Origin of the sequence: Mycobacterium innocens (genome assembly GCF_900566055.1) — a bacterium.
Taxonomy (GTDB): Bacteria; Actinomycetota; Actinomycetes; order Mycobacteriales; family Mycobacteriaceae; genus Mycobacterium; species Mycobacterium innocens.
Map to the genome: position 1 here is coordinate 1 of NZ_UPHQ01000171.1, position 52,243 is coordinate 52,243.

Annotated in this window: 44 protein-coding genes and 5 pseudogenes; 28 read left to right on the forward strand and 21 right to left on the reverse strand. The window is 65.7% G+C overall.

From position 1 onward, the window contains the following. Nucleotides 1-345 carry a hypothetical protein gene (locus EET03_RS16815; RefSeq protein WP_122508796.1) on the reverse strand — a complete coding sequence of 115 codons (345 nt, stop codon included), beginning with the start codon at nucleotides 343-345 and terminating at the stop codon, nucleotides 1-3. Nucleotides 346-425: 80 nt separating this feature from the next. Here EET03_RS16815 and EET03_RS16820 point away from each other — a divergent pair. From EET03_RS16820 to EET03_RS33050, 4 genes and pseudogenes are all read left to right on the forward strand, one after another. Next, nucleotides 426-1,382, forward strand: a pseudogene (locus EET03_RS16820) (pyridoxal-phosphate dependent enzyme); the annotation flags it as partial. A gap of 172 nt (nucleotides 1,383-1,554) precedes the next feature. After that, on the forward strand, nucleotides 1,555-3,393 hold the full coding sequence (locus EET03_RS16825; protein ID WP_075540700.1) for an AMP-dependent synthetase/ligase: 1,839 nt from the start codon (nucleotides 1,555-1,557) through the stop codon (nucleotides 3,391-3,393). Nucleotides 3,394-3,554: 161 nt separating this feature from the next. Next, a pseudogene (locus tag EET03_RS16830) lies at nucleotides 3,555-4,422 on the forward strand (1-acyl-sn-glycerol-3-phosphate acyltransferase). Nucleotides 4,423-5,001: 579 nt separating this feature from the next. Next, complete coding sequence (locus EET03_RS33050) at nucleotides 5,002-5,106, forward strand: excalibur calcium-binding domain-containing protein (RefSeq protein WP_225722907.1); 105 nt, start codon at nucleotides 5,002-5,004, stop codon at nucleotides 5,104-5,106. A gap of 55 nt (nucleotides 5,107-5,161) precedes the next feature. Here the strand turns inward: EET03_RS33050 and EET03_RS16840 are convergent, their stop codons facing one another. Then, the gene (locus EET03_RS16840) at nucleotides 5,162-6,211 is read right to left on the reverse strand and encodes an NAD-dependent epimerase/dehydratase family protein (RefSeq protein WP_082274376.1); all 1,050 of its coding nucleotides are present in this window, start codon (nucleotides 6,209-6,211) and stop codon (nucleotides 5,162-5,164) included. Nucleotides 6,212-6,430: 219 nt separating this feature from the next. Between EET03_RS16840 and EET03_RS16845 the strand changes: the two genes are divergently transcribed. The 5 genes from EET03_RS16845 (at nucleotide 6,431) to EET03_RS16865 (ending at nucleotide 15,278) form a co-directional block, all read left to right on the forward strand. Next, entirely contained in the window at nucleotides 6,431-7,261 is an 831-nt protein-coding gene (locus EET03_RS16845) for an SDR family NAD(P)-dependent oxidoreductase (protein ID WP_075540697.1), read from the forward strand. Between the two features lie 5 nt (nucleotides 7,262-7,266). Then, nucleotides 7,267-7,986 carry a hypothetical protein gene (locus EET03_RS16850; RefSeq protein WP_075540696.1) on the forward strand — a complete coding sequence of 240 codons (720 nt, stop codon included), beginning with the start codon at nucleotides 7,267-7,269 and terminating at the stop codon, nucleotides 7,984-7,986. Between the two features lie 106 nt (nucleotides 7,987-8,092). Further along, on the forward strand, nucleotides 8,093-11,950 hold the full coding sequence (locus EET03_RS16855) for an NAD(P)-dependent oxidoreductase (protein ID WP_167470652.1): 3,858 nt from the start codon (nucleotides 8,093-8,095) through the stop codon (nucleotides 11,948-11,950). 188 nt (nucleotides 11,951-12,138) lie between these two features. Further along, nucleotides 12,139-13,860 (forward strand): aldehyde dehydrogenase family protein, encoded by a 1,722-nt coding sequence (locus tag EET03_RS16860; RefSeq protein ID WP_075540694.1) that lies wholly within the window; start codon nucleotides 12,139-12,141, stop codon nucleotides 13,858-13,860. A gap of 728 nt (nucleotides 13,861-14,588) precedes the next feature. Continuing rightward, the gene (locus EET03_RS16865; RefSeq protein WP_075540693.1) at nucleotides 14,589-15,278 is read left to right on the forward strand and encodes an NAD-dependent epimerase/dehydratase family protein; all 690 of its coding nucleotides are present in this window, start codon (nucleotides 14,589-14,591) and stop codon (nucleotides 15,276-15,278) included. Between the two features lie 26 nt (nucleotides 15,279-15,304). On the opposite strand, the gene EET03_RS16870 is transcribed toward EET03_RS16865, so the two are convergent. The 5 genes and pseudogenes from EET03_RS16870 to EET03_RS33060 form a co-directional block, all read right to left on the reverse strand. Further along, a complete protein-coding gene (locus EET03_RS16870; RefSeq protein ID WP_075540692.1) occupies nucleotides 15,305-16,912 on the reverse strand; it encodes a WS/DGAT domain-containing protein in 1,608 nt (535 codons plus the stop codon). Nucleotides 16,913-18,008: 1,096 nt separating this feature from the next. Continuing rightward, entirely contained in the window at nucleotides 18,009-18,434 is a 426-nt protein-coding gene (locus EET03_RS16880) for a type II toxin-antitoxin system VapC family toxin (protein WP_244232404.1), read from the reverse strand. Further along, nucleotides 18,403-18,777 (reverse strand): FitA-like ribbon-helix-helix domain-containing protein, encoded by a 375-nt coding sequence (locus tag EET03_RS33055; protein ID WP_425271532.1) that lies wholly within the window; start codon nucleotides 18,775-18,777, stop codon nucleotides 18,403-18,405. Before EET03_RS33055 ends, EET03_RS16880 begins: the two co-directional genes overlap by 32 nt. After that, nucleotides 18,686-19,323: pseudogene (locus tag EET03_RS16890) on the reverse strand (TIGR03085 family metal-binding protein). Before EET03_RS16890 ends, EET03_RS33055 begins: the two are co-directional and overlap by 92 nt. Nucleotides 19,324-19,368: 45 nt before the next feature. Beyond that, nucleotides 19,369-20,353: pseudogene (locus EET03_RS33060) on the reverse strand (SCO6745 family protein). A gap of 458 nt (nucleotides 20,354-20,811) precedes the next feature. On the opposite strand from EET03_RS33060, the gene EET03_RS16905 reads away from it, so the two are divergent. Genes EET03_RS16905 through EET03_RS16915 form a run of 3 tightly spaced genes read left to right on the forward strand, consistent with a single transcriptional unit; the run spans nucleotide 20,812 to nucleotide 23,954 of the window. Beyond that, nucleotides 20,812-22,482, forward strand: coding sequence for a nitrite/sulfite reductase (locus tag EET03_RS16905; RefSeq protein WP_075543977.1), 1,671 nt, complete (start codon nucleotides 20,812-20,814; stop codon nucleotides 22,480-22,482). 30 nt (nucleotides 22,483-22,512) lie between these two features. Next, nucleotides 22,513-23,241 carry a phosphoadenylyl-sulfate reductase gene (locus EET03_RS16910; protein WP_075543954.1) on the forward strand — a complete coding sequence of 243 codons (729 nt, stop codon included), beginning with the start codon at nucleotides 22,513-22,515 and terminating at the stop codon, nucleotides 23,239-23,241. Next, entirely contained in the window at nucleotides 23,238-23,954 is a 717-nt protein-coding gene (locus EET03_RS16915; RefSeq protein ID WP_075543955.1) for a sirohydrochlorin chelatase, read from the forward strand. The genes EET03_RS16910 and EET03_RS16915 overlap by 4 nt, the downstream gene beginning before the upstream one ends. Here the strand turns inward: EET03_RS16915 and EET03_RS16920 are convergent. Next, nucleotides 23,951-24,889 carry a LysR family transcriptional regulator gene (locus tag EET03_RS16920; protein ID WP_075543956.1) on the reverse strand — a complete coding sequence of 313 codons (939 nt, stop codon included), beginning with the start codon at nucleotides 24,887-24,889 and terminating at the stop codon, nucleotides 23,951-23,953. The two genes, EET03_RS16915 and EET03_RS16920, sit on opposite strands and share 4 nt — an antisense overlap. Nucleotides 24,890-24,989: 100 nt before the next feature. Here EET03_RS16920 and EET03_RS16925 point away from each other — a divergent pair, with 100 nt between their 5' ends. The 3 genes from EET03_RS16925 to EET03_RS16935 all read left to right on the forward strand — a co-directional run bounded on the left by EET03_RS16925 (nucleotide 24,990) and on the right by EET03_RS16935 (nucleotide 28,026). After that, nucleotides 24,990-26,366 (forward strand): FAD-dependent oxidoreductase, encoded by a 1,377-nt coding sequence (locus EET03_RS16925; protein ID WP_244232405.1) that lies wholly within the window; start codon nucleotides 24,990-24,992, stop codon nucleotides 26,364-26,366. 2 nt (nucleotides 26,367-26,368) lie between these two features. Continuing rightward, nucleotides 26,369-26,695: a ferredoxin gene (fdxA, locus tag EET03_RS16930; RefSeq protein WP_063470448.1), complete on the forward strand. Its 327-nt coding sequence runs from the start codon at nucleotides 26,369-26,371 to the stop codon at nucleotides 26,693-26,695. Nucleotides 26,696-26,805: 110 nt separating this feature from the next. Next, nucleotides 26,806-28,026: an alpha/beta hydrolase family protein gene (locus EET03_RS16935; protein WP_075543958.1), complete on the forward strand. Its 1,221-nt coding sequence runs from the start codon at nucleotides 26,806-26,808 to the stop codon at nucleotides 28,024-28,026. A gap of 50 nt (nucleotides 28,027-28,076) precedes the next feature. Here the strand turns inward: EET03_RS16935 and EET03_RS16940 are convergent, their stop codons facing one another. Next, entirely contained in the window at nucleotides 28,077-28,895 is an 819-nt protein-coding gene (locus EET03_RS16940) for a 1-acyl-sn-glycerol-3-phosphate acyltransferase (RefSeq protein ID WP_063470426.1), read from the reverse strand. A gap of 164 nt (nucleotides 28,896-29,059) precedes the next feature. On the opposite strand from EET03_RS16940, the gene EET03_RS16945 reads away from it, so the two are divergent. The 3 genes from EET03_RS16945 to EET03_RS16955 are packed head-to-tail and all read left to right on the forward strand — an operon-like array spanning nucleotide 29,060 to nucleotide 31,826. Continuing rightward, nucleotides 29,060-30,322: an alpha/beta hydrolase gene (locus EET03_RS16945; protein WP_075543959.1), complete on the forward strand. Its 1,263-nt coding sequence runs from the start codon at nucleotides 29,060-29,062 to the stop codon at nucleotides 30,320-30,322. Then, complete coding sequence (locus EET03_RS16950) at nucleotides 30,319-31,323, forward strand: tocopherol cyclase family protein (protein WP_075543960.1); 1,005 nt, start codon at nucleotides 30,319-30,321, stop codon at nucleotides 31,321-31,323. The genes EET03_RS16945 and EET03_RS16950 overlap by 4 nt, the downstream gene beginning before the upstream one ends. A gap of 53 nt (nucleotides 31,324-31,376) precedes the next feature. Continuing rightward, nucleotides 31,377-31,826, forward strand: coding sequence for an acyl-CoA dehydrogenase family protein (locus EET03_RS16955; RefSeq protein WP_075543961.1), 450 nt, complete (start codon nucleotides 31,377-31,379; stop codon nucleotides 31,824-31,826). 9 nt (nucleotides 31,827-31,835) lie between these two features. Here EET03_RS16955 and EET03_RS16960 read toward each other — a convergent pair whose 3' ends face one another. Next, nucleotides 31,836-32,528 carry a mycothiol-dependent nitroreductase Rv2466c family protein gene (locus tag EET03_RS16960; RefSeq protein ID WP_075543962.1) on the reverse strand — a complete coding sequence of 231 codons (693 nt, stop codon included), beginning with the start codon at nucleotides 32,526-32,528 and terminating at the stop codon, nucleotides 31,836-31,838. A 176-nt stretch (nucleotides 32,529-32,704) separates the two neighbouring features. Here EET03_RS16960 and EET03_RS30875 point away from each other — a divergent pair, with 176 nt between their 5' ends. After that, nucleotides 32,705-34,003 carry a hypothetical protein gene (locus EET03_RS30875; protein ID WP_208649075.1) on the forward strand — a complete coding sequence of 433 codons (1,299 nt, stop codon included), beginning with the start codon at nucleotides 32,705-32,707 and terminating at the stop codon, nucleotides 34,001-34,003. Between the two features lie 105 nt (nucleotides 34,004-34,108). Here EET03_RS30875 and EET03_RS16970 read toward each other — a convergent pair whose 3' ends face one another. Then, the gene (locus EET03_RS16970) at nucleotides 34,109-34,552 is read right to left on the reverse strand and encodes a protease inhibitor I42 family protein (RefSeq protein ID WP_075543964.1); all 444 of its coding nucleotides are present in this window, start codon (nucleotides 34,550-34,552) and stop codon (nucleotides 34,109-34,111) included. 195 nt (nucleotides 34,553-34,747) lie between these two features. Here EET03_RS16970 and EET03_RS16975 point away from each other — a divergent pair, with 195 nt between their 5' ends. Together EET03_RS16975 and EET03_RS16980 are read left to right on the forward strand one after the other, a co-directional pair. Further along, a complete protein-coding gene (locus EET03_RS16975) occupies nucleotides 34,748-35,839 on the forward strand; it encodes a DUF5685 family protein (protein ID WP_099193612.1) in 1,092 nt (363 codons plus the stop codon). A 51-nt stretch (nucleotides 35,840-35,890) separates the two neighbouring features. After that, nucleotides 35,891-37,483: a Na+/H+ antiporter gene (locus tag EET03_RS16980; RefSeq protein WP_075543966.1), complete on the forward strand. Its 1,593-nt coding sequence runs from the start codon at nucleotides 35,891-35,893 to the stop codon at nucleotides 37,481-37,483. Nucleotides 37,484-37,534: 51 nt separating this feature from the next. Here the strand turns inward: EET03_RS16980 and EET03_RS16985 are convergent, their stop codons facing one another. Both EET03_RS16985 and EET03_RS16990 read right to left on the reverse strand, forming a co-directional pair. Then, nucleotides 37,535-38,797: a cytochrome P450 gene (locus EET03_RS16985; RefSeq protein ID WP_075543967.1), complete on the reverse strand. Its 1,263-nt coding sequence runs from the start codon at nucleotides 38,795-38,797 to the stop codon at nucleotides 37,535-37,537. Continuing rightward, complete coding sequence (locus EET03_RS16990; RefSeq protein ID WP_075543968.1) at nucleotides 38,794-39,342, reverse strand: TetR/AcrR family transcriptional regulator; 549 nt, start codon at nucleotides 39,340-39,342, stop codon at nucleotides 38,794-38,796. Before EET03_RS16990 ends, EET03_RS16985 begins: the two co-directional genes overlap by 4 nt. Before the next feature lie 59 nt (nucleotides 39,343-39,401). On the opposite strand from EET03_RS16990, the gene EET03_RS16995 reads away from it, so the two are divergent. Both EET03_RS16995 and EET03_RS17000 read left to right on the forward strand, forming a co-directional pair. Further along, nucleotides 39,402-40,268 carry a TIGR03619 family F420-dependent LLM class oxidoreductase gene (locus tag EET03_RS16995; RefSeq protein WP_075543969.1) on the forward strand — a complete coding sequence of 289 codons (867 nt, stop codon included), beginning with the start codon at nucleotides 39,402-39,404 and terminating at the stop codon, nucleotides 40,266-40,268. Next, nucleotides 40,265-40,993, forward strand: coding sequence for a hypothetical protein (locus EET03_RS17000; protein ID WP_075543970.1), 729 nt, complete (start codon nucleotides 40,265-40,267; stop codon nucleotides 40,991-40,993). The genes EET03_RS16995 and EET03_RS17000 overlap by 4 nt, the downstream gene beginning before the upstream one ends. 38 nt (nucleotides 40,994-41,031) lie before the next feature. On the opposite strand, the gene EET03_RS17005 is transcribed toward EET03_RS17000, so the two are convergent. The 4 genes from EET03_RS17005 to EET03_RS17020 all read right to left on the reverse strand — a co-directional run bounded on the left by EET03_RS17005 (nucleotide 41,032) and on the right by EET03_RS17020 (nucleotide 44,913). Beyond that, complete coding sequence (locus tag EET03_RS17005; protein WP_075543971.1) at nucleotides 41,032-42,981, reverse strand: M48 family metallopeptidase; 1,950 nt, start codon at nucleotides 42,979-42,981, stop codon at nucleotides 41,032-41,034. A 13-nt stretch (nucleotides 42,982-42,994) separates the two neighbouring features. Continuing rightward, nucleotides 42,995-43,600 (reverse strand): LemA family protein, encoded by a 606-nt coding sequence (locus tag EET03_RS17010; protein ID WP_036402506.1) that lies wholly within the window; start codon nucleotides 43,598-43,600, stop codon nucleotides 42,995-42,997. Between the two features lie 166 nt (nucleotides 43,601-43,766). Further along, nucleotides 43,767-44,243, reverse strand: coding sequence for a hypothetical protein (locus EET03_RS17015; protein WP_244232406.1), 477 nt, complete (start codon nucleotides 44,241-44,243; stop codon nucleotides 43,767-43,769). A gap of 28 nt (nucleotides 44,244-44,271) precedes the next feature. After that, nucleotides 44,272-44,913, reverse strand: coding sequence for a TetR/AcrR family transcriptional regulator (locus tag EET03_RS17020; RefSeq protein WP_075543972.1), 642 nt, complete (start codon nucleotides 44,911-44,913; stop codon nucleotides 44,272-44,274). 122 nt (nucleotides 44,914-45,035) lie between these two features. On the opposite strand from EET03_RS17020, the gene EET03_RS17025 reads away from it, so the two are divergent. Beyond that, on the forward strand, nucleotides 45,036-45,890 hold the full coding sequence (locus EET03_RS17025; RefSeq protein WP_075543979.1) for a sulfurtransferase: 855 nt from the start codon (nucleotides 45,036-45,038) through the stop codon (nucleotides 45,888-45,890). 9 nt (nucleotides 45,891-45,899) lie between these two features. On the opposite strand, the gene EET03_RS32455 is transcribed toward EET03_RS17025, so the two are convergent. The 4 genes from EET03_RS32455 to EET03_RS17040 all read right to left on the reverse strand — a co-directional run bounded on the left by EET03_RS32455 (nucleotide 45,900) and on the right by EET03_RS17040 (nucleotide 47,532). Further along, nucleotides 45,900-46,031 carry a hypothetical protein gene (locus EET03_RS32455; protein ID WP_279637708.1) on the reverse strand — a complete coding sequence of 44 codons (132 nt, stop codon included), beginning with the start codon at nucleotides 46,029-46,031 and terminating at the stop codon, nucleotides 45,900-45,902. Between the two features lie 60 nt (nucleotides 46,032-46,091). After that, nucleotides 46,092-46,472: a hypothetical protein gene (locus EET03_RS31650; protein ID WP_244232407.1), complete on the reverse strand. Its 381-nt coding sequence runs from the start codon at nucleotides 46,470-46,472 to the stop codon at nucleotides 46,092-46,094. A 62-nt stretch (nucleotides 46,473-46,534) separates the two neighbouring features. Further along, nucleotides 46,535-47,068: a hypothetical protein gene (locus EET03_RS17035; RefSeq protein WP_244232408.1), complete on the reverse strand. Its 534-nt coding sequence runs from the start codon at nucleotides 47,066-47,068 to the stop codon at nucleotides 46,535-46,537. A 56-nt stretch (nucleotides 47,069-47,124) separates the two neighbouring features. Then, entirely contained in the window at nucleotides 47,125-47,532 is a 408-nt protein-coding gene (locus tag EET03_RS17040) for a hypothetical protein (protein ID WP_244232409.1), read from the reverse strand. A gap of 99 nt (nucleotides 47,533-47,631) precedes the next feature. On the opposite strand from EET03_RS17040, the gene EET03_RS17045 reads away from it, so the two are divergent. From EET03_RS17045 to EET03_RS17060, 4 genes and pseudogenes are all read left to right on the forward strand, one after another. Continuing rightward, the gene (locus EET03_RS17045; RefSeq protein ID WP_075543975.1) at nucleotides 47,632-48,954 is read left to right on the forward strand and encodes a M23 family metallopeptidase; all 1,323 of its coding nucleotides are present in this window, start codon (nucleotides 47,632-47,634) and stop codon (nucleotides 48,952-48,954) included. A 42-nt stretch (nucleotides 48,955-48,996) separates the two neighbouring features. Then, on the forward strand, nucleotides 48,997-49,983 hold the full coding sequence (locus EET03_RS17050; protein ID WP_099193613.1) for an alpha/beta fold hydrolase: 987 nt from the start codon (nucleotides 48,997-48,999) through the stop codon (nucleotides 49,981-49,983). Between the two features lie 312 nt (nucleotides 49,984-50,295). Further along, nucleotides 50,296-50,827, forward strand: a pseudogene (locus EET03_RS32740) (dihydrodipicolinate reductase); the annotation flags it as partial. Between the two features lie 84 nt (nucleotides 50,828-50,911). Next, nucleotides 50,912-52,054: a MalY/PatB family protein gene (locus EET03_RS17060; protein ID WP_075543980.1), complete on the forward strand. Its 1,143-nt coding sequence runs from the start codon at nucleotides 50,912-50,914 to the stop codon at nucleotides 52,052-52,054. Nucleotides 52,055-52,243: the final 189 nt, after the last annotated feature.

Here is a 52,243-nt window from a genome sequence, read left to right on the forward strand (position 1 = left end):
CTAGCCCCAACGCCCTTTTCCCTCGACCAGCGTCAGCCGCACCGCCATCTCTTTGAGCGCCTCGCACAGCCGGGCGTTCTCGGCCTTGGCGGCCTCCAACTCGTAGTCGCGCTGCCGGGCCGCCGTGCCCGGCTTGGAGGCCGCCAGCGCCGCCAGCGCACCCTCCTTGGCGACCGTGCGGATGCGCAAGACCGTCGTACGGTCCACCTGATGCTCGGCAGCGGCCTCGGCGATGGTCACCTCCTGACGCACCAGCTGCAGCCAGATCTCGTACTTCTGCGACGGGGACAAAAACCGCTTCGGGCGGCGGGCAGACCGGCCGCCACCAGAGTTTGCTTCGGACATGATCAGATCCTCCGTAAAAGCTGGGAGAACCCGTCGGATGCCGTCTGATCGACACGCCGATCTCTATCGCGAAGTCAGACGCAAACCAACTCGGGATCGCGTCGACGGTGTTCATGCCGGTCACCGTCGCGCTCCCGAAGCTGGCGGCCACCAAGGCCTACGGCGCGCACGTTCACCTGGTCGGCGACACGGTCGACGACGCGCTGGTGGCGGCGTGCGAATACGCGGAGCAGCACGACGCGGTGTTGATCCACCCGTTCGACCACCCCGACGTCATCGCCGGCCAGGCCACCGTCGGGCTCGAGATCCTGCAGCAGATCCCCGATGTCGCCACCATCATGGTGCCCACCGGCGGCGGCGGCCTGGTGGCCGGAATTGCCACGGCGGCACACTTTCTGGCGCCGCAGGCCCGGGTCATCGGCGTGCAGGCCGCGAATGCGGCAGCGTGGCCGGCTTCGCTGGCCGCCGGGCATCCGGTGCGCTTGGAGTCGATGTCGACGATGGCCGACGGCATCGCCGTCGCCCTACCCGGGGCAATTCCTTTCGCCCATGTCCGGGCATTCGTCAACTCGATTCAGACGGTCAGCGAAGAGGCACTGTCGCGGGCGCTGTTGCTGTGCATAGAGCGGGTGAAACTCATCGTCGAACCGGCCGGGGCGGCAGCCGTGGCAGCTGTGATGACATCGGCACCCGAACCCGACGCGCGCGGTCCCGTTTGTGCGGTTTTGTCCGGAGGCAACATCGACCCGCTGGTGTTGACGCACGTGGTCACCCACGGCCTGCGCGCGGCCGGCCGCTACCTCGCGATCAAAGTGACCATCCCGGACCGCCCCGGTGGGCTCAGCAGGCTGCTCGCCGTGGTCAGCGCGACCGGCGCCAGCGTGCTTGACGTGGTGCACGTCCGTACCGCACGCAAACTGGCGCTGGATGAGGTCGAGGTGCGGCTAACCCTCGAGACCCGCGGTGCAGCACACCGCGAGGAGGTCTTGGAGGCCCTGATCGGAGCCGGATTCATTGTCTGCGTCGAGGACGCCTAGCCAGCGCGGCTCCACCGTGGCGCCCGCGATGAGGACGAACGACCCTACTCCCGGCGCGAGAAACGAGAAAGACTCCGTGGTAACCGACGTAAGCGGAGATTCGCCGGTGGGTATACCGAAGCGATAGGCGACTCCCGTGTGTGAGTCTCGTGATCGAAGGAGCAGACAGGAAATGACCGACGGCGATCCAACGGTGGTGCGGCACCCGAGCGGAGCATTGGTATCCACGCTGCCACAGGCCTTTCAGCAGACCGCGGCCCTCAAGCCGGACGCGGTGGCCATCCGCACAACCGGCGACGCCGTGGTCTTGACCTGGCGCCAGTACGCCGATCGGGTACGGAAGATCGCCGCCGGACTGGCCGCACTCGGCGTCCAACACGGGCGCACGGTCGGTCTCATGCTGCGCAACCGCCCGGAGTTTCATTTGGCCGACACTGCCGCTATGCACCTGGGCGCGATCCCGTTCTCGATCTACAACACCTCGGCGCCGGACCAGATCCGGTACTTGTTCACCAATGCCGAGAACGCGGTCGTCTTCACCGAAAAAGACTTCCTACCCGCTATCAGGGCGGCCGGCGCCGACCTCACGCACCTGGTGGTCGTCGACGCCGATATCGACGGCTGCCACACCCTCGCAGATATCGAATCGTTAGGAAACAAAGCCGATTTCGATTTCGATTCGGCGTGGCGGTCGGTACGGCCGGACGATGTCGCAACACTGATCTACACATCGGGGACCACCGGCCCGCCCAAGGGGGTCGAGCTTACCCACGCCAATGTGATGGCCGAGTTCGCGGCCATCGTCGACCTCCTTGACCTGCGGCCAGACGATCGGATCACCTCATACCTGCCGCATGCACACATCGCCGACCGGGTGACCGGGCACTACGCCAACATGGTCCTGGGGGTGCCGATGACCGACGTCGCCGACCCCAGGGCGATCGCGCAGGCCCTGCCGGATGCTCGTCCCACGGTGTGGCTCGGGGTGCCGCGGGTGTGGCACAAGATTAAGGTCGGGATCGAGACGAAGCTCGACACGGAGGCGACCGGGCTCAAGCGGCGGTTGGCGCTGTGGGCCGTCGACACCGGCGTGCGCGCCGCCAGCCAGATGCTGGCCGGCAACTCTGTGTCCCCGTCACTTGCCCTGCGCCACCGGATCGCCGACCGCCTGGTGCTGGCCAAGGTGCGCGCCGCGCTCGGCCTGGACCACCTGCGCTGGGGAGTGACCGGGGCCGCCGCCATCCCGGTCGAGACGATCGAATTCTTCTGGGGCCTGGGCATTCCCGTCTACGAAGTGTGGGGGGAGTCGGAGTGTGTGGGCGGCGCAACCTCCAACCGGCCCGACGCGAACAAGGTCGGCTCGGTTGGAAAGGCATTGCGCAATGTCGAAATCTCGCTGGCCGACGACAACGAACTGCTCATCCGTGGACCGATTGTGATGCGCGGCTACCGAAAGCAGCCCGAGAAGACCGCCGAAGCGATCGACGCCGACGGCTGGTTGCATACCGGCGACATCGGCACCATCGACGAACAGGGCTTCGTCACGATCGTCGACCGCAAGAAAGAGCTGATCGTCAACGAATCCGGGAAGAACCTCTCCCCCACCAACATCGAGATGGCCATCCAGGAGACCTCTCCGTTGATCGACCAGGTGGTAGCCATCGGTGATGCCCGGCCTTACGTGACAGCGCTGATTGTCCTCGAGAGCGAGGCTGCCGCCGCCCAGGCCGCCGCGCTCGGCATGGCCGACCACTCGGCCGCCGCCTTCGCGCAACGCCCCGAGGCCAGCGAGATGCTTGCCGCCGCCGTCCGCGAGGGGAACTCCAAGCTTTCCCGCGTCGAGCAGATCAAGCGGTTCGTCATCGTCGGCACCCCGTGGGAACCGGGCGGGGACGAACTGACCCCGACGATGAAGCTCAAGCGCAGGCCGATCGCCGAGAAGTATTCCGCCGAGATCGACAAGCTGTATGCGAAGACGCCCGGACCGGACATTGTCAACTTGGCTGACTAGCCGCTACCGAGCCGTTCGTCGTGGCCCCGCACCATGGCAACCGTATGCGCCGCAGCGAAAGGGCCTGCTGATGCCGAGCCGTTGGCTGTTGGGGCCGCAACAGTAGTCAGCCGGTCTCGGTCACATCAGTCACTCGCGTCACCCCGGGCGGGGTGCGCGCTATGCCCACCTGTCAGCGACAAATTCGTTGCGCTCCTTGCCTTGTCGCTAAGAGGTGGGCAACTTGCGTACCGGCTGGGCCAGAGACCCGTGTGAACGACGTGACTGCCGCAGCCCCGGGCTCCGCTCAGCGCGGCAACCAGATCAGCAACCGATCGGAAGTGCACGGTCTCGAGTTGTTACCGCCCGGAGGGGTGCTGGTGATGTCGAATCATTCCGGCGGCTTTCTGCCGATGGACGAGGTGGTGTTCGCGGTCGACTATTACGGAGGGTTCGGCTAACGGGTTCGGCTACACCCGGCCCATCTACACCCTGACCCATGACATCATGTTGGTCGGCCCGACCGCCGATTCGTTGCGGCGCATGGGTTATGTCCGCGCCACCCGCGCCAACGCCGCCGAAGCGCTGCGGGCCGGAGCCGTGGTCATCGACTTCCCGGGTGGCGACTACGACGCGTACCGGCCCACCTGGTCCCGCAACACCATCGACTTCGGCGGCCGCATCGGCTACACCCGCACGGCCATCGACGCCGCAGTTCCGATCGTCCCGATGGTTTCCATTGGCGTGCAAGAGAACCAGCTGTTTCTGTCGCGCGGCGCCCGGCTGGCGCGCGCCCTTCGGCTGGACCAGCTGCTGCATTCCAAGGTCCTGCCCATCACGTTCGGCTTCCCGTTCGGGCTCAGCATTGTGGCGCCGGTCAACATGCCGTTGCCCACCAAGATCGTCATCCAAGTGCTGGCGCCGATCGACATCGCCGCGCAATTCGGCGCGCATCCCGACGCCGCGGAGCTCGACGCGTACGTACAGCAGGTAATGCAAACGGGGCTCGACGAGTTGGCCGCCAAGCGCCGTTTTCCGATCATCGGTTGACGCCGGTCGACCAGAACGCGACGATGCGCTGCTCGCAGATTCGCCACCACCTACAGCGGCCTCGCAGATCCCGAAGTGACGGATCGGGCCTGGGGAATGACCGCGCAAGCGTGGCTTATCTAAATCAGCGCCTCGCACTCCGCGACCGACAGTGTCCCTGAGCCGCAGCGCGCCGCGTCAGCATTGGGATCAAGCGCTTGAAAATCCAGGGAACGGCACGTTGATCAGTTCCCCGTCGAACTTGAAATCGCACGCTAAGCTAAGACACTTGTTTACGGGTACAGGCCAACATATTTGTGAAACAAGCCGACACCAATTTTGCGGCCCGACGAAATCTCTCACAGGCCGAAAACCCGGACGTTGCGAACTGCTAACAAACCCGCCCCCACTCGTTGCCTTCAGCGGAACAAAATCGCTCGCGATCGCGTTATAAAGAAATCAAGTTCGACTCATTCAACGTTAGGACGACCTATGATCCGGACACTTCTGGTCGGCGCGGCTATCACGGCAGCCGCGATCGGTGCAGCTCCGTTGGCTAATGCAGGGTCTGACTCGTCACAGTGCGTGGCCAGCCAGGGTATGGTCAATATCCCGCGGAGCGACCCGCACTACCGCGCCGATCTCGACCTCAACCACAATGGCATCGCGTGTGAATTCGTAGCCGACTGGCCTTCGACGTCATAAGCCGGCAGGCCACCGACGCCTGCGGTTGTCACGGTACGGCCGCAGGCGATTTACTTCATCTCTCTTCTTGGGCGCGCCGCCACAGAACATATTGTCGGGTGCCTTCCTGCAGTGACGTGATGGGCTGCCATCCGAGTTCTTTCCTGGCCTTGGTGCCGTCAAGAAAATTCTCGGTGTGCAGGTTGCGCAGAGTTGCCAGTGTCAGGTACGGCATTTCCTCGGAGCGCCGCAACTTAGCGATGGCTTCCATTGAACAACACCACAGCCAGGCCACGGCATAGGGCATGGTAATCCAATACCGCTGTATTCCGCGCGCTTCGATCATGGCCTCGGTGAACTGCTTTAACCTTACCGGCTGCGGCCCGGCGACGTTGTACACCTGTCCGACCGCCTTGTCGTTTGTCGCCGCCAAGATAGCCAATTCAGCGATGTCGTATACATAAACAATCGAGTATCGCGGATTCGCCCGGCCCGGCCAGATCATGACGGGAAAAGAGGTCTGGTTGTAGACCCGATCACAGAAAAGTTTGTCACGCGGGCCATACGCAGTGCCTATCCTGATCATCGAGACCTGGATTTCGTCCTGCCGATGGCATCTCCAACAGCCCTGCTCCGCGAGCAGCTTTGCGTAGTCGTAATAGGTCAATGGCGTCTTCTGCACTATTGTCGGGGCTGATTCGTCGACCGGAATATCACCTTCTTGGCAGGCATCGCCGTATACCGCGCACGAACTGACATGAAGAAAACGTCGGACCCCGGCCGCAGCGCTGGCTCTCAACATATTCTCCGTACCGTGCACCGTCGTTTTCTCGAACTCTTCCCATCTCCCCCAGCCCGGAGTGACTTTTGCCGCCGTGTGAAAAACCGTTTCGATGTCGCGAACGATCGGCGGCAAGGTTTTGTAGTCGGTAATGTCGCCGATGACGACCTCCGCCTGAGTGGTCCTGAGATGAGTGAGATCGGATGTATTTCGCACTAGCGCACGAACCTCGTGGCCCTTGGCCAGGAGACATTCGACGAGTGCGCTTCCGACCAGCCCGGTGCTTCCCGTAACGAGTGTCTTCATGATGCCTGCCCAGAAATATTGTTGGTTTGTTGCCGACATTTGCGGCGTGGTATACAGAGACTCGACTCCAGCCCGGTCGTTAGCGTATTGCCGGGAGATGCGAAATGTCAAGTACAATTTCAATTCATTCGGGGAGTAACAAGGAGCAGATGACGCGTATTTACTTCGAGGCGGCGCGCCCGGGAAAAAGACCGTCCTTGACCATTATGCGCAATCGCAACTAGGATTCAGAACCAAAACCCCGTCGAGGGAGCGGTGATGGGCAGTGAATCGGATGGCTTCAAAAGACGATATGGGCCCTGGGCGCTCATTGCCGGCGCGTCGGTAGGGCTGGGTGCGGCTTTTGCCGCCGAGCTGGCACAAAGAGGCTTGAACCTGGTGTTGATTGCACGCAGGTCCGGTCCGCTGGAGTCACGGTCCACCGAACTCGAAGACAAATACGGCGTATCGGTGAAGACCATTTCGATGGATCTGGCCGCCCCGGACATGATGGAAACGATTATCAGCGAGACAAACCAGCTCGACATCGGATTACTGGTATACGACACCGCCTACATGCTGATCGGTCCTTTCCTCGGGCATTCTGTCGAGAGTCATCTGCGGGCTATTGACGTGAATTGCCGCGGTCCGCTGATGCTGGCACATCACTTCGGACAGCAGATGAGCGCGCGGAAGCGGGGCGGGATCATATTGATGACGTCGCTTTCCGGCATGCAGGGCGCTCCCTGGCTGGCGAGTTACGGTGCCACCAAGGCCTTCAACATTGTTCTGGCCGAGGGATTGTGGTACGAACTGAAGCCGCACGGGGTCGACGTCATGGCCTGTTGCGCGGGCGCCATCGCGACACCTAACTACACCTCGAGCAACCCGGCAAGTCTGGGATTTTTCGCCCCCAAGCCGTTGACGGTGGACAAGGTCGCCCACGACGCCATCGCTGCTCTGGGCAGCAATCCGCTGCTCATTCCCGGAGGCGCCTACCGCGCCTCGCAGACGTTGTTGGAGCGGTTCGCATCGCGGAAACGACGGATAAAGATCATGGGGAATTCCACCGAGAAGATGTATGGCGACAGGCGGGTGACGCTGAACTAACGGCTATGGACAAATTGGTGTACATACTCTGGGACTCGGACCTCCAGCGTGGAAGTCAGCGCCAGCAAACTTTGCTGACTGCCGTCGCGCCCAAACTGCTGCAGACCGGAGCTCTCAAGCTCAGCATGTATATCGTTGACCAGGATGCGGACACACGATCACCCGCACCGTTTTATGCCGGGGAGCGGATGTGCGCTGAGGTTGCTATCTGGCTAGACGATGCCAGCGAACATGCATCGTTCGATGACGTCTTCCGAAAAGCAGGCTTCCGGTTTGCCGGTTATCTGGTTGACGAGTCGATCTACACCGAATACGGCGGCAATCGCCATTCTGGTCCGAGAAATTGGCCGGACGGCCAACGTTCCCCCGGCATTGTCGCGGTGACTTTGATGGAACGGCCCAAGCGACTTTCCCGCGCGGAATGGATTCGGCGCTGGCACGGAACGCAGTCGCCGGTCTCCGAAGCCATGCAGCCCAGAGCCCGCTATGTGCGCAACCTGGTGATCAGGGCGGTTACGCCGGATGCGCCGAGCTACGAGGGCATTGTTGAGGAAGCATGGCCGTCAACCAGGCACGTCACCAACTACTTCCTCTTCTACGGAGCCGGCAGGAACCCGTTCAAACTGGTGTTGAACATCATCAAGATGCTGCGCAGCGTGACTTCATTCCTGGATTTGCACCGCATCCGCACCACGATGACAAGTGAGTACATAGTGAAGAGCTGAGCCGCGTCGCCGGCCCCCTTCGACGCAAGGACTTCGGACTCTACTGGGGATCGAGGGCGCGGTGGTCGAATCGAGCAGATGACGCCCGAAATCCCGTGAGGCCATGATGAACCCCAGCTATCTGATGGCGCTCGATGCCGGCGGCAGCGGCGGGCATTGCCTGCTCGTTGACGTCGCAGGCGGCGCGTTTACCCGCGTCTTCCGGCCATGGACCCACCCGGCGGCGCCCGAAACCGGCGGACTGGGAACCGATCTCGACTTAGAACTGATCTGGGCAATCCTCGCCGAAGCCGCCCGCGCGGCGCTGGCCAAGGCGGGCGCAACACCGGATCAGGTGTTGGGCGTGGCGGCGACGAGCATGCGGCACACCACGGTGGTGCTCGACGAAGCCGGCAACGCCTTGTTGGCCACGCCCAACCGCGACGCCCGCGCTGCCGGCGAGGCCTTTCAGCTCGCAAGCGAGCACGGCAGCGCCCTCTATGCCCGCACCGGGCAATGGCCGAGTCCGCTTGCCACCGCGGCGCGACTGCGCTGGTTGGCAAAGACGAATCCGGACGCGTGGGCTCGCGCCACGATGGTGCTCACGCTCAGCGATTGGATCGCCTACCGGCTGTGCGGCGAATCCGGTAGCGAGCCGTCGCAAGCCGCCCCTACCCTGTTATTCGATGTGGCGCAACGTGCTTGGTTGGATAGCCTTGCCGACGAATTGAGCATTCCGCGTCGCCTGCTGCCGCCGTTGCGCCCCGCGGGTACCCGGCTGGGCACGATCACGCCCGCGGCGGCGGAGTTGTTCGGGCTGCGCGCCGGGACTCCGGTTGCGGTCGCGGGCGCCGATACTCAGTGCGCCATGCTGGGCGCCGGCGCGGTAGCGCCGGGACAGGTGGGGGCGATTGGCGGCACCACGGTGCCCGTCCAGCTGGTCGTCGGCCGACCTGTTGTCGATCCCGACGAGCGGCTGTGGACCGGTTGCCACGTGCTGGCGGACCGCTGGGTATTGGAGAGCAACGCCGGAGCGATGGGTGAAGCGCTCGACTGGTTCGCGCGCATCCTGCATCCGGACGCCGCGCATCCGGTTGCCCACTTCCTGGCCGAAGCGGGATTGTCGGAGCCGGGTGCGGCCGGCATTCTGTCCACCCTTGGCATCGGCGTGATGAACGCGCGGGAGTTGCGGCTGCCCACCGGCACTATCACACTGTCGCACCTGAGCACGGTCCACGATCCGCAACGGCGGCGCCACCTGGAGCGTGCCGTGGTCGACGGCATGGCGTATGCGGTGCGCGCCAACCTCGAGCAGTTGCGTGACGTCGCGGCAACACAAACCAGCGCCGCCGCGTTCAGCCTCGCCGGCGGCATGTCGCGCAGTGCGGTGTTCGCGCAGGTGCTCAGCGACGTCCTCGGCATGCCCATCGAAGTCGGCGCCACACCGGAAGCCACCGCGCTCGGCGCGGCGCTGTGCGCCGGCGTCGCCGTCGGCGTCTTCGCCGATCTGGCCGAAGGCGCCCAGCGATTCCACGGCCAGGCCCGCACGATGCTGCCGGACGGCGAGCGGACACGCGCCTACGACCAGCTCTACGGCGGCTGGCAACAGCTGCGGGCCGCGGCAGCTGACGCTGAAACGCTTGCGTCACAACTGATCCTGCCGTCAGCGCTCAAGGCGATGAGCGCTACGGCCGCGCGGTCGCGACCGGCGCTGCGTCCGCGCATCCTGGTCACCGCGGACATGGACGACGACGGACTGGCGGCGCTGCGCGCGCTCGGCGACGCCGAATACGCGAGCTTTCGCACCGCGATGCGGCTGCTGACCGGGCCGAGCCTGGTCGAGGCGTTGGCCGGGGTGCAGGTGCTCATCACCGAAGTTGACGTGGTGGACGCCGACGCAATCCGGCAGCTGCCTGAGTTGAGGGTCGTGGCCGCGTGCCGGGGCAACGCGGTCAACGTCGACCTCGCGGCATGCACCGCGTTCGGGATTCCGGTCCTCTACGCCCCGGGACGCAACGCCGACGCCGTCGCCGACCTCACCGTCGCGTTCCTGCTGATGCTGGCCCGCCGGCTGCCCACGGCGTCGGCGTTCCTGCATCAGCCGGGGATCGCCGCCGGCGACATGGGTCGGATGGGTCAGGCGTTCACCAGCCTGCAAGGTCGTGAACTGTGGCACAAGGCAATCGGGCTCGTCGGCTTCGGCGCGGTGGGGCGCGCCGTCACCCGACGCCTGTGCGCCTTCGGCGCCCGCGTCCTGGTGTTCGACCCGTATGTCGATGCCGAGCAGATCGTGCTGGCCGATGCCGAGCCGGCGTCGCTCGACGAGCTGCTGGAAAACAGCGAGTTCGTCAGCCTGCACGCCGCGGTGAGCGAACAGTCCCGCGGAATGATCGGCGCCGCAGCATTGGCCCGCATGCGGCCGGGTACCTGCCTGATCAACACGGCGCGCGCGGCGCTTGTAGACGAGGCCGCCCTGGCCGACGCGTTGCGCAGCGGACACCTCGGCGGCGCCGCGCTCGACGTCTTCAGCGTCGAGCCCCCTGGGTCGGATCACCCGCTGCTGGCCCTCGACAATGTGATCGCGACGCCGCACGTCGGCGGCAACACCATCGACGTAGCGGCGCACCAAGGGCGCATCATCGCCGCAGACCTGCGCCGACTGCTCGTCGGCGAGGCGCCGCTGCACGTCCTCAATCCCGAAACCTTGCGCACCTTCGACTGGAGCGCGCCGCGCCCGACACCGGAACCCGGAGTCCTCGAACAGTTGGCCCGCCAACCCGGGCCCGCGGTGTCGGACCTGCAACTCGACCGCGGCGCGGCCCCTGCGCAGCCCGAACCAGCGCCCCCCGCAACGACATTGGCGCCGAGCGCCGAGATGCCGCTCGAGATGCGCGACGGCATGCGGCGCATCCTGAAGGGCTTTGTCGACCTGATAACCCACGATGAGGCGCTAAGCGCTTTTGCCGCAGGCAGATCCGTCACCCTGCATTTCACGCTCACCGACCTGGAGCTGGCGTTCTTCCTGCGACTGCAGGGCGGCGAGATCACCGCCGATCTCGGCGACCCCGCGGCGCCCGCCGACGTCGAATTGCGCATGCGCGCCGAGATTCTCGACGGGATGTTCACCGGCCGCGTCAATCCCATGCAAGCGGCCATGGGCGGGCGACTCTCGTTCAGCGGCGACACGGCCAAGGCGATGACGTTGCAGAACATGCAGGACGATCTGGCCCGGCTCTACCAGGAGGCCCGCGAGGAGGCCGGTGATCCGGGCGATCTGGCCGCCATCCCCGACGCCACCGCAGCCAGGCCGGCCGCCGCGGCAACCACCGCCGTGCCGGCGCCAATCGGATCCGCGGGAGATCTCCGCGACACGCTGCTGCAGACCGTGCACGAGCTCTACACCGCCGAGCTCATCACCGCCACCGGTGGCAACGTGAGCGTGCGCATCCCCGGAACCGACCAGCTGTGGATCACGCCGAGTCAAATGTTCAAGGGGGACCTGCGGCCCGAAATCCTGGTGCGCCTGGACCTCGACGGACACGTACTGGATCCCGGCGCTCCCTCGCCGTCGAGCGAACGAATGATGCACTGCCTGGTGTACCGTGCCCGTCCCGACGCGCAGGCGGTGGTGCATGCCCACGCGCCGCACGCCACCATGCTCGTCAATACCGGGCTGCCGTTTCTGCCGGTGTCGACCGAGGCGGCGTTCTTCGGCGACATCCCGCGGGTGCCGTTCATCATGCCGGGAACCGACGAGCTGGCCCATGCCGTGGCCGAGGCCATCCGCGATGGCTGGGCGGTGCTCATGCAAAACCACGGGTTACTGGTCGCCGGCCGCAGCCTGCGCCGCGCCGCCGACATGGTCGAGATCATCGACCGCTCGGCCGAGATCATCCTGGGTTGCTACGCCGTCGGCAAAGAGCCGACCACGCTGCCCGGCGACGTGGTCGAAATGCTGCAGAAGATGGGCGATTTGATGGCGTGAAGTCCGGGGCCGATGTGGATCGTCGCATACGCACCAACGTCAGCCCAACAACCGCATCCAGTTCGAGACTCGATGTCAGGACCTTTGACCCCTTTCGACCGCGTGGCGAACGGCGCACGCTACAGGCAGCGATGCGGAAAGCCGCCGGGGCGGCGTGCATCGTCGCCACAGCAAGATAGGACGGCCCCATGACCACACAAGCAGCACTCGATACAACGGCACTCGACACGGCGCTTGACGTTCTGCACGCTAATGCGGCCAGCTGGGTCGCCCTGTCCCTCGAAGCCAAGGTGGCGCTGCTGGAGGCGTTGCCGAAGAAGATCCTCAATTTCGCCCCCGAGATGGTGGCCGCGGCCGACAGGGCGAAGGGTATTGCCTCCACCTCCAGCTGGGTCGCCGAAGACTGGCTGACCGGTGTGTGGGCCTTCATTCAGGGCGTCAACTCGCACGCCCTGGTGCTGAAGCGTTTGCTTGCCGGGCAAGCGCCGATCGAGGCCGACGCGGTGCACATCAGGCCGGACGGCCAGATCGTCGTCGACGTCTTCCCGGTCACCGTCTACGACCGGTTGCTGCTCAACGGCTACAAGGCGCAGGTGTGGATCGAGCCGGGCGTCAGTGCTGAGCAAACGCGCCAGGACGCCGCCCGCATGTACCGCGGTGCCGGCTACGACCGCCCGGGCGTCGCATTGGTCCTCGGCGCCGGCAACGTGGGAACCATTACGACGCTCGACATCCTCGACCAGTTGCTCGCACAGGGGAATGTCTGTGTCGTGAAGATGAACCCGGTCAACGACTACCTCGGCCCGTTCTACGAGAAGATCTTCAATGACTTCGTCTCGCGCGGCTGGCTACGCTTTGTCTACGGCGGCGCCGACGTCGGCGGCTACCTGGCTCATCATCCGAAGGTCGACTCCATTCACATGACCGGTTCGGCGGCGACCTACGACGCGATCGTGTGGGGCAGCGATGCCGAGGCCGCGACTCGTAAGGCCAATAACACCCCGATACTGGACAAGCCGATCTCGGCCGAATTGGGCGGGCTCAGCCCGGTGATCGTCGTCCCGGGCGAATGGAGCGACGCCGACGTCAGGTTTCAGGCCGAACACATCGCATCCAGCAAGCTCAACAACGCCGGCCACAACTGCATTGCGACCCAGGTCATGATCGTGTCGGAAGATTGGGAGCTGACCGACCAGCTCATCGCCGAAATTCGCGCCGTCATGCGCGAGGTCGAGCCCCGCCGCACGTACTACCCCCGCTCGCAGGAGAAGACCGAACAGGCGTGCGAGGGGATGCGCTGTACGGAGTTCCTCAGCGGCGACAAGAGCCGCGTGCTCATCTCCGATGTCGACCCGCACAGCGGCGCCAGCATCCTGCGCGACGAGGTATTCGCGGGCGCCCTGGGAATCGTGCGGCTTCCCGGAAAGACAGCGCGCGAATTCATGCGCAATGCAGTCGATTTCGCCAACGCCGTGCTGCCAGGCACTCTAGGCGCGACGATCATCATCGACCCCAAGACGCGCAAGGCGAACGCGGCGGCCTTCGATGACGCTATTTCCGGGCTACGCTACGGCGACATCGGGGTCAACGTGTGGTCGGCGATGAACTTCTTGCTGGGCTACACACCCTGGGGTGCGTTCCCCGGGCACACCCCGCAGGACATCGGCAGCGGCACCGGGGTGGTGCACAACGCTTTCCTGCTACTGCACGTGCAGAAGGCCATCGCCGAGATCCCGTTCCGGCCGTCACCGCGCGCCATCCTCGGAGGCGAGTTGACGCTATCGCCCAAGCCGGTGTTCTTCGTCACGAACAAGACCGCGGAGACGACCATCCGCCGATTGGTCAAGTTCCTGGTGGATGGCAAGCCCACCGCGCTGCCTGGGATCTTTGCGTCGGCTTTGCGGGGGTGACGGGCAGGCTTTGCGGGCTCGGGGCGCCTAGCAACACGGGCCGCTGACAGCTACAGCTGTTTTCGCGGCACCTCGGCTTCCTGGGTGCGAACCGGACAGACGGAGGTCGTGCCGAAAGCGCATCCCGGGACCGGTCGGGCAAATACCTGTTGGCGTGGGGCCGCCCGCAACTGAAAGAGCCTCCACTCGGTGCCGCCGGCGCACCAGGCTATGTGAACTGCGACTTGAGTCGCCAGTGTGCGATCGAATGCAGGTGCCGGCAATAGTTTTCGCGTGACGGCGATTGTGTGATCAGCAAACGCGGCGTAGGCTCCGTCACACAGGGTCGGGCATCCTCACGAGGAGCGGATCAATGATGATTCGTGAATTGCTGGTAGGTGCAGCAATCACCGCCGCGGCTTGGGTTGTCGCCATCGGCGCCGCCCCAGTAGCTCAGACAGAGCCCGCCGAACACCGCTGATTTTCGTCACCACAGTGGCTTGAGTAGCGGCAGTCACATCTGTCTCATGAGCCTCTGGCCGAGGCGATACACAATTTGCCCACCTCATAGCGACAAGCCAAGTTGCGCAGGGGTTGTCGCTATTAGGTGGGCACAACGCGCACCCGACCCGACAGAGACTCGTGTGACTGTTGTGCCATTCTCCGTTAGCGCTCACCGGCTGGGGCTACGATGACCGCGCTCCAATCGCGCCGGCCGTCTGCCGCCGACCCGGTAGAGTCACGAATTCGTGCAGATCGCAGCGACTGGCGGCACCGGATATCTCGGCGCGCACATCGTTCGTGGCCTATTGACCGCCGGGCATGACGTGCGACTTCTTGCCGAGCGCGGTTGGGACAATCCCCGACTGCTGCAACGGCTTTCCGAGCTCGGCACGTTCACCGTGCTGGCCGGCGATGTCCGCGACTCCGACACGGTGACGCGGCTCCTGGACGGCTGTGACGCCGTGCTGCACGCCGCCGGCGTCGCCGGGACGGACAATCGGCGGGAGAAGTTGATGTGGCAGGTCAACGCGTACGCAACCGAGGCGATACTGCGTCAGGCGCATGACCGCGGGCTGGACCCGATCGTCTCGATCAACAGCGCCGCGATGCGGCCAGGCCACGGCCCCAAACGTTACGTCTGCGGCGGCGTGATGCTGAGCTTCGACGAGATGATCACTGCCCTCGAGGCCGGTTCCGGACGCCACATCAGACGAATTCCGCTAACCGGCAGGGCATTTCGGACCATGGGGAGGATCGCGGATGTCGTCGGCGGTCTACTGCCGCTGGGAGCCGGATTCAGTTTCGAAGCCGTACAACTGCTCACCGCGGCGATACCGACCGACGACTCGCGCACCCTGGCCGAGCTCGGGGTGACCTGGCACTCGCCCCGCGAGGCGATCATCGCGACGTTCGCCCACCGCGCCGAAGAAGAATGAAATGATAAGTGACAGCCGTCCCGTCATCAGCCAACCCCGGAGCTGGCCGCCAGCAACCGCTCGAAAGCCCCGGCGAACCCGTCGACGATTGTCTCGTGGTCGGGCACCAGGGTCTTGTCGCAGGCGATGCCCACGACGACGTTGCCGTTGTAGGTGGAAATCGTGAAGCTCATGGGCTGATTACCCGATACCGGTGCCCACCCGACGATGCCCGCCACCTTGCTACCGGCCAGGTAAACCGGCATCGGCGGGCCGGGAACGTTGGTGAGGGTGCCGATCGTGCGGTTGGTGAACAAGTCCACCGATGCTTCGTAGAGCTGCCGATTGAACCCGGCGATGGTCTCCTGCAGGCGAAACGCCACGGCCGCCTCGTGGCCGTGCTTGATCCGGTTCATCCGCCGCTTGGCCACGGCCAGGACTCGCAGGGGGTCGGGCTGATCGGTCGGCAGTTCGAGTTGAACCAGCGCGAACTCGTTGCCGAGACGGTCGGGCAGCGTCACGTCGACGGGTTTGAGGTTGACCGGGATCATGAAGGTCACCGCGGAACAACGGGCGTGGTGGGCCTGCAGGTAGTCGTGCAACGCTCCAGCCACACTGGCCACGAGTACGTCGTTGACCGTGCACCGGTTCGCCTTTGCCACGGCCTTGACCGTGGCCAGCGACACCGGCTCCGACCACGCCACCCCTTTGTCCTGGCCCGCGGCACCGGTCCAGATTGTCGAGTCGTTGCGGGTGCCGATCAGCAGTTTGCGCAACGTGTCCACGTCACCCGGCGCGGCAGAGAACACGTCGACCAGCATGCCGCTGCCGGGCACGGCGGCGCGCATGGCGGAGCGTACGGACTCGGCGATGCCGGACATCGTAGCCCAGGTGGAAGTGGTGATCGTGTGGCCGGCCCCCACCGGGTTCTGCACAGCCAGGCGACCAAACTCGTTGGCGCGGCCGAGGATTCGGGGAAGTTCGGCGGCGGCCCCGATGACCCCTGCCGCCACGTCCGTCGCCCGTCCGGCCGGGTCGCTCAGCGTCTCTTCGAGAAGTGACCTGCCGCGCCGCACGGTGCCCGCCGCTCGGCCCGCTGCCGTCCGCAGCCGGTCTCTTATCGGCTGCCCCGGCGGGTGCGGCCGCGCCGCGTGCTGCAGGACGCCGGGGCCGCGGACCAGACCTCCCGCGGGTGACGCGTCGAACAGACTCATCGCCAGTTCGACCATGCGCATCCCGTCGGCGACGGCGTGGTGGGTCCGCATGATGATGGCGCTGCCGTCCCGGTAGCGGTTCACCCAAATCCCTTGCCAGAGTGGCCGGTTGCGGTCGAGCATTTCGGTGCGGTGGCTGGCGACCAGCGCCTGCAGTTCGCGGCGGTCGTCGGGATCCTTCAGGTCCACAACCGTGACGTGCTGCTCGAAGTCGAACTTGTCGTCGACCTCCCACCACCACGAGCCGTCGCGGTCCTTGACCGCCAGGCTGCGGAACACGGGGTAGCGGGTGGTGAGCCGCTCCTCGATAACTTGGCGCACCCGGCTCCAATCGAGCGGGTCGGCCGTCCAGACCACCGTGTCGACGACCATCAGGTTGTTCGGCCGGTCCATCTCCAGCCACAGGGAATCCTGGATGCCGAGCCGGCGCCGCTCTGCCACCTTGCACCTCCACGAACTATCGACCGCAAGCCCGGGGGGCCCGCGCTTCGTACCGAGAATCATGCGCCCGGCCAACCCGCTCGGGCCAGCCTCGTGGTCGGATGGGGTGCCGCGGGCACCGAGGGCGCGGTAGCAGGCGTTGTGCCACCGGTTGCCGCCTGACATTGACAACCTGATTCGGTATCGGCCTGGCGCACTCATTACTATTCCGGCGCAACCCCAAAGTGACTGGTTGCGGACGAGCAGGGAGGACGACGCGTGGCCCTTACATTGAGCCAGGCCCGTTCGGTCTATGACCGGATCGGTCGTATCCAGGACTGGCAGGCCTTCTATGAGGACACGACGAAAAACCGGCTCGTGGTCCATGCGGAGCTCGCCGAGGCCAGACAATCTTTGAATTCGGTTGTGGTACTGGTCGATCAGGGTGGCGCTGATGTATGTGCCGTTGGCTGTTGGGGCCGGCCGGCCTGGTCACAACAGTCACACGAGCCACTCGGGGTCGGGTGTTCGTTGTGCCCGCCTATTAGCGATAATTCCGTTGCGCGCCTGGGTTTGTCGCTAGCAGGCGGTCGTGCCGCTGCGCCCCGGTATAGGGAGATGGAAATCGGGCTGGTGCGGTTGGGTGCGTTTTGGGGCGTGGCGCCCAGTGTGCGCTGACGGCGCCGAGTGCGCGCTGACGGCGTCGACTGTGCCGTCAGGGCGGCCGATCATGCCGGTTCCCGCCCTACATGCACAGTCAAAGCCGTCACTGCACACTCGATAAGGCGGCAGGACAGCCGATTCGGTGAGCACGTGCGATATCCCCCGAACACCTTCCATCACAAGCGGTTTAAGCGAAGGTGCGGTATCGGCGTGCCGAAAACAGAGCCAGGCTCCAAGGCTGCGGAGGAGGACATCGTTGACCAGCCGCATCCGTGGTCACCATGAATTTCCGAGTGAGCCGGGCAAATCACGTACCCGCTCGGCGAAAAACCGATGTTACCAACGTGACTGCCGCAACGAGGACTCCGGTGAGCGCGGCAACCAGGTCAACGCCGTCCCGCCATCGTCCATTGTCGTGGCGGGTCTGGTCTCAAGCAGACCCCGCGACGGGCTGTCAGCAGTCGCCGATTTCGCCGACAACATCGATCTCGCAACGGGTGCCCGAAGCCCCGGAAAGGCGTGCATCCGCGGTGACCAGTACGACGTCGAGAGCCTCGGCAAGCGCAACGTAGGCGGCATCGTAGGTCGTCAGGACATGCCGCAGTTCCCATACCCGGTGGAGCAATGGCTGATGTGAGGACCGACGCAGCGGCAGATCCGTCAGGTCCGCCACCGCGCTCGCGGCCCTTCGAGCCGGCATCCGTTTTGCCGCGACGTGGCGGCGCCACACCGAGACCACCTCGAGGTCGATGAGTTCCGGAGCAACCAACGTCTCGTGCGCCAAACGTTCCCGCGCGAGCCGGCCGTCCGACCCGTCGTCGCCCAGCGCTACGGCCAGTACGCTCGCATCAACGACGATCACGATCAGCCCGAACGTCATCGACGGCGGCTCTGAAAGACACGCGGCCGCCGCGACGTGTGGTGATGCGGTCGAACACCTCATCCAGCGTGGGTTGATTCGCGTCGGCGATGAGCCGACTTCGGAGGTATTCCTGTAGGGATTGATGTGCCCGTGCGGCTCGCTCCCGCAGAACTCGGTGAGTGTCCTCCGGAACGTCCTTGATCTGCACACTGGGCATGGCGCTATTTTGGCGCCAGGAGCGCCAAACCGCAAGTGCCACGGTATCCGACTCACATACCGAAGTGCACGCGCTGCAACGCCGCAACGGCCTCCGGCGGTCCGCAAACTTCGACGTGTGCCGCCGATCGGCGCCCGAACACATACAACAGCAGCTCGCCCGGCGGGCCGCTGAGCCGTGCGGCAGGACCGCCCGAGCGCACCCGAACCACTTCGCCGGCGCCGGCCCACTCGACCTCCAGTCCGCAACCGCGCAGCCGCCGACTCAGATACCGCGCGCCGCGGCGGACATTCCGCCACAAGGCGGCATCCATTTCCGGAGTGAAGCTCCGGGGTTCGCGGCCATTGGCTCTACGGACGTCCTCGTGATGAACGAAGAACTCGTTGAGGTTCGCCAGCTCACGGACCCACGTGAGGCGGAAGAACCCGGCGGGCGGGCCGGACGCGCAACGAGCCACGAGAAGTCTTTGGACTCAGCCAATCCGGCCCGGCGCCGCTCGGCGAACCGCTGGAACGGACCAGGCAGCACAATGCACACGCCAGCCGCCAGATCGCGCTCGCGCAACACAATGTGGGCGGCCAAATCGTAAGCGGTCCAGCCCTGGAGCAAGGTGGGAACGGCGGGTCCCAGTTCGTCGAAAAGGTCGCAAAGTTCCAGGCGCTCCTGCATGTCCAACGACACATCGGCCATACCGCCGGAGTCTACGAGCAGTGCCCGGGGCAAGTGACCCGTCGCTCACGAACTCCAATATCGACGCTGCCGCGAGGCAGGCTGATAGTTCGGGCCCGCGGTCTCGTCCACTCGCTTCAGCAGCAGTTCGCAGGGCGGCTCGAACTGCTCGGCGAACAGAATCGCGGCGGCTTCTCCGAACATCTGCCACGGCTGGGTGGTCAGCTCGTCAGTTCTGCGTTCCACGGCTTCGCGGAGATCGAGGCCCGGCTGCAGAGCCGTGTCTCCGGCCGCCAATCCCTTGGCACGCAAACGTTCCCAACCCGCCGAGAGGTCGTCGGCCGACGTGCCGCGCGACAACCCCAGCCAGTCTTTTCGTAGCCTAGCCACGCGTTGTGCAGAATCGACGCCTCGGCATGGGTCAGACCAGCAGCCGTGAGGACCGCCCAGTGAGTGTCACCTCGCCACTCCCGCAGGCAGTTGACCGCATGCCAACCCGACAGCAGGGGGTCATCCGGACGAGGCATATCCAGGTGGGCCGCAAAGAACGCCCGCCCCATCCGGGGCAAGGCTTCCACCACGGGGCAAAGCCGGGGACCCAGCGCTTCCAGGGGCGCCACGATATCCGGGGCGTAGCTGCGAAGCCCTTCCACAATGCCTCGTCACGAGCTCGCCAGAAATCCAGGAACGACCGACCGGACTGCGCGACCGCCGGGAATAGGACACGCAGCGCCAGCGGCGAGATCGAGCCGAAAGCGGCAATCACCGCCTCGGGCCCCACGGGCGCGAGCGGCGCGGCGCGTGCCGCCAGGTATCCGGCGGCTTGGTAGCCCAGGCCGGCGGCCAGATAATCCGGCAATCCGAGTGCTTCATACCGTGCGACAGCGCCCGGATCCCAGAAGATCCAGCCCACCACGGTTTGGACGGATCGAGCGTTGCGTGCGGTGATGGCGGGCCAGTCAGGTCCGTTCGGTGAACCGACCGGGATCCAGAGCGGCAGTTCGCTCGACTCATTCGACGCCATCGACGTCCCGTCCCTTAAGGCACCCATTGCCGAACCGAATGTCCCGGGCGCGGTTCAGTGATAGCGGATATCGCCGGCAGGTCGCTGCCAATCTGCTGGGGAATACCTTACGACTGGCGCCGCCGAATCCCGATCGCAACACCTTGCCTTGCTTACGTTTCCGATGACAGGGCGCGAATCGTGCTAGCAGAAAACATGATCGAGCCGCACATCCCGGCTGCGGTCCGCAGCGCTCACAACCAAACGATGTGACCTCACAACATGAAGGTCCCTACCGGCGCCACGGCCAGCAGCGCAGCATCGATGTCATGACCCGTGGGTCCGGTGAAGTACCTTCGGATACCTCCCGCTGACCAACATCATCGTTGATGTCGCAGGCCGGCCCGATGGCCGCCCACAGTCGACTCCCGCCGGAAGGGACAACCGCCAAAGCGCTGCGCGCAACGGCGATCCGGGTCGCCAATGTTCGCGAAGGAGTATGCCACATGACCACAGCAGCCCGTCCCGCCAAGACTCGTAACGAAGGCCAGTGGGCACTGGGACAGCATGAGCCGCTCAACGACGCGGAACAGTTCAAGCAAGAGGACGCGCCGCTCAATGTCCGCGACCGAATCCTGAACGTCTATGCCAAGCAAGGTTTCGACAGCATCGAAAAGTCCGACCTGCGTGGCCGCTTCCGTTGGATGGGCCTCTACACCCAACGTGAACAGGGTTACGACGGCACCTGGACCGGTGAGGAAAACACCGACACCATCGAGGCCAAATACTTCATGATGCGGGTGCGCTCCGATGGCAAGCCGATGTCGGCCGCCACCGTGCGCGCCCTGGGCCAAATCTCGACCGACTTCGCCCGTGACACCGCCGACATCGGCGACCGGGAGAACGTCCAATTCCATTGGATCCGAATCGAAGACGTCCCCGAGATCTGGGACCGGCTGGCGTCGGTCGGTCTGACCACCACCGAGGCCTGCGGCGACTGCCCACGCGCCATCCACGGTTCACCGCTAGCCGGCGACTCGGTCGACGAAATCCTCGACCCCTCACCAGCGATCGACGAAATCCTGCGGCGCTTCATGAATAATCCCGACTACGCTAATTTGCCGCGTAAGTACAAGAGCGCGATCTCGGGCCTGCAGGACGTCTCCCACGAAACCCACGACGTCGCCTTCATCGGCGTCAACCATCCTGAGCACGGCCCCGGGATGGACCTGTGGGTCGGCGGCGGCCTGTCAACCAACCCGATGCTGGCCCAACGAGTCGGCGTGTGGGTTCCGCTCGACGAGGTTCCCGACGTCTGGGAAGCGGTCACCAAGCTGTTCCGTGACTACGGCTACCGGCGGCTGCGCGCCAAGGCCCGGTTGAAATTCCTGGTTAAGGACTGGGGTGTGGCCAAATTCCGCGAGGTCCTGGAAACCGAGTATCTGCAGCGACGGTTGATCGACGGCCCGGCCCCGGAGCCGGTCAAGCACCCGATCGACCACGTCGGGGTGCAGCGGCTCAAGAACGGGCTCAACGCCGTTGGGGTCGCCCCCATCGCCGGCCGGGTATCGGGAACCATCCTGTGCAAGGTGGCCGACCTCATGGAAAAGGTCGGTTCGGAACGCGCCCGGTTCACCCCTTACCAGAAACTGGTCATCCTCGACGTCGCCGACGACAAGGTCGACGAACTGGTGGCCGGTCTGGATGCCATCGGTCTGCCGTCGCGTCCGTCGGCGTGGCGCAAGAACATGATGGCCTGCACCGGTATCGAGTTCTGCAAGCTGTCGTTCGCCGAAACCCGAGTCAGGGCACAGTCTTTGGTGCCGGAGCTGGAAAAGCGCCTGGACGACATCAACACGAATCTGGACGTGCCGATCACCATCAACATCAACGGTTGCCCGAACTCGTGCGCCCGAATTCAGGTCGCTGACATCGGTTTCAAGGGCCAAATGGTCGACGACGGGGACGGCAAACCGGTCGAGGGGTTCCAGGTCCATCTCGGCGGCGGCCTCGGCGAAGACAGTGGATTCGGCCGGAAACTGCGCCAGCACAAGGTCACCAGCGACGAACTGGGCGACTACATCGACCGGGTGGTCTGCAACTTCGTCACGCAACGCCACGACGGCGAACGGTTTGCAACCTGGGCGCTGCGGGCCGAGGAGGACGACCTGCGATAAGTCCACCCGAAACGAGCGGAGGACGACGAGATGAGTTATACCGAGGCGCAGCTACGTGAATTGGCTGCCCGTGGCGCCGACGAGCTGGACGGTGCCAGCGCCACCGACCTGTTGCGTTGGACCGACGCCCACTTCGGCGGTGTCAACGGCCCGCGAGGCTGGGCCACCTGCAACTACGTGGTCGCCTCCAACATGCAAGAAGCCGTGTTGGTCGACCTGGCCTCCAAAGTGCGCCCGGGCGTGCCGGTGATCTTCCTCGACACCGGCTATCACTTCGCCGAAACCCTCGGCACCCGGGATGCGGTCGAATCCGTCTATGACATCCGGGTTCTCAACGTCACCCCCGAACACACGGTGGCCGAACAGGACGAGCTGCTCGGCAAGGACCTGTTCGCCCGCAACCCCACCGAGTGCTGCCGGCTGCGCAAGGTCGTCCCGCTGACCAAGGCGCTGCGAGGGTATTCGGCCTGGGTCAGCGGCATCCGCCGGGTAGAGGCGCCCACCCGCGCCAGCGCCCCGCTGATCAGCTTCGACGAGGCGTTCGGACTGGTGAAGGTCAACCCGCTGGCCACCTGGACCGACGAGGACGTGGAGACCTACATCCAGCAGAACAACGTGCTGGTCAACCCGCTCGTCGACGAGGGCTACCCGTCGATCGGCTGCGCCCCGTGCACAACCAAACCGGCCGCCGGCGCCGACCCGCGCAGTGGGCGCTGGCAGGGGCTGGCCAAGACCGAATGCGGGTTGCACGCCTCATGAGCACATTGATCCTCATCGCGCACGGCAGCAAAGATCCGCGATCGGCGGCCAACGCCCGAGCCGTCGCAGCCGAGCTCACCGGCATCCGGCCAGGACTCGACGTGCGGCCGGCCTTCCTGGAACTGGCCGAGCCCAGCTTCCTCGACGTGCTCACCGATTTACCCAACGGCCGCCCGGCCGTCGTCACTCCCCTGCTGCTGGCCAGCGCCTACCACGCGCGCCGCGATATCCCCACCCAGATAGCGCGTGCCGGCGCGCACGGCGTCCGCCAGGCCGAGGTGCTCGGTGAAGACGATCGCCTGGTATCGGTATTGCGCGAACGCCTGGCAGAACTGGACGTTTCGCCGCTCGACCGGGACCTGGGTGTGGTAGTGGTCGCGATCGGCTCATCGAACGCCGCAGCGAATGCACGCACCGCCCGGGTGGCCGCCGCGCTGGCCGCCGGTACCCGCTGGGCCGGGGCCACCATCGCCTTTGCCACCCGGCCGCAACCGTCGGTGGCCGACGCGGTCGCGCGGTTGCGGTGCCGCGGCGCCCGCCGCCTCGTCATCGCACCGTGGTTCCTGGCGCCGGGTCTCATCACCGACAAGGTGTGGAACTACGCGCGCGACAACGGTATTCCGATGGCCCAACCGCTGGGCACGCACCGGCTGGTGGCCGAGACGCTGCTCGACCGCTACGACCAGGCGCTGGCCCACCATGCCGCCGCCTAGCCCCGTTCGGAGCGGATATGGCTGAGCAGCTCCCGGATGGCCCCAGCAGGCGGGGTGCGCCCGCCAACCCAGATGGCCCGAAACTGGCGCCGCAGGTCCAATTCGGGCACCGGAACGGCGCTCAGTCGGCCGACCGCGAGGTCGTCGGCAACCGCCAGCCGGCTCATGGCCGCCGGCCCGGCGCCGGCCAGCACCGCGGCCCGCATGGCCGCGGCGGACGACAATTCGAGCACCGGCGGCGCCTGCCGCACCTCGTCGCCCAGCACCTGACGCAGCGCCACCGTCAGCGAATCGCGGATGCCCGAACGGGGTTCGCGAGTAACCAACGGTGTTTGCGCAAGTTCACCGGCGCTCACCGGGTGTGCTCGCCGAGTCCACTTGTGACCCGGCGGCACAACGATCACCAGCTCGTCATGGCCCACCACACAGCTGCCCAACCCTTTTGGCGGCCCGGGGTTTTCGACGAATCCGAGATCGGCGGCGCCACCGCGAACCGCGGCGATCGCGTGCTCGCTGTTGGTAGCCGTCAAGATCACCTGGGGGGCGCTGTCGCCGCGCCGCCTGGCCGCGTCCTGTAACGACAGCAGCCAGTGCGGCATTAGCTGTTCGGCGATCGTCTGGCTGGCCACCACTTTAATCCGCTCCCGTCCCTCCTTGCGCAGGGCACCCAGACCGGCATCGACCTCGCTCGCGACGTCGAGTAAGCGCGCAGCCCACTCGGCGACAACCACTCCTGCCGGGGTGAGTTGTGAGCCGCGGGTGGTTCGGGCGGCCAGCGTCACGCCGACCTGGGCTTCCATCGCCGCGAGCCGCTTTGACACGGCTTGTTGGGTCAAGCCGAGTTCGCGGGCGGCACCGCCGAGGCTGCCGGTCTGCGCGATCGCCAGAAAGGTCTCGAGCGAGGCGAGTTCGGGCATACGGGAACTGAGCGGCATGGTTGATGAAACCACGAAAACGGCGGCACAACCATTGTTTGTGACAACACAACATCGACACCTCTACCCCGGACCGGCGGGGACGACAACCATGAGATCCATGACCCGTCCATATCACGTAGCGATTGTGGGTTCCGGTCCCTCGGGATTCTTCGCCGCGGCGTCGCTGCTGAAAGCCGCCGACGCCGGCGAGCAGCTCGAGGTCGCGGTCGACATGCTGGAAATGCTGCCCACGCCATGGGGTTTGGTGCGCTCCGGCGTGGCACCCGATCACCCCAAGATCAAGTCGGTCAGCCAGCAGTTCGAGAAGACCGCAGAAGACCCCCGATTCCGGTTTTTCGGCAACGTCACGGTCGGCCAGCATGTCCAGGCCGCAGAACTCGCCGAGCGCTACGACGCGGTGATCTACGCCGTCGGCGCCCAATCCGACCGGCCCCTGGGCATTCCCGGCGAACAGCTACCGGGCAGCGTCGCCGCGGTCGATTTTGTCGGCTGGTACAACGCACACCCACACTTCGAGCAGATGTCCCCCGATCTATCGGGCCGCCGCGCCGTCGTAGTGGGCAACGGCAACGTCGCGGTCGACGTCGCCCGCATCCTGGTGACCGATCCCGACGTACTTGCGGTCACCGACATCGCCGACCACGCATTGACGGCGTTGCGCGCCTGCCATATCGAGGAAGTGGTGATCATCGGACGGCGCGGCCCTCTGCAGAGCGCGTTCACCACCCTGGAATTGCGCGAGCTCGGCGAACTCGAGGGCGTCGACGTTGTCGTCGATCCCACCCAGCTGGAGGGCATCAGCGACGACGACCTGGCGTCTGCCGGCAAAGCAGCCAAACAGAACATCAAGGTGCTTCGCGACTACGCCGCCCGCGCACCCCGCTCCGGAAACCGCCGGATCGTGTTGCGGTTCTTGACGTCTCCCATCGAAATCAAAGGGAACGACAAGGCGCAAAGCATCGTCCTCGGCAGCAACGAGCTGGTCAGTGACGCCAGCGGGCGAATGATGGCCAAGGACACCGGCGCCCGCGAAGAACTGCCGACGCAGTTGGTGGTGCGATCTGTGGGCTATCGCGGTGTCCCGACGCCCGGGCTGCCTTTCGACGGCAACAGCGCCACCATCCCCCACACCGACGGCCGGATAACGGGCAGCCGCAACGAATACGTCGTCGGCTGGATCAAGCGCGGACCGAGCGGAGTGATCGGTACCAACAAGAAGGACGCCCAGGACACCGTCGACACCCTGCTCGCGGACCTGGCCGCCCAGTCCGGCAGCGGCACCCCCGGCGAGGACCGTGCCGACCAGCTCGCCCGGTGGCTGGCGCCCAGGCAACCCCAGCTGGTCAGCGCTGCGCACTGGCAGGCGATCGACCGCGTCGAGCGGGAAGCCGGTGCCGCCCAACAACGGCCGCGGGTCAAGGTGGCGAGCGTGCCGGAATTGCTTCGCATCGCGGGCTATCAGGAAGGAGAATGATTGTGGCATACGTGATTGCCGAACCCTGCGTCGATATCAAGGACAAGGCCTGCATCGAGGAATGCCCCGTCGATTGCATCTACGAGGGCGCCCGGATGCTTTACATCCACCCCGACGAGTGTGTCGACTGCGGCGCTTGCGAACCGGTGTGTCCGGTTGAGTCGATCTACTACGAAGACGATCTACCCGGCGAGTGGAGCGAGTACCAGCAGATCAACGCCGACTTCTTTGGCGAACTCGGTTCGCCCGGGGGCGCGTCGAAAATCGGGATGACCGAGAACGACCCCCCTGTGGTCGTGGAGCTGCCTCGCAAGGCCGAGGCGACCTAGAGCCGACCTAGCGCGCGAGCGCATCCGAAATACCCGTTGGGCTTAAGCTGATCGAAGGCTGATCGAAGGCTGATCGAAAGCCAGACCGCGTCGAACAGGGTGACAACGAGATGCCGGACATCGACCAGACAGACCGGCGCCACGGCAGCGCCAATCCGCTGCTGCAGGTGCTGGGTCCATTCACCCGCACCGGCGGCTTCTACGCCCGGTCCTGGGGCGCCTATCTGGACCGTCAGCCCGACGAGTTGCCGGTGGCTCGGCCCACCATCGCGCTTGCCGCGCAAGCGTTTCGCGACGAAATCCTGCTGACCGGCTTCGGCATGCTGAGGTCGGCGCCCAGCGCCTCCTCACTGGAGCGGATAGATCGCGAAGTGCTTGCCGCACTTGACGTTTACCAGACCAACGGCTGGCTGACCGATCCCGAGGGATTCTTCGCGGCACCCCCGCCGCTGACCGAGGTGGCGGTCAAGCGGGTGGACAGCATGGGGCGCAGCTACCAGCGTCTCTCCTTCGACAGCGGCTACGAGCCCCACCCGGGCGAACCGGGCCGCGAGCGATGGCTGAGCTACACCGGTAACCATCGCGAGTACGCGCTGATGTTGCGGCACCGCCGGCCGCGGCCGTGGCTGGTGTGTGTGCACGGTGCGGAGATGGGGCGGGCCGGGCTCGACCTGATGCTGTTTCACGCCTGGTATCTGTACCGCAACCTCGACCTCAACGTCGTGCTTCCGGTCCTGCCCCTGCACGGGCCGCGGGCACGCGGGCGGCCTTACGGCGCCGCGTTTCCCAGCGAGAATGTGCTCGACGCGGCCCACGGTGCCGCTCAGGCGGTGTGGGACATCCGGCGCCTGCTGTCCTGGATCCGCGCCCAGCAGCCCGACGCGATGATCGGGCTCAACGGCATATCCCTGGGCGGTCTCATCAGTTCGTTGGTCGCCAGCCTCGACGACGGGCTCGGGTGCGCGATCCTGGGTGTCCCGGCCGTGGATCTGGTGGAGCTGGTCGGCCGCCACGCCGCCCTCAGCGGCCACCGCCGCCTCCGTCAGACGATGAGGTCGGCCCGGCCTATCGGCCGGATGATCTCGCCGCTGGCCCTGACTCCCCGTGTTCCCATACAGGGCCGCTTCATCTATGCCGGCGTTGCCGACCGGTTGGTGCACCCCCGGGATCAGGTCAGCCGCCTCTGGGAGCACTGGGGCAAGCCGGAGATCCATTGGTACCAAGGCGGTCACACCGGTTTCTTCCGCTCCCGGCCGGTACAGCGGTTCATCGACGACGCGCTGGCGCAGTCCGGGATGGTGGACCCGGCGAGGTTACGGCCAAGACGGTGAGACCGCCGGGCGTCGCGGTGGCGTCATGGCCCGCGCGGTGATCGCCGGTGTCAGCCGAGGATCGGGAAGCGCCGCTGGGCAGCCAGCTTGTCGAGGCCGTTCTGCATCACCCGGCGCACGTGCGCGTCGACGTCCTTGACGTCAGGAGCGTCGCCGAATTCCTCGGCGACGCGCACGGGCGGCAGCACCTCGACGACGATCTTGGTGGGCAGCGGCATGTTGACCGGCGCGACGATGCTGAGCCCGAACGGGAAGCCGACGGTCACCGGCAGGATGTTGGTCCGGAACAGCTTGCGCTCCAATTTGGTGAGCCCAAGAGCGCGTGCCAGCCGTCTGCCGCGGGTCAGGAAGAACTGGCCTTCCTGGCCGCCGATGGAGACCGCGGGCACAATCGGCACCTTGGCTTCCACGGCGGTGGTCACATAGCCGGTTCGGCCACCGAAGTCGATGACGTTCTCCCGCAGGGTCGGCCGGTAGACGTCGAAGTCACCGCCCGGGAATACCAGCACGACCGCACCGGCGGCCAACGCCTTGGCGGCGTTGTCGCGCGTTGCGCGGATCACTCCGGTGCGCTTGAAGAACTCACCGGCCGGCCCGGCGAACAGTGTGTCGAAGCCCAGCGCGTACAGCGGGCGATCGTAGCCGTACTTGTCGTAATACCCCACGGCGAACACCGACAGGTCCACCGAAACCAGGCCGCCGGAATGGTTCGAGACCACCAGGCATGCGCCGGACGGGATATTGTCCAGACCACGCACCTCGGAACGGAAATACCGCTTGACGATCGGCCGGGTCAGCGTGATGACGTGCTCGGTCAGGCCGCGGTCCCATTTTTCGATGTCGATCGGGTCGCTGTGGGTATCGCCCATGTCTTGCCCTTACAGGTGCTCGGCTGGAGCCGATGGTACGCTGCGGCGCTATTGACGCGTGACACCAAGTGCCGCACCGATTCTCGACCACGTCACGCAGCGGCGACGAAGCTCCGGCACCCTGATCGGTCAGCCGGGAAGGCGTGCTAAGTAAGGTGGCCCACATGGGCAGAGCTCAGTTCATCCACATCCTCCGGCAGATCGGCGCTCTGGCAGTGACGGCGGTGACCGCCGCCGCCACGCTCAACGCATATAAACCCCTGGCGCGCAACGGTTTCCCGTCGCTGTGGTCATGGATTTTCGGTCTGGTCGTCACCGAGTTTCCGTTGCCGACACTGGCCAGCCAGGTAGGCGGACTGGCGTTGACCGCCCGGCGCCTGACCCGGCCGGTGCGGGCGCTCTCCTGGCTGGTTGCTGCCATCTCGGCATTCGGCCTGCTCAACTTCAGTCGCTCCGGCCATCGAGCCGATATCCCGCTTGCCGCCGCGTTGGACAGCGGCTTGGGGACCGGTCGTCGCACCGACTCGGACGGCCTGTGGCGCCGCGCGTCCGGCGGTGGCACCGCCAAGACTCCCGGACCGCTGCGCATGCTGCGGATCTACCGCGACTATGCCCACGACGGCGACATCAGCTACGGCGAATACGGCCGGGCCAATCATCTCGATATCTGGCGACGTCCGGATCTCGATCGCTACGGCAAGGCGCCGGTGCTGTTTCAGATCCCCGGCGGCGCCTGGACGACCGGAAACAAACGCGGACAGGCCCACCCCTTGATGAGCCACCTCGCCGAGTTGGGCTGGGTCTGCGTTGCGATCAACTACCGCCACAGCCCGCGCAACACGTGGCCGGATCACATCGTCGACGTCAAGCGTGCCCTCGCCTGGGTCAAGGCACACATCGGCGAGTACGACGGCGACCCCGACTTCATCGCCATCACCGGTGGCTCGGCCGGCGGTCACCTGTCGTCGCTGGCAGCGCTGACGCCTAACGATCCGCAATTTCAACCGGGATTCGAAGACGCCGATACCCGCGTCCAGGCGGCGGTGCCGTTCTACGGTGTCTACGACTTCACCCGCTTCGACGACGCGATGCATCCGATGATGCCGGCGCTGCTCGTGAAATCCGTTCTCAAACAACGCCCCGCGACCAACCTGGAGCCGTTTGTCACCGCGTCACCGGTCAACCATGTTTCCGCTGAGGCTCCGCCGTTCTTCGTGCTGCACGGCCGCAACGACTCGCTGGTGCCCGTCGAGCAGGCACGGGCGTTCGTCACCGCGCTTCGCGACGTCAGCATCCAACCCGTGGTGTACGCCGAACTGCCACTTACCCAGCACGCTTTCGACATCTTCGGGTCGGCCCGGGCGGCGCACGCGGCGATCGCCGTCGAGCAGTTTCTGGCCGAGATCTACGCGACCCGGCACCGATGACCGCCGCATACCTGCGCTGGGCCGCCGAGGGTATCGCCAAGCGACTGGTCGATGCCTATCGCAGCACCGGCGCCGACCTGCCCTTCGGCGATCCGCTGCCCTCTCATGGCTGTGAAATGGAGGGCTGGTTCTGGCGCCTCACCGACAGCGCCTCGGATCGCGTCGTGGTCGGGCTGTGCAGCGTCAACCGCCACCCGGACGGGGACTGGGCCACCGTGGCGGTCGCGCTGCATCCCGGCGGCATGGTGCGGTCGGCCGCGCTGGACGAAGCCGAAGCGGAATCCTCGCCGTTCACGGTCCACGCCGGTACCGACCCGGCCGGCAGTTTCGCAGCCGCCACTGACGGGCTACGGATCGACCTCGACGACATCCATCTGAATCTGCGATTCACTGATCTGTTCCAATGGCCCAAGGTTTTCGGGGGCGGCGGGGTCTTCTCCTCGATCCCGTTTCTGAACCAATACTGGCATCCCTACCGCCTGGACGGAAAGGCAAGCGGCACAGTCGAATTCAGTGACGGCACCTGGACGTTCGACGATGCCCGGCTCTATGCCGAACGGAACTGGGGCGCGGGCTTTCCCGAGCGCTGGTGGTGGGGCCAGGCACACGATTTCGACGGCGCAGACGTCTCCGTCGCGTTTTCGGGCGGACTTCTTCAGCTCGGCCCCATCCGCCAAGACGTCACCGGAGTGGTGGTGCGCCTCGGTGACGAGGTGATCCGGCTGACGCCGCCGGCGCTGGTGCGATCACAGGTCGGCGACGGCCACTGGCGTATCCGGGCGTTCACGCCGCTCTACCAGATTTGGCTGGACGGTGACGCCGCCGGCCGCGATCCGCACGTCTTGCCGGTGCCACTGCCCGCGCAGCGGCGCAACGTCGACACCGACTTCGAGTTCCTTGCCGGCCGGCTTCATTGCGTCGTGCGCAAGTTCGGCCGGGTGGTGTTCGACGGCACCTCCGAGCTGACGGGTCTGGAAATCGGCAGCCGGCCGACCGGGTAGCGGCGCCGGTCGTACCGGACACCGCGACCCGCACCAGACAGTATGGTCGGCAGATGACCGCCGGTGTCACGCAAGCATTCGTGGATCGGCTGGGCCAGCGTGCGCAGCAGGCCGAGGAGCTTCGCCGGTTACCCGCCGCCACGGTCGCTGAACTGATCGAGTCAGGATTCTTCGACCTGTTGAGGCCCACGCGGTATGGCGGTCAGCAGGCCCAATTCGCGGCGATCTTCGACCCGGTACGCCGAATGGCACACGGCTGCGCCTCCACCGCCTGGACCGCGGCGTTCTACACGCTGCACAACGTGCGGGAATCACGCGCGGTGATCGCCGGCCTGCTCGGGGCGTCCGGCGCCAGCGCACACTTTCTCAGCAGTCCGCTACAACGGGCCAAACGCGATGTCGACGTGCTCAGCGGCCACGTGGTCTTCGACTACGACGTCAGCCGAGAACTGGCCGGCGCCTTAGCAATTGGCGTCAAGGTCGCACCGACCGCCATGGTCTGACCTTTAGCTTTAGCGCCCGGCCAGCCTGTCGATGTCGACCACTTCGCCGCGGTTGATGCTGACCCAATCACGGCCGTCTAGGTATGGCCGCAGACTTTGGGCGATGAGGTCGGCATCGGCCGCTGACTTCGGCCGCTGCAGCTCGTAGACATGCGGCAATTCGGCCATTCCGGTGACCACGTTCCACAGCTTGAGCGCGTCCGGCCCGGTCGGCGGGTCCACCAGCACCGGCCCGAACAGGCATTGCCCCTCGATGAACAGCGTCGGCACACCGTATCCGCCGGCATCGACAACCCGCTGATGCTCCGCGCGGACATCGTCGTGGGTGCTCGGATCCGCAAGGGCCGCATCGAGAATCGACGCGTCCACACCGATCTCGCCCAGCAGCCGGCCGGCCACCGCGGGATCGTGCGGTTTGCCGCCGAGACCGTGCAGTTCATTTCCGATCGCCGCATACCACCGGTCGAGCAACGACATGTCGCTGCGGCGCAGCAACGCGCCGATGCGCATCAGAGACCAGCCGTACGACCAGTCACGTTCCCAGGGGTGCTGCTTGCCGGCTACCCGGTTGATCTCCTCGAGGCTGAAGAACCGCCAATTGACGGCGATGCCCAACTGCGCCCGGACGTCACGGATCCAGATCGAGGTCTGGTAGGCGAACGGGCACATGGGGTCAAAGTGGAAATCTACGACAGTGCTCATCACCCTGGACCTTTCGACGGCGCGTCGCGCGCTGACGTTGCTGTGTAGCCTAGCGCGAGCACGCCGGACCGAAAGCCGTGCCTGCACGATTACCTGATTTGACGGCCACGATTTCTTAGGTAATCGGCCGATGAGGCCCAAAGCCCCTAGCAGGTGCCGGGTTGTGCGGTGCAGTGTTGCGATATGCCGACGCGCGGATCGGCGCCAGGGGGATTTACATGAAGAGTTTGCGCCCGCGGTTGACCGGCGTCGCCCGAAACGGTTTTGCCGCTTTTTTACGGAGCCATGGCGGGAAGCTGCGCTGGTTTGTGGTGCTCGTGGGCGTGACATTGATGGCGTTCGGCGCGGTGATACCGGTTGCCTGTAGCCGCCAGCCCAGTAATTGCGGAAATGGTGCCGCGTGCGAGCCCACAAAAGGCGGACCGGACGCGGAACGGGGCCCGGCCGCGGATAGAAAGCACGCGGGTCGATTGCTGGATGCTGCCCAGCAATGCGAGGACGATATGCACAGCGCCCACCCACCGGCGGCATGTTATGTCGTGGTGTCATGGGAGCAAAACCGGAAAATCCCTTATCAGGACGCCATCGACCTCGCCAACAAGTTGATGCGGCAAGGGTTCGTGAACGCTCTTTCGGCCGCCTCCGACAAGCCGTGGGCTCCCTATTCGCTGCGAGCCTGCAATTGGTATCTCGGCGCTCTCGGAGCGATCCTGGATATTCCATATTTCAGAGATCGCGCCTACGACGGCGTCTACGACGAAAAGCTGCGTAATGCCGACAAGATGAATGAGTTCCTCGCACAAGCGGTCAAGAATCCAGACAGAAGCGGTTGGAAGCTCGTCGGCGTAGGTATCAATCCCGGATCCGAGGTCACGGACCTGGCAAATCAAGGTCAGTTTGTCGTCGCGTCATCGCATAGCATCCCGGGCCGCACCGAATACGGGCACATCGCAATTGCGGCACCGGATTATCTGGATAAGGAATCCGATCCGGCGGTGGCAGGCAATACCGGGCCATGGATCAGATATTCGGTGTACAAGGGCACGCCCCACACCACGAAAAGCACCAAGACCAGCGCCATCTTCGGCACCAGCGTGACCGAGCCGATCTGGGTGCAGTATGTCGGTAAAGACTGGCTCGTACCGTCGGGGCAGAAGAAACTCCCGTGCGTGGACTTGAACGGCGACGGTATCTGTGACGACCTGCCCGGTGGGGGGATACCGCCGTCGCCCACCTATGTCTGCGTCGAATGTCCCCCGGGATATCACTGCGGCCACAATCCGGAACGCTGCATCCCTAACGCAACTACTCCGGTAACGACCAAGCCCTCGAGCCCGCCGGTGACAACCAAACCTTCGACCCCGCCAGTGACAACACCACCGGTGACGACCAAACCCTCGAGCCCGCCGGTGACAACCAAACCCACGACCCCGCCAGTGACAACGCCACCGACCACGACCCAACACCCCGCGTGAGCGGCATTCGCCGAGACCGACATCAGCGCGACGTCCAAGTCGAATTTTTCCGCGCTGGTGTCGGTCTCGACATCGCACGAGTCCACCCAGCTCGTGCGGCACACGCTATTGCACAGTCACTTTCCCGGTGAAGGTACACGTCGGCGCGTTGTCGCCGCCCACGAAGCTGGCGTAGTCGGTGGTGATGGTGGTGGTGGTGCCGGGCTTGAGCGCCGTGAACGTCCACACCTCGGTGCCGGGCGCGCCCATCATGTCGGTGTCTGGCCGCACATACCGGTGATCGACCTGCTTCAGGACCGTGGCATCACCGATCTTCATGTTTTCGGCCCATCGGAACGGGGTGGTGTAATTCGACCCCAGCGTCACCTGCAGCGTGTCACCAACCGACATGGTGACATCGCGTTTGATCGCGCTTTGCTTCAGCACGTCATCCATCGGCACGTCAATGGTTTTGGTCGCCGGTGGCCGAGCCTTGCCGGCACAGCCGATGCAACCCAACACCACCGACAAGACAACCATGACGACGGTCACCATGAGCCTGATCTTCATCAACACCGCCCTTCAATCAGGGTTTGCAGCATAGTCGCCTGATCGGGATCGCGTTGGCCGGCAAGGACGTTTGCTTGCCCGGCGGGTGCCGGCGCCCCGGCGAACTCTCGCTCTTGTGTTCCCGGCGCTCGGCGGCGCGGCGTTTCCGGGCACGAGTCCGGCCCGAGTCCGGCCATAGTCCGGTAGCTTCGACGCGTGTTTGGCATCATCCGGCCGTGCCGTCACCGGCTCGGTGGCGAACTCACGGCAGTATGGCGAGCGCAGTTATGCGGACTGTGCCTGGCGCTTCGCGACGACTACGGCCAGGCCGCGCGGATCGCCACCAACTACGACGGCTTGGTGGTCTCGCTGCTGGTCGAGGCGCAGTCCGACGCGCGACCAACGCGACGGACCGCAGGTCGGTGTCCGTTGCGCGGGATGCGGCGTGCGGACGTGGCGACCGGTGAGTGCGTGCGACTGGCCGCCGTGGTGTCGCTGGCGTTGGCCGCTGCGCGGGTGCGCGATCACGTCGACGACCGTGACGGCGTGGTCGGTGCGGCGCCGGTGCGGGTGGCGGCGCGCCGCATCGCCGATCGCTGGGTGCGCCAGGGCACTGATGCCGGACACTCGCTCGGATTCGACGCCGGCGTGCTGGTCGCCGCGATCGACCGGCAGACCGAGCTCGAGGCAATGGTCGGTCGGGCGGGCCCGGGCAGCTCGCTACTGCTGGTGACCGAGCCCACCGAGACCGCGGTCGCCGCGGCCTTCGCACATACCGCGGTGTTGGCCGGCCGACCGGCCAACCAGGAGCCGCTGCGTGAGGTCGGGCGGCTGTTCGGGCGGATCGCGCATGTCCTCGACGCGGTCGAGGATTTCCGCGACGACGCAGCTCACGGAAAGTGGAACCCGTTGGCGGCCACGGGAACATCCGTCGCGGCGGCCCGCACCCTGTGCGACGACGCGGCGCTGGGCATCGAACTGGCATTGGCCGACGTCGACTTCACCGACGGACGACTGGCGCGGCGGTTGCTTACCCGCGAGGTGCGCCGCGCGGTATCGCGCACCGTCAACCGAGCCGGTTACACCGCGCGCGGCGGGACACCGCATGGCGAGCAGGATGGGATCAACTTCGGCGACCGGGCGACGGCCGCCGGCCCCTACCCGGGCGATCCGGGTGAGCTACCGCCCAATCCGGAGCAAAGTCCCAAACAGGGATGCTGGAACACCTGCAACGACGCATGTTGCTGTGACTGCTGCTGCGACGAAGACTGCTGCTGCGACTGCGGCGACTGCTGCGACTGCTCGTAGTTCAGGCCGTGTGGTCGCGGAATCGATGAGTCCGTAGGCGAAGATGGGCTGGTGTTCGGCCTCGTCGTTATCGTGACGCTCGTCGCCATCGTGGTTGCCGGTACCGTTCTGGGTCGCCGCTACCGGGTGGGACCGCCGGTCTTGCTCATCCTGCTGGGCGCGCTGCTGGGTCTCATCCCCCGTTTCGGAAGCGTCGAGATCGACGGCGAAATCGTGCTGCTGCTATTCCTTCCGGCGATCCTTTACTGGGAAAGCCTGAACACCAGCTTCCGCGAAATCCGCTGGAACTTGCGCGTCATCATCATGTTCAGCGTGGGTCTGGTGATTGCCACCGCGGTGGCCGTGTCATGGACAGCACGGGCATTCGGCATGGAGTCACACGCTGCGGCGGTGCTGGGTGCGGTGCTCTCGCCCACCGACGCGGCCGCGGTGGCCGGCCTGGCCAAACGATTGCCGCGGCGCACGCTCACCGTCTTGAAGGGTGAGAGCCTCATCAACGACGGAACGGCGCTGGTCTTATTCGCCGTGACCGTGGCCGTCGCCGAAGGTGCGCCGGGGATCGGGCCGGCGGCCCTGGTCGGCCGTTTTGTCATGTCCTATCTGGGCGGCATCAGCGCGGGGCTGTTGGTCGGGGCGCTGGTGACGATGCTGCGCCGCAGGATTGACGCACCGCTCGAGGAAGGAGCACTGAGCATGGTGACGCCGTTCGCGGCGTTCCTGCTCGCCCAATCGCTGCATTGCAGCGGCGTCGTCGCGGTCATGGTGTCAGCGCTGGTACTCGCCTACACCGGCCCGCGGGTGATTCGGGCGCGTTCCCGCCTGCAGTCGTTCGCATTCTGGGACATCTCGACTTTCCTCATCAACGGGTCGTTGTGGGTCTTCGTCGGGGTCCAGATCCCCGGCGCGATCGAGCACATCTCCGACATCGGCGGCGGACTGCGTCGCGCAACCGTCCTGGCATTGGTCGTCGCGGGGGTGGTCGTCGCAACCCGAATCGTGTGGGTCGAGGTGACCACCCTGCTGGGACGCGCGGTGGACAGATCCTTGCGCAAACCCCACCGCTACGTCGGCTTTCGCCAGCGCTGTGTGACCAGCTGGGCCGGATTCCGCGGCGCGGTCTCGCTTGCGGCAGCGCTCGCGGTCCCGATGACCACGCGAAGCGGCGCACCGTTCCCCGACCGCAACCTGATCATCTTTGTCGTGTCGATAGTCATTCTGGTGACGGTGCTGGTCCAGGGCAGCTCACTGCCCGCGGTGGTCCGCTGGGCCCGAATGCCGGACGACGTCACTCGTGCCGACGAATTGCAGTTGGCCCGAACGACCAGCGCCGAGGCCGCCCTGGAAGCCTTGCCGGCGGTCGCCGACGCGCTCGGGGCCGGCACCGAGATCGTGAAACGCCTGCAGCGCGATTATGAAGAACGCGCCGAACTCGTCGGGGCCAACGGCGCCGACTCCGCGACCAGCGATCTGGCGGCGCACTGCGATCTGATCCGGCGGGTGCGGCTCGGCGTTCTGCAATATCAGCGGCAGGCCGTCACCTCGCTGCGCAACAAGAACCTGATCGATGACATCGTGCTGCGCGAGTTGCAGGCGGAGATGGATCTCGAGGAAGTGCAACTGCTCGACCCGGCCGAACTCGACTGACATCGATCCCCGGTGGCCGGCGACTGCTGCCGGAGGCGAGCAGCCGGCTGCTCAACCGACCGCACACGGCAGCCGTTTGATCCCGTGGAAGAACGAGGACCGCAGCCGGTCAGGTGACCCGGTGACGACGAGGCCTGGCACGCGTGGGTACAACTCTTCCAGCATGACCCGCAGTTCCAGACGGGCCAGCTGAGCGCCCAGGCAGAAGTGCACTCCCCCGCCGCCGAACGCGACATGGTCGGGCCCCGGACCGGACCGCCCGCGGGTGATGTCGAACTCGGCGGCCCGCTCGAACACGTCCTCGTCGCGGTTGGCCGACAGGTAGTGCATCAGCACCCAATCGGCGGCCCGGATGTGCTGGCCGCGGATCTCGACGTCGCGAGTGGCGGTACGGCGGAAGTGCATCACCGGGGTGGCCCAGCGCAGCAGTTCCTCGACGGCGGGCTTGGCCGCGTCGCGATCGCGGGCCAGCAGCGCCTGTTGGTCGGGGTGCTCGGACAGCGCCAGAATGCCGTGGCTGAGCGTGTTGCGGGTGGTCTCGTTGCCGGCAATCGCCAGCAGCAAGAAGAATTCGTTGAGCTGGTCGCGGTTGAGCCGGTCGCCGTCGACCTCGGCGGCGAGCAGAGCCGACAGGATGTCGTCGGTGAGGCCGTGCTTTTGCCGGTGTTCGACCAATTCGCCGCAGTAGGCGAACATTTCGGCGGCCGCCTGCCCGAGCGCCTCGGGTGTGGGAGCGTAGTCGGGGTCTTCGATGCCCAGGCTTCCGATCGCGTTGCTCCAGCGGAAGACGTCCATCCGGTCCGCGGCGGGCACACCCAGCACCTCGGCGATCACCTGCAGCGATATTTCCGCGGAAACATCTGTGACGGCGTCGAATTCGCCCTTATCGGTGATGTTGGCGACGATGTCGCGGGCGACTTGGCGCATACGCGGTTCTAGACGCAGCACATTGCGGGCGGTGAAGCCCTGGTTGATCAACTTGCGGTAGTGGATGTGTCGCGGCGGATCGATTCCCGGCAGCATCGCCGAGGTCGGCGCCGCCTCGACCGCCACCAGAGTGTTGCCCTTGCTGCTGGTGAACGTCTCGGTGTCGCGACTGACCAGTCGCACATCGGCGTGACGGGTCAGCAACCACGTTCTGGGCAGTCCGGACAGTTGCACCGGATGCACTGGCGCGTGGGCCCGTAACCGGCGCAACGCCTCGAACGGAGCACCGGCGAGATACGTGTCCGGGTTCAGCACGGCAGCGGCGTCCTGACCGGAAGCGCTGTCGCGATTTTCGACAATCAGCGACCCCAGCTTCGGAATGCTCATCGGTGCTCCGCGCTTGCCTTGATACCGGCGATGACGACGTCGAGTCCGGCCCGGAACCGCGATGCGGGCTGGCGCTTGCCGCGGGACTCCTCCAGGCTGATCGAACCGAGCAGATAGGTGTACAGTACCGAATGTGCCGCAGCAGAACCACTTTTGACGAGTCCGGCTTCGGCGAGAAGGGCGCGGCTCAGTTTGTCCAGGCGGCGGGCGCGTTCCCCGCCGCCACTGGTTTGCAGGACGCCGGCGATGCCGGGGACGTCGAGCAGCACTTCGCGTGCGGCACAGTAAAGCTCGGTGAGCCGGGTGTGCCAGGGGCCGGCTTCGGGTTCGGGGATATCGGCCAGAACGGATTCGGCGAGCAGATCCAGGGCGGCTTGCTTGCCCGGGACGTGATAGTACACCGACGGGACCGCGGCGCCGAGCTCGGCGGCGAGCTCACGCATCGTCACCTGCTGCACGCCCACCCGCCGGGCCAGGTTGTGCAGGCACGCCACCACCTGAGCGCGGTCGAGTTCGCCGTAGGCCCGCCGTTCCGTGGAGGTCATCGAACCAACCTATTCGAGCGACGTTCGAAACAATTCGAGCACTGTTAGAATTTAGCGCGATGAGCGCCGTCGCCGCAAAGCTATCGATTGCCACGCCGGTGGTGACCATGCTGCCCGGGGTCAGCGCCGACTGGGAAAACCACGCCTCCGTCGAAGACCTGGCACAGATCGCCGAAGCCGCGGACCGGCTCGGCTACCACCACCTGACCTGCAGCGAGCACATAGCCTTGCCCAAAGCCGAGAAGCGGCGCCGCGGGACCCGCTATTGGGATCCGTTGGCCACCTTGGGCTACCTGGCCGCGCGCACCCGGCGCATTCGGCTGGCCACCCACGTGCTGGTGCTCGGCTATCACCATCCGCTCGAAATCGCCAAGCGCTACGGCACTTTGGACACCGTCAGCGGCGGCAGGCTCATCCTCGGTATGGGCGTCGGCAGCCTCGAAGAGGAATTCCACCTCATCGGCGCTCCGTTCGCTGATCGCGGAGCACGGGCCGACGACGCGTTACGAGCGCTGCGCTCGGCACTGTCGGTGCCCGAGCCCGCCTACCATGGCGAGTTCTATTCCTTCGACGGCATGGTCGTCGACCCGTGCGCGGTCCAGTCGCATGTCCCCATCTGGGTCGGCGGACGCACCCTGCGGTCACTGCGGCGATCCGTGACGCTGGCCGACGGCTGGGCGCCCTTCAACGTGAGCCTGCGACAAGCCCGAGAGTGGCTGAGCCGCTTCGAAATCCGGCCGGGATTCGAAGTGGTGCTCACGCCCGCGGCGCCGCTGGACCCGATCGGCGAACCCCAGCTGACCCGCGACGTCCTCGCCGAGACCGCCGCGCACGGCGCCACCACCATCTGCGCCACGTTCATCCACAGCTGCCTGACGCACTACCTGGAGAACCTGCAGGCGCTCGCCGAAGTGGCAGCCTCGTGAACCGCGTCAAGGCAGGCATTTTCAGCCTCACCGCTGCGGCGCCGCCCGACGACGGCGGCTATCTGCGCTGGCATCTACTCGATCACCTGCCCGAGCAATACCAACTGCCGGGCATCGTGCACGGGCTGCGCTGGATCGCCGACGGCGGTTACCCCGATCACCGGTTGGCGAGCCACGGCCCACTCGGCGAGATCGGCAATGCGGTGCACTACCTCGTCGGTGACCCCGTTCGGCAGACATTCGACGACTTCGTGGCGCTGGGCCGGGCGTTGCGGGACAACGGCCGGATGCCGGTCATGCGACCGCTGTTGGAAGTGGCGGGCCTGCGGCTGTTGCAGTGGCGAGCCGCGCCGCGCGCGCTCGTTTCCCACGAGGTGGTGCCGTTTCGGCCGCACCGGGGGGTGCTGCTGATCATCGAGGAACCCACTGACGGCCGCCCCGACCGATGGCTGGAATGGCTGCATTGCGAACACTATCCGGCGCTGTTGGCGGTGCCCGGCACGGCCGGCGCCTGGACCTTCGGTTCGACGAGCGCCTGGAACCCGCTTCCCCGCGGGTGGCATCCGGGCCCGCAGTACATCACCGTCGTCTACCTCGACGGCGACCCGCTGGCCACCACCGTCGCGCTGGCTCCGACCGTCGAAGAGCGTTGGCGCTCCGCAGCGGTACGGCCGGTGTTCGCCGGGCCGATGCGGACCATGGTCGGCTGGGAAGCCTGGCGGTGACCACCCGGACGGCCCGCAAGACGAATCAGCTTGACCGGTCAGGTGAGCAATGCGGGCAACGGCACATGCATCAATGCACACGCCGCACGCAGCATCTCGGCCTCTGCCGACGTCAGGGTGCCGTCGGCGGTCACCGCGACGGCCATCGCTTCCACGAGTGCCTGCTTGGCCTTCGGCGCCAGGCTGTCCAGTCCGGCCCAGCCTTGGTCGAGCGCCTGCTGCCAGGTCACTTGCCGCGGCGGTGATGCAGCGGCATCGGGGTACAGCCGGTGCAGCGCGCTGTCGTAGGCCCGCCGAGCCGACTCCTGGTCGCTGGCGCCGGCGACCGCGAGCGTCGCGAGCAGCGTCGTCACCGTCGGCCGCACCTGGTCGAGCGAGCCATCGCCGACCTTGCTTCGGCGGTGCGGATTGGCCGCGTCCTGCAGGTAGCTCCAGACCAGCCGCGTCACGCAGTACTCGAACATCGACACCGAGCCGTCCGCGACGGCGAGTTCGTTGAGCACCCCCAATAGCGCTTCCCGGAAGGCGGGCGGATGGGCGGCGAGCTGCGGGATAGCCAGATCGACCAACGGTAGCCGTAGCTCGGCGGGCAACGCCGCCATCGTGTCCACCAGCGCGGCGGCTGCCTGCGCCTCCGGGTGCCCTAGCCGCTGCGCTACCGAGGCGAGCTGGCGAGCATGCAGCGGATCGCCGGGACGCGCCAGGAGCAACGCGATGATCGCGGCCGGGGCGGTGCTCGGCTGGGTGGCCAGCCGACGAGCGTCCGGTGGAATCGTGGCGTGCAGCGCCGCGCCGAGCAGCAGGTCGGCCTGGGTGAGCGTGCCGGCGCGATCGGCCACATGCTCGGGACTGATACCACGGCGACCCGCCCCGAGCGGCCCTGCCACCGTCGCGGCGGTCTGAACGGCCGCGCCGACGGCGGAGGCAGCGCCGGTCGGGCCGAATCCGGCCATCGAGTCCTCGGCGAGCCCGTCGGGTGATCGTTGTCCGTAGCGCTGTTTCAGCGCGGCCACCTCACGCGGGTCGAAGCTGGGGTCGAGCGCCTTGATCCGGTCCACCAGCGGCGGATGCGTCGCGTACCACGAGCGGAACGACCGCCGGCCCTCGCCGAACAACATGTGGCTGACTTCGGTCGCACTGCGGGTGTCGCGCAGCGCCGATCCGGACGCGATGCCCGCGATCTTCTTCAGCGCCCCGACGAGTCCGTCGGTCTGACGGGTGAATTGCACCGCGGACGCGTCGGCCAGCCATTCGCGCTGGCGTGACACCGCCGCCTTGATGATGTTGGCGAAGAACACCCCGACGAAGCCGAGCACCATCATCGCTAGCGCGATCATCCAGATCGGCGCGCCGTTCTTGGAACCGCCGCCGCGGCCGCCGCCAAACTGCAGGACCCGCAAACCAGTCAGGCCGATCAGCAGGATCCCGTTCAACAGTCCAATCAGCCTGATGTTCAACCGCATGTCGCCGTTGAGGATGTGGCTGAACTCGTGGGCGATCACACCTTGCAGCTCGTCGCGATTGAGCTGGGACAGCGCACCGCTGGTGACTGTGATCGCCGCGTCGGCCGGGGTGAAACCGGCAGCGAACGCGTTGATGCCGGGCTCCTCCGCCAGGACGAACAGGCGCGGAGCCGGCACCCCGGATGCCAGTGACATTTCCTCGACGACGTTGACGAGTCGGCGCAACTGCGGGTCGGAGCTCGTCGGGTCGATTTGGACGGCCCCGACCGACGCGGCAACGGCCGCCCCACCCTGGCGCAGCGCGACCGTCTTGGTAATTATGCCGCCGGCGATGATCACCAACGTCACCGCCGTGACCGCGACGACGACGCCGAGGACCGCCGAGGAATCGGCCCTGCGATACGTCATCGCGACCGCGGCGGCGGCATCGATGAAGGCGACCATCGCCACCACGGCGACGATGAACAGGAACACCAGTTTGAGCGTGCTACTCCGGGCCGCGCGCTGGTGGTCGAAGAAGTTCACGCCGATCGATGCGTCAGAACTGGACCCGCGGCGCTTCCCGCATCTCCGGGCGATCCGGCGGAAGCTCGAGCAGCGCAGCCGCGGTGAAGCCGAACATGCCCGCGTAGATGTTGCCCGGGAACGTTTCGCGGCGGTTGTTGTAGCTCATGACCGCGTCGTTGTAGGCCTGCCGGGAGAACGCAACCTTGTTCTCGGTCGAGGTCAACTCCTCCGAAAGTTGCATCATGGTCTGGTTGGCCTTGAGGTCGGGGTAGCTCTCGGCAACCGCGATAAGCCGGCCCAACGCGCCGTCCAGCCGCTGCTGCCCGGCTGAGAGTTGTTGCATCGCAGCGGGATCCCCCGGGTTCGCCTGCGCGGCGGATAGGCCCGCCATTGCCATGTTGCGGGCATTCACCACGGCCTCCAGCGTTTGGCGCTCGTGGGCCATGTACGCCCTGGCCGTCTCGACCAGGTTGGGGATGAGGTCGAAGCGGCGGCGCATCTGGACGTCGATCTGCGCGAACGCATTCTTGTAGGCGTTGCGGGCCCGAACAAGACCGTTGTAGCCGGCGATCACCATGACCAGCAGCACAATGACGACTGCCACGATTGCCACGAGGACGCCGATGACGAGTCCCATGAGGTGTCCCTCTCTGTCGGAATTTGCCGCATGGCGCGGCCACGCCGGATATTAGCGGGGCACCGGGGCCGACGGGGGCGATTCCTGCGTTCCCAGGTGGCGCCGCGGCACCCCCGTCACGGTGTGAACGCCCTGCCGCGCCACATTGCGTCGACATCGACACGCGTTAGTAGGCAGCCTCGGCCCAGGTGCCTTGTGGATAGGGCGGAACGGTGCCGGCGAACACTCCGTCGGTGACGCTGCACAAGGTGTCGGAAATAGTTCCGGCGTTCGCCAATGTCGTTGTCGCGGAGCCGGATACGACGCGCACGACCACCGCCTGCCAGAAGTAGGTGAGGCCGCCGTGTTCGTACCAGGCAAACCAGTCGGTGCCACGATTGCCGGCACGAATCAGTCGCCGAAACGGCAATGACGGATCGGTGACCGCGTCCGTGTTGTTGAAGGGCGCACCGACGTCCGCGATCGGTGGCAGGAGTTTGAGCAGCTCCGGCGGCAGCCGCGACACACTGGACACCTCCTGGACCGGTGCGGCAAGCGCGCACTGCGTGTTGGGCACCGCTGCGGCCGGGCCCGCCGTCGCGACCGCTGCCGCGACAGCTGCCGCAAGCCACATCGTCACGTTATTGCGAAACCGCCGCGCCACCGATCTGGTTCACCTACTTTCGCCAATGTCACCAAGGTATCGGCTGGTGCGCCCGGACCAATCCAGCAAACCGGCCGTGTTCAGCTGAGCGCAATGCGGTCAAGTACGGCGACGACAGCGGCCAGGACGTCGGCTTCGAAGTCCGCAGAAATCGGTGCTCCATTGAGCAAGCGTCGGCGAATTGCGCCGCCGGCGATATCGATGACGGCCAGTGACAGCAGTTCGCGGCCCGTTCGCCCCCGCCGGTGCGCTCGGCAAGTCTGCGCAGGGCATCGCGAATGGCGGCGTTGCCGCCGGCAAGACGCCATGCCGCCGGGGCATTGGGATCGGTAAGCACATCTGCGGGGCGAAACGCGGCGAGCAGTCGCGCATCTTCGGGCTGGGTGCGGGCAAACTCCATGATCCACCGCGCGGCACCAAGCGCGGCGTCATTGAGATCGTCTCGGCGCAACTGGTCCAGGAACGGTTCCTGGAAGCGCTCGAGTGCCCGTTGCCATGCAGCGGTCAGAATCTTGTCGCGGGAGCCGAAGCGGTTGTAGAGCGAACCCACCGAAGCGCCGCTCAGCGCGGCGATCGCATCGACAGTGACGGTGCGTGCCCCGCGCTCCAACGCGATGGAGCGTGCGGCGTCGAGCATCGCTTCGGTGTCGTGTCGTCGCGGCCTGCCCACCCAACCCAGTGTGCTTGACCGGACTTCGCCGTGCCGATACCGCGGCCTGAACCGTCCGGCCGGGCACTAGGCTCGTTGTCGCCTTCGACGGCACCCCTTCCGCGGACAACGAGGTGAACCGGGTGAACGCTAGAGACCAGGTGCTGATCACTGTCGCCGAGCTGACCAGCCGGATACGGTCCGCCGAGCCGGTCACCTTACTCGACGTGCGGTGGCGACTCGACGAACCGGACGGGCATTCGGCCTATCTGCGGGGCCATCTACCCGGGGCGGTCTACGTCTCGCTGGAAGACGAACTCAGCGACCACACCGTCGTCGGCCGCGGCCGTCACCCGCTACCCTCGGGGCGCAGTCTTCAGGCGGCCGCGCGCCGCTGGGGAACTCAGCAGAACAGTCTGGTCGTGGCGTACGACGACTGGAACCGGGCCGGTTCGGCGCGAGCGTGGTGGGTGCTCACCGCGGCCGGGGTCGACAACGTCCGCATCCTCGACGGCGGCCTGGCCGCGTGGCGGTCGGCTGAAGAACCGTTGGAGACCGGACCGGTGGCGCCACCCGCCGGGAATCTGCTTGTGCGCCATGATGATCTGGCTGCCGGGCACCGGCCTACCTTGACTGCGCAGCAATCCGGGTCAGGCGCGGTGCCGCTGCTGGACGCACGGGCGCCAGAGCGCTTTCGCGGCGATGTGGAGCCGGTCGACCCGGTTGCCGGTCACATTCCCGGTGCGATAAATCTTCCCAGTGCTGCCGTACTGGCTTGCGACGGAACGTTTCTCGACGAGGACACGCTTACCCGGCTGTTGTCCGGCCGCGGCATCGATCGCGACGGCCCGGTGGGCGCCTACTGCGGATCGGGTATCACCGCTGCCGTCATCGTCGCCGCGCTGGCCGCGGTGGGTCGTGAGGCGGCGCTGTATCCCGGATCGTGGTCCGAGTGGAGTTCGGATCCGTCCCGCCCGGTCGCTCGCGGCGTCGAATAGCCGGGCGCGCTACGCGGCGGCCCAGTTCTGCAGAAACGCCTGGGCAACCAGTGCGGCGTTCTCGGCCGCGATCTGCTTGTAGAGAAGGAACTGGAACGGAAAGCCGGGCAGATTCAGCGGGTCACCGGGGCCGTCGGACATGCCGCGGATGCCCAGAAACGGTATGCCACGCGCATTGACGACCGCTTGCGCCGCGGCGGTCTACTGGTCCACCGCGTCGAAGGCCGGGTTCTGCACCGGTACCTTCAGGTTGCTCAGCAAGCCGTGGGCCAGGAACGGCAACAGCGCGTGCAGAAAGTTACCGGTGTAGAGAAGTGAGCGGTCCGGCGCCGAGCAGGGCTGGCAACCAAAGACGGCGCCGCCGTTGGGGATACAGGGAAAGGCCTGGCCGTTGTTGTTGTCGCGGCTGCCAGGACACGCTGTCTCATGGGTGGTGTGGCTTAGATTTTGGCGCGACACGGCGTAACGGTGGACATTCGTCATCGATGTTTTTCGCCAACGATTTCGTGTCGTTATTCCGCGGCGCAAAGTCTGGCCGTTCGGCCTGGCTTTCGCCGAGATCAACGGCAGCGCGATGTCCACTCGAAGTTTTCCGCGCTGGCGTCGATCTCGCTGCCGCCGGGTGAGCGAACGGGCCGGCGGCGTTACAACCGCTCGACGACCAGCTGCGCGAACGCGTGGTTGGTCGAGATCTGTCCATCGGGCATTTTGATGTTCGGATCGTAGAGCTGCAGGCTTATCCCGTCGACCTTGTCGCCGTTCTGATGGCCGACGAAGTAATTCGTCGTCTTGCGTATCGTGAGCACGCCGTTGATGATGCTCTGTTGCGAATAACGGGGATCTTGAAGCGAACCCAGGATCTCCATCTTCTTCTGGTCGACATTCCAGAAGAACGCATAGCCCGGAGCCGAATAGACAGCCGCCTGCTGCTCCGGCGTCAGCTTGAAACCGAACGAGGTCAGCGACCAGCCATCGATGCGATACGTGCCCGGCTGAAGTGTCAGGTATCCGTTCGACTTGTCATACTTGATGTAGCCGTGCGCGTCCAAGTTCACGTCGTTGAAGACACGAACATTGACGCCGGGCTTCATCGGGACGTTGGCCAAGCCGCGTTCGGTGAACGCTCCCCACAGGCGCGGGTGAGATGTTCCGCCGCAGGCCGTTACGGCCAGCGCCACAGTGACGGCGAGTAACAACAACCTGTGTCTCAACGTGCCTCCCGGGTGGATTCGTTTCAGAGCAGCGGCCGGCCTTCAATTGCCGCTGACACTCTTTCCGCCATCCAATAGGCAATGGCCATGGGTCGCTCTCCGTTCGGAAAACCGATGCCTTCGTAGACCACTTCGCCGACCGCCGCCGGCAGGCTGACATTCTGCGAGCGGTGCCGCCAGGTCAACCGAAAGGACGCTCCGGACCGCTGGATCCGCAAGTCGAGATCCCCGGTCAATTCGCCTGCGGCGTAAAAGTATTGCCCACGGTAATCGCCGGGGAAGCCATTGGACGTATCGCCCCTGGCCCGTCCCGAACCGATCCCGCCGTTCGACCGAACCGAACCAGATGAGACATACCGCGCATTGATGACGCCGGCTTCCTCGGAGCTGATCTGATATTCGCCAACACCGATTACCCGGGAAGTGATCATGCCCAGCAGGGTAAGCCCCGGCGTGCATGTCTTCAGCAGGAATAGCAGAGCCGAAGACTAAGCTCACGGGACCCGGCCCCGACCAAGGAGGCGCATCCGATGGCACCTTTCCCCGCACGCCGTCCACTCTGGAAACCGTTGGCCACCTTCTGGTTGATCCTGTTCGTCGCCGCGTGCTCGTCGAGTAACCAAACCGGCGCCGCAGGCTCGTCGACTACCCCGGCCAGAACCAGCCCGCTTGCGGGCGTGACGGTGCCCGACGCCTTCACCCCGCTGACCGTTGCGCCGATCAGCCGCCCGACATTTCCCTTCCCCGGCAGTGACGGCAAGTATCACTTGGCCTTCGACGTGCAGATCACCAACGCCACCGGGGGGCCGGCCAGCCTCACTGCCGTCGACGTGGTCGATGCGCAGGATCCCAACAAGGTGCTCGCCACGTTCGCCGGCCCGCAGTTGGTCGACCCTGCCTGTAACTATGGAAACTGCAACCGATTACGGCAGCTCACCCAACAGCCCTCCCCCGACTTCAGCATCGCACCCCAGACATCGCGGACGCTGTTGCTGGACTTCACGCTTGACACGTTGACGCAATTCCCGAAGGCGGTCATGCTGCGTCTGCATGGCACCGGGGTGACCAACCCGGCGGTGAGTAACGAACCCGGCCCGCTGGACACCCTGGGTGCTCCGTTCGATATCTCGGCCGGCACGCCGCGGGTGATCAGCCCGCCACTGCGGGGCAACAATTGGGTCGCCTTGAACGGGTGCTGTGATCCGGGCTGGGCGCACCGCGACGCCATTATGCCGGTCAACATGAAGCTGAACAACAGCCAGCGTTTTGCGATCGACTGGATGCACATGGACGACCAGGGCAATTTCTACACTGGAGACCAAACCCGCAACGAGAGTTACGTCTCTTACGGAGTTCCCGTCTACGCGGTGGCCGACGGCACCGTGGCCTCCACACTCGACACTGTCGAGGCCAACGTACCGGGCATCCTGCCGGCCTCCGATCCTGCCCTGGCCGCCAAGATGACAATCAACACCATCGACGGCAACCACGTCGTGATGGACCTCGGTGACGGCGTGTACGCGCTCTACGCGCACCTCATCAAGGGCTCGCTGCTGGTCAAACCCGGTGACAAGGTCAAGAAGGGCCAACAGATCGGCAAACTGGGCAACACCGGCAACTCCAACGCCCCGCACCTGCACTTCCAGCTGATGAGCGGTCCGTCGCTGCTGGAAGCCGACGCCGTGCCCTATGTGCTGGACAACTTCAGTTACCAAGGCCAGGTGAGCACCACCTCGGTGTGGAACGCCGACAACTACCTCAGCGGCTCGTTCTTCGGGCCAGAGCGACTGCAGGCACCCGAACGTCGCTCCAACCAGCTGCCGCTATTGCTGGCGATTGCGACTTTTGCATAAGACCGGCCTAAGACCGGTCAAGACCGCCGAAAGGACCTCATCTTGGACATCTTCACCGAATGGCACAGCGGCGGAACGCAATTGCGTTGGCGGTCGACCACCGCAGCCAACGACGGAGCCGAAGTGTCGGTGTTCAGCCGCCGCTGCGGCACGCCTGGGGCGCCGGCGCTGGTGCTGGTCCACGGCTTCCCGACGTCCAGCGTCGACTACTTCGGGTTGGCGGGTGAGCTGGGCTCGGAGTTCGACATCTTCGTGCTCGACTTCCCGGGCTACGGCCTGTCCGACAAACCGTCGGCGCCCTACGTCTACTCGTTGTACGACGACGCCCGGCTGCTCGTTCACGCCATCACGCGGGTGTGGCAGCTGACCGAGTTCCGGATGCTCACCCACGACCGCGGCAGCAGCGTGGGCATGATCGCGCTGGGCATGCTGGCCGGCGAAGACCCAGCCGCGCTGCCGCTCGACGTGATCATCACCAACGCCAACATCTACCTACCGCTGTCGAACCTCACCGCGTTCCAGACGGCGCTGCTCGACGCCGCGACCGGGCGGACCACCGCCGCGGCGACGACGCCCGAGCTGCTGGCGGCCGGGCTGGGAGCCAGCACCTTCATCCCGCGCCGGACGCTGGACGACCCGGAGATCGCCGCGCTGGCGAAGTGCTTTGCCCACAACGACGGGATCTCGGTGCTGCCCGACACCATTCAGTATCTGCATGAGCGGGCTGCCGACGAAACCCGTTGGCTCGAAGAGCTTTCCACCATGTCCCTCAACACCACGCTGGTCTGGGGACTGCACGACAGTGTGGCGCCGCTGCGCGTCGCCAACCATGTCTGGCAGGCGTATCTGAAAAACCAGCCCGGGCGCAGCCGCTACTGGGTGGTGCCCGGCGCCGATCACTATCTGCAATGTGACGCGCCCGCGGAGTTGGCCGAGATCGTGCGCGTCACCGCCGGCGGGGAGGACATCGGGCTGCAGACGCTGGGGAACCGTCCCGATGGCGCGGTTTTGGTGGACCGGAGCGACTAGGGGTCTTAGGCGCCATGGCTGACACGGCGGCGAGTTCGTCGGGACGGGTCAGCAGTGCCGAGGCGACGCTCGCAGACGAGCGCGAGGTGGTTTCGGCCGTCACACCTACACGGCATAACCTAACCTTTGTTCACCTACTCGGAGGGCGAAGCGTGGCATTCAGCTGTTGGAGCTTGACCGATCGACCGGGCACTGTTAACTTGCGGATCAAATATTCGGTATTGTTCGTCTGCGCGACGAAGGGCCAACGATGGCCAACCTGGTATCCGAACTGCACGTCAGGCACTCGACGTGGGTTGGCTGGGCTAGTCGCTCGACTACCAACCCTGGGTCGCCATTCCCGGCGCGATAGCCGGCGAATGGCAGGGGCAGATCCGATTGATCGCCGACGCGCTCGGACTTCAATTGCGGGAAATCCGAGAGAGATTCGATCGCGCCATCACAAGCCGGACGCTGGACGTGGCGATGGGTACTGTCGCAGCAGGAACGTGTGGGGCAATACGCATGCAGGCGATCGGCGTGGCCGAGGACCGCGAAGTCATCGTCATCGAACACGTCACCCGGCTCGCGCACGACGTCGCGCCCCACTGGCCAACCGGTGTGGGTGACCTGTCGTATCGCACCGTGATCACCGGGACCCCGACATCGACTGCACCATGGCGGCAACGCTGCGGGACCCGCGTCGAGCCGGAATCGCGGGAATGACCTCGGGGGCCGGCGCGATGGTCGCCACGGCAATGCGCGTGGTGAACGCCGTCCCTATGTCATCGCCGCGGAACCGGCCCCGCTCAGTTCGGTGGATTTGCCGTTGACCATTTCCACGCACGCCTTTGCCGCTCGGTGACTCGGCATCCGAGGGCCGTAATCTGCAACAGTGACGAATCCACTCGAGGAGCTATCGCTCGAGCAATTGCAGAGCCGCACCAGCATGAAATGGCGTGCTTACCCGGCCGACGTCCTGCCGCTGTGGGTCGCGGAGATGGATGTCAATCTTGCGCCGACGGTGGCCACCGCCATCCACAGCGCCGTCGACCGCGGGGACACCGGATATCCCCACGGCACCGCCTATGCCGAAGCGGTGGCCGAATTCGCCTCGCACCGTTGGGATTGGCACGATCTGGAGGTCGGCCGCACCGCGATCGTGCCCGACGTCATGCTCGGAGTTGTCGAGCTACTACGGTTGGTCACCGAGCGCGGTGACACGGTCATCGTCAATTCGCCGGTCTACGCACCGTTCTACGCGTTCGTGTCCCATGACGGCCGACGGGTGATCGAAGCACCGCTGGGTGTTGACGGCCGGATCGATGTGGACACGTTGGAGCGGGCGTTTGTGCGCGCCGGTGGCGTCGGCGGGAACGTCGCCTACCTGTTGTGCAATCCTCACAACCCGACCGGCGCCGTGCACACCGTCGACGAACTGAGCGAGATCGCCCAACTCGCACGCCGATTCGGCGTCCGGGTGGTGTCCGACGAGATTCATGCTCCGCTCGTCATGAGCGGGGCGCGATTCACGCCGTACCTGAGCGTGCCCGGTGCCGAGAACGCATTCAGCTTGATGTCCGCCTCAAAAGCATGGAATCTCAGCGGGATCAAAGCCGCTGTGGCCATCGCCGGTGCCGAAGCAGCCACCGATCTTCGCCGCATGCCCGAGGAAGTCAGTCACGGGCCAAGCCACCTCGGTGTCATCTCGCACACCGAAGCATTTCGCAGCGGCGGCGATTGGCTCGACGCCGTGCTGCAGGGCCTGGATACCAACCGAACGTTATTGGGTGATCTGGTCGAGCAACACCTTCCCGGGGTGAAATACCCTTGGCCGCAAGGCACTTACCTGGCCTGGCTGGACTGTCGCGCGCTCGGTTTCGCCGAGCGGACCGCCGACGGCCTTGCGGTGGTGTCGGACCTGTCGGGTCCGGCCAGGTGGTTCCGGGAGCACGCCCGTGTGGCGCTGAGTTCCGGCCACGTCTTCGGAACGGGCGGGGACGGGCACGTGCGCATCAATTTCGCGACCAGCCAAGCCATTCTGACCGAAGCCGTATCGCGAATGGGCCGGGCGCTGGCCGACATGCATTAGTCGGAAGTTACGGCTGCCTGGGTAAGGGTTTTCCGCCCTGAACTGGGGGTTTGCTGGTTTGCTGGTTTGTGTTTGTGGCTACGCGGCGATGGTCAGGGGGATGGTGGCCTCAATGAGGTCGAAAGCACGGCGTTGAGTGGGGGTGGCCTCGGCGAGTTTGTCGATCTCGATGTCGGTGTGGTGGTAGCG

Excerpts from the sequence above, each read along its gene's own strand:
- EET03_RS16945 (WP_075543959.1), top strand. The coding sequence starts at position 29,060 with ATGGGCAGAGCTCAGTTCATCCACATCCTCCGGCAGATCGGCGCTCTG.
- EET03_RS32455 (WP_279637708.1), bottom strand. The coding sequence starts at position 46,031 with ATGTCCGACGGCCCCGGTGACCCGCTGAATCTGCCCGGCTTTCCGTTC.
- EET03_RS16935 (WP_075543958.1), top strand. The coding sequence starts at position 26,806 with ATGCCGGACATCGACCAGACAGACCGGCGCCACGGCAGCGCCAATCCG.
- EET03_RS16825 (WP_075540700.1), top strand. The coding sequence starts at position 1,555 with ATGACCGACGGCGATCCAACGGTGGTGCGGCACCCGAGCGGAGCATTG.
- EET03_RS16970 (WP_075543964.1), bottom strand. The coding sequence starts at position 34,552 with ATGAAGATCAGGCTCATGGTGACCGTCGTCATGGTTGTCTTGTCGGTG.
- EET03_RS16920 (WP_075543956.1), bottom strand. The coding sequence starts at position 24,889 with ATGCCGCTCAGTTCCCGTATGCCCGAACTCGCCTCGCTCGAGACCTTT.
- EET03_RS17060 (WP_075543980.1), top strand. The coding sequence starts at position 50,912 with ATGAAATGGCGTGCTTACCCGGCCGACGTCCTGCCGCTGTGGGTCGCG.
- EET03_RS16925 (WP_244232405.1), top strand. The coding sequence starts at position 24,990 with ATGACCCGTCCATATCACGTAGCGATTGTGGGTTCCGGTCCCTCGGGA.
- EET03_RS16910 (WP_075543954.1), top strand. The coding sequence starts at position 22,513 with ATGAGTTATACCGAGGCGCAGCTACGTGAATTGGCTGCCCGTGGCGCC.
- EET03_RS16955 (WP_075543961.1), top strand. The coding sequence starts at position 31,377 with ATGACCGCCGGTGTCACGCAAGCATTCGTGGATCGGCTGGGCCAGCGT.
- EET03_RS17010 (WP_036402506.1), bottom strand. The coding sequence starts at position 43,600 with ATGGGACTCGTCATCGGCGTCCTCGTGGCAATCGTGGCAGTCGTCATT.
- EET03_RS16990 (WP_075543968.1), bottom strand. The coding sequence starts at position 39,342 with ATGACCTCCACGGAACGGCGGGCCTACGGCGAACTCGACCGCGCTCAG.
- EET03_RS33050 (WP_225722907.1), top strand. The coding sequence starts at position 5,002 with ATGGTCAATATCCCGCGGAGCGACCCGCACTACCGCGCCGATCTCGAC.
- EET03_RS16915 (WP_075543955.1), top strand. The coding sequence starts at position 23,238 with ATGAGCACATTGATCCTCATCGCGCACGGCAGCAAAGATCCGCGATCG.
- EET03_RS16995 (WP_075543969.1), top strand. The coding sequence starts at position 39,402 with ATGAGCGCCGTCGCCGCAAAGCTATCGATTGCCACGCCGGTGGTGACC.
- EET03_RS16880 (WP_244232404.1), bottom strand. The coding sequence starts at position 18,434 with ATGACGTTCGGGCTGATCGTGATCGTCGTTGATGCGAGCGTACTGGCC.
- EET03_RS16905 (WP_075543977.1), top strand. The coding sequence starts at position 20,812 with ATGACCACAGCAGCCCGTCCCGCCAAGACTCGTAACGAAGGCCAGTGG.
- EET03_RS16860 (WP_075540694.1), top strand. The coding sequence starts at position 12,139 with ATGACCACACAAGCAGCACTCGATACAACGGCACTCGACACGGCGCTT.
- EET03_RS16855 (WP_167470652.1), top strand. The coding sequence starts at position 8,093 with ATGAACCCCAGCTATCTGATGGCGCTCGATGCCGGCGGCAGCGGCGGG.
- EET03_RS33055 (WP_425271532.1), bottom strand. The coding sequence starts at position 18,777 with ATGTGTTCGGGCGCCGATCGGCGGCACACGTCGAAGTTTGCGGACCGC.
- EET03_RS16815 (WP_122508796.1), bottom strand. The coding sequence starts at position 345 with ATGTCCGAAGCAAACTCTGGTGGCGGCCGGTCTGCCCGCCGCCCGAAG.
- EET03_RS16950 (WP_075543960.1), top strand. The coding sequence starts at position 30,319 with ATGACCGCCGCATACCTGCGCTGGGCCGCCGAGGGTATCGCCAAGCGA.
- EET03_RS16940 (WP_063470426.1), bottom strand. The coding sequence starts at position 28,895 with ATGGGCGATACCCACAGCGACCCGATCGACATCGAAAAATGGGACCGC.
- EET03_RS17040 (WP_244232409.1), bottom strand. The coding sequence starts at position 47,532 with ATGATCACTTCCCGGGTAATCGGTGTTGGCGAATATCAGATCAGCTCC.
- EET03_RS16840 (WP_082274376.1), bottom strand. The coding sequence starts at position 6,211 with ATGTCGGCAACAAACCAACAATATTTCTGGGCAGGCATCATGAAGACA.
- EET03_RS16985 (WP_075543967.1), bottom strand. The coding sequence starts at position 38,797 with ATGAGCATTCCGAAGCTGGGGTCGCTGATTGTCGAAAATCGCGACAGC.
- EET03_RS16850 (WP_075540696.1), top strand. The coding sequence starts at position 7,267 with ATGGACAAATTGGTGTACATACTCTGGGACTCGGACCTCCAGCGTGGA.
- EET03_RS16845 (WP_075540697.1), top strand. The coding sequence starts at position 6,431 with ATGGGCAGTGAATCGGATGGCTTCAAAAGACGATATGGGCCCTGGGCG.
- EET03_RS16960 (WP_075543962.1), bottom strand. The coding sequence starts at position 32,528 with ATGAGCACTGTCGTAGATTTCCACTTTGACCCCATGTGCCCGTTCGCC.
- EET03_RS17045 (WP_075543975.1), top strand. The coding sequence starts at position 47,632 with ATGGCACCTTTCCCCGCACGCCGTCCACTCTGGAAACCGTTGGCCACC.